The sequence below is a fragment of the Stenotrophomonas acidaminiphila genome (assembly GCF_001431595.1).
In the GTDB taxonomy this organism is placed as follows: domain Bacteria; phylum Pseudomonadota; class Gammaproteobacteria; order Xanthomonadales; family Xanthomonadaceae; genus Stenotrophomonas; species Stenotrophomonas acidaminiphila.
Genome location: NZ_LDJO01000010.1, coordinates 1 through 41944 on the forward strand (window position 1 = coordinate 1; position 41944 = coordinate 41944).

Sequence of the window (41944 nt, forward strand, 5' to 3'; positions counted from 1 at the left end):
AGCTGTTCCTCGGCAGCGCCCCCCGCTGACCCGGCGCCCTCGCCCCGCCCGCAGCCGCCATGTCCCATCCCCGCCGGATCGTGCCGCTGTTCGCGCTCGTCTATCTCGGCATGCTGTTCGGCGGCGCGCTGCTCAAGCCCGGCTATTCGCACATGGCCCAGTACATCAGCGAACTGGGCGCCAGCGGCAGCCCGCACGCACGGCTGATCAGCCTGGCCGGTTTCGTTCCGGTGGGTCTGCTCGCTGCCTGGCTGCTGCTGGCCTGCGCGCGCCTGGCGCCGGTCAGCGGCGCCAGTCGTGTCGGCTACTGGCTGCTGTTGTGCGAACCGCTGGCCTGGATCGGCTCGGCCCTGGCACCCTGCGACCTCGGCTGTCCGGCAAGCGGCAGTATCCGCCAGCAACTGCATACCCTGCTGGGCGTGCTCACCTACGGCGGAACCGCGCTGGGCCTGCTGCTGCTGGCCACCGCGCCACGACTGCCGGCCGGCATCCGCCTGCTGTGGGCCGGGCTGGCGGCCACCTGGCTGCTGCTGTTCGTGCTGATGGCCGCACCCGGGCTGCAGGCCTGGCGCGGGCTGCTGCAGCGGCTGGCCGAATGGCTGGTCTATGGCGCACTGTGCGTCGCTGCGTGGCGGCTCGGCGGACCGGCGCGGGCCACGACCTCCACACGCACGCCCGCGACAGGGGCGTAAGCTCGCCGCTCCCACCGCAGGAGCACGCGCATGGCCCATCGCAGCCGCCTGGCCGGCTTCATCATCGACTGCCAGGGCACCGACGCCGGCACCGCCGCCCGGTTCTGGAGCGCCGCGCTGGGGCTGGTGCCCCGCGCCGCGGAGACCGACACCGACGGCGCGCAGTACGCCGGACTGTCCGGCGCGCCCGGCGGCCTGCACGTGGAGGTGCAGCGCGTCAGCCATGCCCCGCGCGTGCACCTGGACATCGAAGCGGACGACATCGACGCCGAAGCCGACCGGCTCGAGGCGCTGGGCGCGCGCCGCATCGGCTTCGTCAAGCGCTGGTGGGTGATGGAGGCGCCGACCGGCCACCGCTTCTGCGTGGTGCGCATGAAGCACCCCGACAACGGGCAGCCGGCCACGACCTGGGCGTGAACCGCCGCCTTTGCGGCGACAATACCCACCGGTTCCCGCGGAAGATGCCACGATGACGGTTCACCAGCTGGGCGACGCCCGCGTCCTGATCGCCGGCGGCAGCCGTGGCATCGGCCTGGCCATCGCCACCGCGTTCGCCCGGCACGGCGCACGCCTGGGGCTGTGCGCACGCGGGATCGACGGCCTGCAACGCGCGCGCGACACGCTGCAGGCCGGGGGCGCGCAGGTGCACGTGCAGGCCTGCGACCTGGCCGATCCGGCGCAGATCCAGGCCTGGGTGGAAGCGGCCGCCACCGCACTGGGCGGCATCGACATCGTGGTCAACAACGCGTCCGGGTTCGGCCACGGCAACGACGACGCCAGCTGGCAGGCCGGCTTCGACATCGACCTGATGGCCGCGGTGCGCACCAATCGCCTGGCGTTGCCGTACCTGCGGCGCAGCGCGCTACCGGCCATCCTCAACGTCAGCTCGATCAACGCGCGCGTGCCGACACCGCGCGCCACCGCCTATTCCACCGCCAAGGCGGCGCTGGACTATTACACCGTCACGCTCGCCACCGAACTGGCCCGCGAGCGCATCCGCGTCAATGCCATCGCCCCCGGCTCCATCGTTTTTCCCGGCGGGCTGTGGGACCAGCGCCGCACCTCCGAGCCGGCGCTGTACGCAAGCGTCCGCGACCGGATTCCGTTCGGTGGCTTCGGCGACCCTGCCGACGTGGCGGCGGCCGCGGTGTTCCTGTGCTCGCCCGCCGCCCGCTGGATCACCGGGCAGGTACTGGCGGTGGATGGCGGCCAGTCGCTACCGGCCTGAGCGCCGCCGCTACCGGCGCGCGGCGGCTACGCCAGCTGCGCCGACCCGATCACCTGCACGCCCGGCCGCGGCGCCAGCGCCGCCTCGACCAGCGCGGCGGCAATCCGCCCGGCCGGATTGATGCGCCATGCGCGCGGCAGCACCGGTGCCAGCGCACCCAGCACCCATGCGGCCGCCTGCTCGCCGGGGCGTGGCTCGCTGCGCTCGCCACCGATCAGCCCCGGTCGCACCAGCGCCAGCGACGCGAACTCCAGCGCGCGCAGATCCTGTTCCAGTTCGCCTTTGACCCGGTTGTAGAAGAGCCGCGAACGCGGGTTGGCGCCCATCGCCGAATTCAGTGCGAAGACCGGGCAGCCGTGCGCCTTCACCGCGCGGGCGATGGCCAGCGGGTAGCCGTGGTCGATGCGCGCGAAGGCCTGCCGCGAGCCGGCCTGCTTCAGGGTCGAGCCCAGTGCGCAGATCGCCGCATCCACCTGCCACCAGGGTGCCTCCAGCGGCAGCGCATCGAAATCCAGCAGCGGCCCGAGCAGGCGCGGATGCTGCAACGGCAATGGCCGCCGCGCCGGCGCGACGACGGCCGTGCAGCGCGCATCGGCCAGCAACCGCATCAGCACCTGTGACCCCACCAGCCCGGTGGCGCCAGCCAGCAGTACACGCATCCCGTTCCTCCTTCGCCCGGCAGTTCAAGCCGGCATCCGCCTCGCCGATAATGGGGAACACCGATCCCCTGCCCGTACAGCCCGTCCGGAAACGCCTCGCGATGGCCGACAGCAACGATACCCCGCCCTCCAAGCCTGCCGGACTGGGACGCATCCTGTCACGCCGGCAGGTCATGGCCGAAGCCCCGGCACCGGGCGCGCCTGCGCACAAGGCCACCGCGCACGGCCACGGCACGACGCCGCTGCAGCGGATCTTCAGCCACGCCCATTCTCCCGATGCGCTGCTGCATGCCTTCGCCCAGGGCATGTCCAGCCTGCCCGGGGAGCTGGGCGACCTCGGCCGGCTGCTGCACAGTGCCTGCGACCGCCAGGAGTGGGAACGCTATGGCCGCCTGCTGCGCCAGCTGATCGACAAGTACATCCGCACCATCGAACTGGAGCCGGCACCCGGGGGCAACAGCGAGGCCGAGCGCCTGCGCGACATGCTGCGCAACACCCTGGGCGCGGTACTGTCCAGCCTGCTGCAGCAGGCACCGGAACTGGAAGCCCAGGCCCGGCGCATGGGCGACGAACTGCACGGCTGGCAATCCGGGCAATCGCTGGAGCCGGTGGAGCAGCACCTGCGCGAACTCTGCCACCAGGTCGGGGTGCGCAACGACGTGCTGCACGAACAACACGACCTGCTGCTCAACCTGTTCGACCTGCTGCTGCAGAACATCGCCGAACTGGTCGACGGCGGCAGCTGGCTCCACGGCCAGATCGGCAACGTGCGGCAGGTACTGGCCGGCCCGTTGGACCGCACCTCGCTGGAACGTACCCGCAATGACCTGCGCGCGGTGATCTACCGCCAGGGCGTGCTGCGGCAGGGCATCGAGGAATCCAAGGAGGCGATGAAGGAGCTGATGGTCGATTTCGTCGAGCAGGTCGAGGGCATGGCCTCGGAGACCGGCGACTACCACGACCGGATCGCCAGCTACGCGGTCGCGGTACGCCAGGCGCGCAGTCTGGCCGATCTGGGCCAGTTGCTGCAGAACGTGCTGCAGGACACCGCGCGCGTCCAGGCGCAGGCACTGCGCGCGCGCGACCGCCTGGCCAGCGCCCGCGCCGAGGCACTGGCGGCCGAACAGCGCGTGCAGCAGCTCGAACGCGAACTGGAAGAAGCCGGCAGCCAGCTGCGTACCGATCCGCTGACCGGGGCCATGAACCGGCGCGGCCTGCAGGAGCTGCTTGCCGATGCGATGGGCGGCGCGCAGCCGCTGCTCAGCGTCGCCATGCTGGACCTGGACCATTTCAGCCAGACCAACGCCGACTATGGCCACGCCGGCGGCGACCATGCACTGCGCCACCTGGTGGCCACCGCGCAGACGCGGCTGGGCAGCCAGGGCCAGGTCGCACGCCTGGGCGGTGACGAGTTCGTGCTGGTCCTGCCCGGCATGGCCCAGGAGCAGGCCGACGCGCAGCTGCGCCGGCTGCAGGAAGCGCTGGCCCATCGCCCGTTCCTGCACGACGGCCAGCGCGTGCACGTGCGCTTCAGCGCCGGCGTCGCGCAATGGCGCCCCGACGAATCGGCCGAGACCCTCCTGCAGCGGGCCGACCGCGCGCTCTACGCGGCCAAGCAGGCCGGCCGCGACCGGGTCGGCAACGCCGACTGAACCCGCCACCGGCATCGACCGCGGCCGTGCCGCCCCCTCCATGCGACCGGGGCGGCCAGCAGGGCCGCCCCGGCATCTACCTACTTGAAATCGCCGGCCACGAACACGCTCAGGCTTTCGGGCTTGAGGTGCGTGCGGATCGCGGCATTGACCCGGTCGACGGTCAGCGACCGGTAGGCCGCGTCGCGCTCGATCACGAACGCCATGGAGCGATCGTAGTCGAGCAGTTCCTGCAGCAGTCCGGCCACCGCCCCATCGCTGGCCCGTGACTGCTCGCGCTGGACCATGCGCGCGGCTACGGCATCGCGCAGTTCCTGCTCGGTGACGCCGTCGGCCACCAACCGCGCCAGCTCCTCGCGCAGGGCATTCTCGACCTTGCCCATGTTCTCCGGCGCGGCGATGGCCTGCACCGTGAGGCTGCCATTGTCGTCGCGGCCGCTGCGGCTGTCGTCCGCACGCAGCCCGGCGCTCACGCCGTAGCTCAGTCCCTCGCGCTGGCGGATGCGATCGGCCAGTCGCGACTTGAGCGGATCGCCCCCCAGGATGTCGACCGCGATGCTCAGCGCCGGTGCGTCGGCGTCGGTCACGTTGAGCGACAGGTTCTGCCGCGCCAGCAGTACCGCGTTGGGCTTGTCGGGAGTGCTGAAGCTCTCCCGGTGCGCGGCGCGCGGCTGGTAGCGGGTGGCGATGGGCGCATAGGGTGCCGGCGACTTCCAGCCCGCGAACAACGCCTGCAGCTGCGTCTTCACCGCCTCCGGATCGAAGTCGCCGACCACGCTGATGCGGCCGTTCGCGGTGCCGTAGAAATCACGGTGCCAGGCACGCAGGTCCTCGAGCTTGAGCGCATTGAGCTTGGCCAGCGACTCGTCCAGCGAATCCGCATGCAATGGATGCCCCGCCGGCCACGGATCGAAGTACGTCGCCATCGCCATCGATGCCAGCATGCCCGGCTCCTTGCGCTGCGCCTCGATACCCGTGATCGCCTGCAACCGCAGCTGTTCGAACTGCGCCTGCGGGAAGTCCGGCTGGCGCAGTACCTGCGCGGCCAGCGCCAGCGCCTCGGCCAGGGTTTCGCGCTTTCCGCTGAGGCGGATCTGCGCACCCTGCAGGCTGCCGCCGATGGAGGCCTCGGTCTTGAGCGCGTCGAACCGGGCAACCAGCTGCTCGTAGCTCTGCCCGGTGGCACCGCGCAGCAGCATCGACCCCACCCACTGCGCGGCGGTATCGCGACCGCTGATGGCCTGCTCGCTGCCGAACTCGAAATGGGCGTTGACGGTGACCGTCTGCCCGCGCGTGCGCCGCGGCAGCAGCGACACCTTCAAGCCGTCGCCCAGGGTGAACGTCTGCGTCCGCGCGGCGATATTCTGCGGCGTCGCCTCGAAGGCCTCGCCCGCCTCCACCGCCGCCCGGCCGGTGTAACCGTCGACCACGCTGGCGATCGCCGGGGCGGCGGGAATCTCCGCGCGATCCGGCGCGTCGGTGGGCACGAACCGGCCAAGCGTGCGGTTGCTCGGCTTCAGGTACGCCGCCGCCACCCGGTTGACGTCCGCGGCCGTCACCTTGGCAATGGCATCACGCTGCACGAACAACAGGCGCCAGTCGCCGGCCGCCTGGTACTCCGACAGCGCCATCGCCACTGCGTTGACGTTGTTGAACAGGTTCTCCTGGTCGTTGCCGATGCGCTGCTTGGCCGCGTCCACCTCGTCCGCGGTCACCGGGCGGGCGGCGATCGCTTCGGCCTGCCGCAGCAGTTCGGCCTCGGCCCTGGCCGCATCGCCCTCCCTGGGCAGCACCGCGATCACATTGAACAACCCCGGATCGCGCATGCTCATGCTGCCGGCACCGGTGCCGGCCGCGAGCTTGGTCTCCACCAGTGCCTTGTGCAGGCGCCCGCTGGGCGTGTGCCCCAGCACGTTGCCCAGCACGGCCAGCGCCGCGCTGTCGGCCTGCGCCAGTGCCGGCACGTGGTAGGTGGTGGCTACCAGCGACAGATCGCCGCTGCGGCGCACCGTCACCTCGCGCTCGCCGTCCTGGGTCGGTTCGGCGGTATGGAACGCCGGCAGCGTGCGGGCCGGCTTCTTCAGCGGCCCGAAATGCGCGGCGATGCGCGACAGCGTGGTGTCGGCGTCGATGCGGCCGGCCACGATCAGCAGCGCATTGTCCGGCTGGTACCAGGTGCGATAGAACGCCTGCAGGTTGCCGATCGGCACGTTCTCCACGTCCGAGCGCGCGCCGATGGGCAGGTTGGCATAGTTGTGCCAGTCGTAGGCGACCGAGCGCATGCGCTTCATCAGCACGCCGGCGGGACTGTTGTCGCCGGCTTCCATCTCGTTGCGGACGACGGTCATCTCGCTGTCCAGGTCGGCCTTTGCCACCCTGGAATTGAGCATGCGGTCGGCTTCCATCGCCAGCAGCCAGTCCAGCGTGTCGTCATTGGCCGGGAATGAGGCAAAGTAGTTGGTGCGGTCCAGCGACGTGGTGGCGTTCTTGTTCACGCCACGCTTCTGCATCTCGCCGGGGATGTCCGGATGCTTCGGCGTACCCTTGAACAACAGGTGCTCGAGCAGGTGCGCCATGCCGGTCTCGCCGTAGTTCTCCTGCATCGAACCGACGCCGTAGACCAGGTTGACGGTGACGGTGGGCTTGCTGGCATCGGGGAACAGCAGCACCCGCAGGCCGTTGGGCAGGCGGTATTCGCAGATGCCCTCGATGCACGGCCCGGCCGTCACCGACCGCGGCAGCGTCGCCGATTCACCCTTGGCGTATACCGCCGGCATCAACGCAAACGAAAGAGCCACGCCCAGGGCGCAGGAAGAAAGTTTCAGCATCATTTCCCCTTGTCCAATGATCGGTACGACATGCCGGCCTGCATCGCACCGACGCTCACTGCACGGCACCCATGTACCGCAAAACAACGATTTGATCCGCAACGCGCGCATGCATGCAACTGTCAGAGCTGACAGCGTCGCTTCGCCACGTCATCCACGCGGCCGTCTGAAACGGTCATGTCCAGCGCAATCCACCCACACCGATGACCATCCCGCATGTAGTCATGACACTTTCTCATTCCAGAAGGCGTGCATCGAACAAGCCTACATCGCATGCTCGACTTCCCCGGCCGGCGCATCGCATGCGGGCTGCGGGCGCAGTTCCTGCACGATCCGGCCCTGCTCCATCACCAGCACGCGATCGGCGCTGGCAATGGTTTCGGGGCGATGCGCGACGATCACGCGGGTAACCTGCAGGCGCCGGATCGCCGCATTGACCAGCTGTTCGTTGCCCACGTCCAGATGGCTGGTAGCCTCGTCCAGGAACAGCAGTTTCGGCTGCCGGTACAGCGCGCGCGCCAGGATGATGCGCTGCTTCTGCCCACCGGACAGCGAACTGCCCATGTCGCCGATCAGGCCGTGATAGCCCATCGGCATCGCGGCGATATCATCGTGCACCGCCGCCAGCCGCGCCGCCTGCTCGACACGCCCAAGATCGAACTCGGGGTCGAAGAAGCCGATGTTGTCGGCAATGCTGCCGGCGAACAGCTGATCGTCCTGCATCACCGCACCGACGATGGCGCGCACGTTGCGCGCACCCAGCTTGTGTAGGTCATGGCCGCCGACGTGGATGCTGCCTTCGCTGGGCTTGAGCAGGCCCAGCAGCAGCCCAGCGCCTGCGCCCGCAACTGTGCGTGCTGGGCCTGTTGTGTAGCGACCAGACCATTCTGCCGTTGCTGCAGGTGCTGTTCCAGGGCCGCCTGCGTGTCGCCGCTGCCTTGGGTGGTACGCGGCATGGAGACCGGCGCCAGCGTGCCGCCGGCGGTGACCTGCCCCCCTCGGCAACATCCATGCGCGTTACTACGCCACTGGCAGGAGCCACTACTGTCGCCAATCCCTTCGTTGGCACCAGCTGACCGGTGACAGTGGAACGGCGGGTATAGGTCCCCAGGGTAACGAACAGCACGATGGCGGACGCGGCCATTACCGCCAGCCCGGTCAATACCCACAGCCGCAGCGGTTGCGCCAGCGAAATGCCGCCCAGCCAGCTGGTGCGGCGAGCCTTGAGCACTTCATCGCGGAACAACGGTTGCGACATTGCATCCCCATGCATCGTCATCGGAGGGGAATCACCTTTTTCCATCCACCGCGCTACGACAAGCCCTGATGCGCGCCTTATTCAATGACACCGCCGACCCATCCGACCGGCACGAAAGCGATAACGCGAGCGCTGCCAGCATTAATGACCAATTGCGTCATTGTTGCTGACATGCGCTTTTGATATTCCATCATGCAATGGCGCAATCAGGCATCGATCGCGATGCGCGGGCCATTTCCCCGCCATGCCTATAATGGCGACGTTGCTGGAAGGGGGAGAAAACCGAATGGCGGGAAGCCTCGGCATACGAATCCGCATGGCACGACGGCGGAAGGAAATGACGCAGGGCCAACTGGCCTCGGTGTTGCACGTCAGCCGCAGCGCGGTCGGGAACTGGGAGGCCGTCAGCGGAATTTTGCCCAGCAGTGCGCGCCTGATCGCCATCGCGCTGGCAACGGACGTCTCGTACGAATGGCTGGCGACGGGCCGCGGAGAGCCCTCTCTGTGCGAGGACTGGACGCCCGCCGCCGATGCCGAACTGGTCGACGATCCAGTGGAAAGACGCGTGCTGCGCGCGTTCCGCCACGCGCGCCCGGTCATACGCAAGATGGTGCTGCAGATGCTGGAGGCAGGCGCGACGTCGCGCATCTGACTCCAGCTCAATCCGGCGTCCTGCCCGACCTTCAACCGGTGCGGGACAAGCGGCTCAGTGCGCCGGCTTGCCACCCCGCAGGCGCTGCACCAGCGTTACCGCCGCCAGCACCAGCGCGCCGACAAGGACGCCGACCACCACGCTGCCGAGTGCGTTGGCCGCGATTTCCCAGGACGGCGAGGGAATCCAGCCCACCAGCAGGTGGTGCAACGCCGGTATCGCGTGCACCAGGATGCCGCCACCCACCAGGAACATCGCCGCGGTGCCGGCGATCGACAGGCCGCGCATCAACCACGGCATGGCGCGCAGGATGCCGCGGCCCAGCGCAGCGGCGGCACGGCCGCGACGCAGCAGCCACAGGCCGATGTCGTCTAGCTTGACGATGCCTGCGACCAGTCCGTAGACGAACACGGTCATCGCCAGTGCGATGGCCACCAGCACCAGCACCCGCTGCAGGAACGGCACGTGCGCGACCACGCCCAGCGACAGCACGATGATCTCGGCCGAGAGGATGAAGTCGGTACGGATCGCGCCGCGCACCTTGTCCTTTTCCCAGGCGACCATGTCCACCTCGGCATCGGCCAGCGCCTGGATCCGCTCGGCGTGGCGCTGCTCGTCCTCCTTGCCATGGAGGAACTTGTGCGCCAGCTTCTCCACGCCCTCGTAACAGAGGAACGCGCCGCCGAGCATCATCAGCGGCGTGATCGCCCACGGCAGCCACGCGCTGATGGCCAGTGCCGCCGGCACCAGGATCGCCTTGTTGAGCAGCGAGCCCTTGGCCACCGCCCATACCACCGGCAGCTCGCGCACGGCACTGACCCCGGTGACCTGCTGCGCGTTGAGCGCCAGGTCGTCGCCGAGTACGCCGGCGGTCTTCTTGGCCGCGACCTTGGTCAGGATGGAAACGTCGTCGAGCAGGGTCGCGATATCGTCGAGCAGGGCGAACAGGCCGGCTCCAGCCATGGGGCACCGTGGAAAGTGGGAAGGGGGCGATTGTCACGCATCCCGGGCCCGAGCGACATGGCCGTTCGCGTTCACCCGCCGACCACCTGCGGCCAGTGACACTGCCCGACCATGCCGCACGGGAGAACGCCTTGACTGCAGCGAAACACGATCCGGCCACGCCCGCCACCGTCGGCAGCATGAGCCGGCGCCAGCAGATCCTGCGGCTGCTGCTGCGCTATCGCAATTCCGGAGTGTTCTCGGGGCTGCAGCTGGACGGTGAGCCGCCGCGTGGCACCCCGCTGCCCGAGGACGCCGACCCGGCGCAGTTCGTCGCCGACCTGGAGGCACTGGGGACGACCTTCGTCAAGCTCGGCCAGGTGCTGTCCACGCGACCGGACATGATCCCGCTGGAGTACGTGGCCGCGCTGGAGCGCATGCAGGAGCAGGTGGCGCCCATCCCGGTGGAACAGGTCCGCGCGGTGATCGAGGAAGAGCTGGAGGCGCCGGTCGGCAAGCTGTTCGCCGTGTTCGACCCGGAGCCGCTGGGCTGCGCGTCCATTGCCCAGGTCCACCGCGCCGTGCTCCATGACGGCCGCGAGGTGGCGATCAAGGTGCAGAAGCCCGACGTCGCTGCACAGCTGCGCTCGGATATCGCCGTACTGCGCAGCTTCGCCAGCGCCGCCGACCACCTGACCCGGGTCGGCCGCCGGGTGCGCTTCGCCGACTGGCTGGACGAGTTCGCCACCACCCTGCGCATGGAGCTGGACTACGAGGCGGAGGCGGCGAACCTGGCGCGCTTTGGCCAGCACCTGGCACCGTATCCGGAGCTGTGGGTGCCGCAGCCGCTGTGGGACCTGTGCCGGCGGCGGGTGCTGACCATGGAACTGGTGCATGGCGTGCGCGTGGACGCGATCCCGCCGGTGCGCCGCACCGAGCAGTCGATGCAGCCACTGGCAGCGGCGCTGGTACGCGGCTACCTGGACCAGATCTTCGTGCATGGTGAGATCCATGCCGACCCGCATCCGGGCAACCTGCGGGTGACCGACGACCAGCGCCTGGCGGTGTTCGACCTGGGCATGGTCGCGCACGTGCCGCCGCGCCTGCGCGAACGCCTGCTCAAGGTGCTGTTCGCGGCGGTGGACGGGCGTGGCGAGGAAGTGGCCGACGAGATCATCGGCATCAGCACGCGCCTGGAGGACTACGACGAAGAGCGCTACCTGCGCCTGACCGGGCAGATGATCGCCCGCTACGCCGCCAACGACACCCTGTCCGAGGGCCGCGTTGTGCTGGAGATCGTGCGCATCGCCACTGCCTGCGACCTGCGCACGCCGCCGGAACTGAGCCTGCTCGGCAAGGCCCTGCTCAACCTGGAAGGCGCGTGCCGGCTGCTGGCGCCGGAGCTGGATACGCGCGGCGTGGTCGAGCGCCAGCTGCAGCACGTGATGCGTGCGCGCCTGGTCAAGTCACTGTCGATGGCCAACGTCGCCAGCGAGGCGATGGAGCTGCAGCAGCTGCTGCGCACCGGACCGCGGCGGGTGTCCGACATCCTCAGCCTGGTGGCCGAGAACCGGCTGCAGATGAAGGTCACCGGGCTTGAGGAATCGCGACTGATGGAGAACATCCAGAAGGTGGCCAACCGCATCGCCGCCGGCCTGATCACGGCCGCGCTGCTGCTGTCGTCGGCGCTGCTGATGCGGGTGCCCAGCCACTTCTCGCTGTTCGGCTACCCGGCGTTCGCGATGCTGCTGTTCCTCGTGGGCGTGGTGATCGGCCTGGGCCTGATCGTCAGCGCGTTGCTGTTCGACCGCCGCACCCGTGCCCGCGCGCGCGAAGAGCGCGGACACCGCTGAGCAGTACGCGCGGCACGCGCGCCATCGTCCTGAAGCCGGCCGTATCCGGCAGGTAGCGGCGCATCGTCGCGGCATGACGGCATGACGCAGCGCACCAGAACGGGGCGCGCAGAGCCGCGCACACATGCGCTCCGCGGGAAATGCACCCGCGCGGGCATCCGCCGCACGCCAGCGTGCAGTGTGCCGCTTCCTGCAAACATTTCAGTCAGGTTCGTCTGTGCATGATTTCTGTCATCCACGCTTCATGAGCCTGACATGGGCCTGTGGATCGCGCCTTTGCTCCCCTGGCAGCGAGGCGCCTTCCGTTTCCACTACCCAAGCGACCGCATGCATTGGACCTTCTGGCTGTACCTGCCCGCCCTGTTCGTGTTGTTGCTGTCCACGCCCATGCTGGCGCGGCTCAAGGCGGGCCTGCTGTCGCTGGCACTGCTGGCATTCAGCGCCTGGTGGCTGATCGACCGGCTCAGCGGTGACGGCATCAACTCGGCCACGCTCTACCACCTGCGCAGCGACATGGAAGGTGCTGGCGTCGGCGACTTCACGGGGTACATCGCCGCGTTCGCCGTGCTGGTCGTACTTTCGCTGGTTCCGCTGCTGCTGGTGCGGGTGCGCCGCTTCCACCTGCCACGGCATGGCGGCGTGCTGAGCGCGGGATTCGCGGTGCTGCTGGCGGTCGCCGTGATCGGCAGCCCGCTGTATGGCGATGCGCGGCGCATGTACCAGCAGATGAAGCCGGTCGACTACAGCGCGGTGGCGCCGGAGTACGTGGTGCCCACCCGGACGCTGGCGCGCCCGCGGAACATCGTGTGGATCTACGGCGAAAGCCTGGAGCGCACCTACCTGGACGAGACCGTTTTCCCCGGATTGATGCCCAACCTGAAACGGCTGGCCGGGCAGGCGCTGGACCTGCGCGGCATCGCCTCGGCCGACGGCAGCGGCTGGACCATCGCCGGGCTGGTGTCATCCATGTGCGGGGTGCCGCTGACCACCGCGCAGGGCGACGAGAACAGCATGGGCCGCATGGGCAGCTTCCTGCCGGAAGCATTCTGCCTGGGCGACTATCTGAGAAAGCAGGGCTACAGCAACCACTACATGGGCGGCGCCAACGGTCAGTTCGCGGCGAAGGCCGATTTTCTCGCCAGCCACGGTTACGACGACATCCGCGACCTGGCGTGGTTCCACCAGCAGCGCATCGCCGCCCGGCACTTCTCCAACTGGGGCATCCACGACGACGTGCTGCTGGAACGCGCCTTCGACCGTTTCATCGAGCTGTCGCGTGCCGGCCAGCCGTTCATGCTCACCGCGCTGACCATGGATACCCACCATCCGGCCGGGCACCTGCCGGTCGCGTGCAAGGGCACGCGCTACCGCAGCGCCCACGGCGACATCGGCCTGCTCAATGCGCTCAAATGCACCGACCGGCTGATCGCGCGGCTGGTGGACCGGATCCGCGCCAGCGAGTTCGGCGACGACACCCTGGTGGTGGTCGCCTCCGACCACTTGGCCATGCCCAACGACCTGAGCCACGTGCTGGAAACCCTGCAGCGCGAGAACCTGCTGCTGTTCCTCGGCAAGGACATCGCCCCGCGCCAGCTGGCCGCCAGCGCCGGCACGACCCTGGACTCGGGCGCCACCCTGCTGCAGCTGCTGGACCCGGCCATCGACGCGATCGGCTTCGGCCGCTCGCTGCTGGCCACCCCGCGCGCGGCTAGTGCCAGCGTCGCCGCACTGAAGGCCGATCCGGCGGACTACGCACGCTACCGCGCGTTCGCGCGTTCGCTGTGGCTGGGCGAACAGACCCGCATGCTGCGCCTGGAGGACGACCAGGTACTTGTCGGCGTTCAGAAGGTGAAGCCGCCGGTGCTGCTGGAGTACGACGCGCAATGGGCGCTGGAATCGGTGTACCTGGAGAACACCTCGCGCCGCTTCGACGAGGCCGACCCCAGCCATCGCCTCGCCTATGTGGATCGCTGCACCGCTTTCGAGGACGCCTCTGCCGATGGCCACTGGTGCGCGTTGCTGGTGGACAGCGACCAGGGCATGCGCCTGTACCGCGACGCGCAGCTGCGCCGCGGCATCGCCGTGGACGCCCCGCTGGAGCCGTTCCATGGTCCACGCCCGAGCGTGCGCCAGTCGCGCATGATCAGCCGCACCGCGCAACCCACCCGCCCCGGCCAGTACGTGCTGGAGCTGTACGCCAGCCAGCGCCCCGCACGCGCGTTCTGGGTCGAGGCGGTGTCGGCGCAGCGCAAGGTGGTGGTGGCACAGCAATGGGTGCAGCCGGACAGCGACGGCCGCATCAGCCTGCCGCTGGGCCTGGAGGAACAGATCGACGACCTGGAGATCCGCGCCTGGCTGGGCCACGCCGAGACGCTGGCGGTGGAGCGCTACGCGCTGGTGCCGGCGATCGGCGGCCGCCCGCGTTCCTGAGCCGCGGCGCGGCCTCCGCGGCGAACACGGCGAACGCGTCCGACGCAGCCCCGCCGCGGGTGGCGCCGGGGCCGGCAGCGGTTTACTGCACGGGGTCGTCGGCCTGCGGATCGGCGTGCAGGACACGTACGTCGGTCGGAGTCACCAGCGCGATGCCCTGCTCGGCGGTGGCCTGCAGCAATGCGAACAGCAGGTCCGAGCGCACGCCATACACCGCACGCGGACTGGACACGTAGGCAAAGCAGTTCAGCGCCACCAGGCCGCCACTGATCGAATCGATGAACACCGACGGCGCCGGCTCGTCCAGCACCTTCTCGTGGCCCGCGAACAGCTCGAGCAGCAACTGCCGCACGCGTCCCACGTCGGCACCCAGCGGCACCGAGAACTGGATCTGCACGCGGCCCAGCGCGTTGGCCATCGTCATGTTGCGGATGGTCTTGGTGATCAGCTCGGAGTTGGGCACGATCAGGGTGGACTTGTCGCCCACCTGGATCTCGGTCGAACGCACCGAGATGCGGCGGATGTCGCCCTCCTGGTCGCCGATCTTCACCCAGTCGCCGATCTTCACCGGGCGCTCGGCGAGCAGGATCAGGCCGGAAACGAAGTTCTGGGTGATCGCCTGCAGGCCGAAGCCGATGCCCACCGACAGCGCGCTGGCCAGCAGCGCCAGCTTCTCGAACCCGATGCCCAGCGTGGCCAGCGACCACAGCACCGCCAGCGCGATGCCCAGGTAACGGGCGACGGTGCTGATCGAATTGCGCGCGCCGCTGTCCAGGCCGGTCCGCGGCAGCCAGGTGTCCACCAGCCACTGCTGCAGCACCTTCATCAGGCCCAGGCCGAGCAGCAGCACCAGCAGCGCCCACAGCAGCGCCGACGGGCGCAGCGTCTGCCCGCCGATCTTCAGCCCGGTGTTCAACGTGTCCGCCCAGGCCGACAGGGCCGCGGTATTGCCGAACCACACCACCACCGCGGCGATGCCCAGCAGCACCACGCCGATCCGCAGCACCGCCGACAGCAGCACGCCGGCCTGTTCCATGCGTGCCGGCGACACGCCGGTGGACAGCCGCAGGGTACGGCCGAAAGCGCTGTCCGGCGCGAACAGCCACAGCGACAGGTCGTCGGCGAAGCGGGTCAGCAGCGCCACCGCCATCACCACCACGGTGACCCATACCATCTGCTGGGCGAGGAACATCGCGAAGTTGAGATAGCCCAGCAGCGTGGCCACCAGCGCCGACAGCACGGTCAGGTGCCCGCCCAGCCGCGCCAGCACCAGCCAGCCGCTGCGGGTGGCGCGTGGCGGCCTGCCATCGGCGGCGGCGCCCGCCTCCTGCTCGGCCTGCTCGGCCTGCGCGGCCGCCGCGGCACGGCGCCGGTGCAGCCGCGCCAGCGTCACCAGTGCCGCCATGATCAACGCCACGTAGCTCAACGCGACCAGGCCATCGAGCGTGACCGTGCTCACCGTGGAGGTGCGCGCCGAGCGGTTGATCTCGCGCAGCAGCGCGGACAGCCAGGTCAGTCCGGCTGCGCCCCAGGCGAACCGGCGCAGGTGCAGTGCGGCGACGTCGTCGATGCCCAGCAGCCGCCATGACGGCCGGTGCGGCACCAGCAGGCTGGCCGCCAGCGCGGCGTAGAAGGCGGCCACGAAGCTGGCCAGGACGAAGATGTCGGCCACCGATTCCAGCCGCGGTGGAATCGCCGATATGCCGCGCAGGCTGGCGACCACGACCATCGCCGCGAAGCCCGGCAACAGGGTGCCGACCAGCAGCAGCCACACCGCCAGCCCGGAGCGCCGCAGGCGCCCGTCCGGGGCCCGCTCGGAGGCAGCGTAGCGGCGGCCCAGGCGGCGCAGCCACAAGCGCAGCGGGAACACCATCAGCAATGCCAGTCCCGCGCCCACCAGCGGCGCGGTCCAGCCGTGCGCCGCCACCGCCGCCTTCAGGCCGCCGGCGGCCTGCCGGTAAAGCCCCTGCAGCCGCGCCAGGTCGTCGGGCAGGCTGGCGGCGAACTGCCGCCACAGCGCCGGCGACAGCGGTGAGCCGACCTTGCGCCCGAGCTGCTCGCCGAACTGCTGGGCGCGCGTCTTCTCGATCGAATCGCTCAGCTGCCGCGCATCCTCGGCCAGCAGCTTGCCGCGCTTGATGTCCGCATCGAGCTGGCTGCGCTGCTGGTCCAGCGCGCCGCGCTGGCGGCTGATGCTGCGTTCCTCGGTGGCGCCGTCGTCCAGCGGCCCGAGCTGGGCGATGCGGGCGTCGATCTGTTCCAGCTGCGGCGCCAGCGCAGCCACCGCCGCATCGGCATCGCGCCTGGCCTGCAGCGCCTGCTCGGACAGCGTCCGCAGCGTTTCCGGCGCGTCGGCGTCGTCGAGCGAGCGGCGTACCGCCTGCAGCGCGCGCTCGGCCTGGGTGATGCGGGCCTGCGGCGATGGCGCCCCGGTGGTGGTATCGACCGCCGCGGCCACCCCGGCCGATACCCCGCTGCCGACCAGCAGGAACACCAGCAACAACGCGCGCGGCAACGAAAAACGGTAGCGGAAGGACAAGGCGGTGGACCGGCAGGCATGCGCGGACCACCGCGCGTGTGCGGACTATAAGACAGCCCGCGTCCACGCTCCGCCAACGGCGCGCCGGCCCGCGCCAGGGCGGCCCTCAGTACTTCAGGCCAAGCTCGGCGACGTGCGGGCGATGCGCCGCGTACAGGTCCTGGAATTCCTCTTCGGTGAACTCATCGGGGGCATACACCGCCACCGGGTCCCACTGCCGGTCGGTCGCCAGCGGCTGCCGCGGCCCGGCGCGCAGCGAGTAGCTCGCGCCCTCGTACTCGACCAGGTCCGGCACCTGCTCCCAGCTTTCGCGCGCGTAGCGCTCCGGGTCCTTGAGAAGGATCACCGCGTACATGGGCCTCTCCCGTTTTCGGAACGGCAAGCCTAGCGCAAGCGCGCGGCCGCGGGTGGCCCGCGGGCGGCGCCCACGCCGCATTCACCGGCGCTGCCCTATAGCTGCATCGCCCTTCCCGACCAGGAGCCGTCATGGACCAGCCGCCACTGCCCACCGTTCCCGCTCTCGACCTGCCGCGCTATCTCGGCACCTGGTACGAGATCGACCGCCTGCCGATGCGCCACGAGCCGGAGGACGCCACCGACGTCAGCGCGCACTACACGCTCGACGAGGACGGCAGCATCCGCGTGCGCAACCGCTGCCTGCGCGGCGGCGAGCTGGTGGAGGCGATCGGCCAGGCCAAGCCGATCGATGCCTCCAACAGCCGCCTGGAAGTGAGCTTCCTGCCCGAAGGGCTGCGCTGGATTCCCTTCACCAAGGGCGACTACTGGGTGATCCTGGTCGATGGCGGCTACACCGCGGCGCTGGTCGGCAGCCCCGATCGCAAGTACCTGTGGCTGCTGTCGCGCGAGCCGCGGATGGACGAGATCACCCGCCAGCACTACATCGCCTACGCGCGCCAGCAGGGCTTCGACGTGGACCGAATGATCCACACGCCACATACCGGACACCCCACTGCCTGACCGGCACCGCGGCGGAACCGGCACATGGACCTGAAGAGCGGCTATCCCTTCTGGGCGATCAGGAACGGCCTGATGCACGCCTATCCGCCGCTGGCGCAGGCGTTGCGCTGCGACGTGCTGGTGGTCGGCGGCGGCATCACCGGTGCACTGATCGCCGACGAACTGGCGCGGCACGGGCACGACGTGGCGGTAGTCGAGCAGCGCGACATAGGCTGGGGCTCCAGTGCCGCCAGCACCGCGCTGCTGCAGTACGAGATCGACACCCACATGGTCGACCTTGCCAAGCGCTACGGCGAGCACGCCGCGGTACTGGCCTATCGCGCCTGCGCCGACGCCATCGGCCAGCTGCAGGCCCTTTCCGCGGAACTGCGCGGCGTCGATTTCCGCCGCGGCGAGAGCCTTTATTACGCCAGCCGCCACCGCCACCGCAGCGCCCTGCGCGCCGAGTACGAACTGCGCAGGAAGCACGGCTTCGGCGTGCACTGGCTCGAGCCGGGCGAGATCGGCGATGGCTACGGGTTCCAGGCGCCGGCGGCGATCCTGAGCGACCTGGCCGCCAGCGTCGACCCGTACCGCATGGCGCACCGGCTGCTGGCACGGCTGCAGCGGCGCGGCGCGCAGGTGTTCGACCGCACCACCATCACCCGCCTGCAGCCGACGTCGCGGGGCGTGGTGGCGACCACCGCCGACGGCATGCAGGTGCGCTGCGGCCATGTGGTGCTGGCTGCCGGCTACGCCAATGCGCACTGGCTCGACCAGCGCGTGGCGCGCAACCGCAGCAGCTATGCGTTCGTCACCGACCCGCTGCCGGCCACGATGCTCGGCCCACTGCGCCGGACCATGCTGTGGGAGTCGGCGCGGCCGTACCTGTACCTGCGCAGCACCGCCGACCTGCGGCTGCTGGTCGGCGGCGAGGACGATGCCATCGACATACCGGCGCGCCGCGACGCGCGCGTCGAGCGCAAGGCGCGCCGGCTCGCGGCCAAGGTGCAGCGGCTGTTCCCGCAGCTGCCCGTGACTCCTGCCTTCGCCTGGGCCGGGACCTTCGCCGAAACCCGGGACGGCCTGGCGTTCTTCGGCGCGCACCCGCAGTGGGGCCCCCGCGTGCTGTTCGCCATGGCCTATGGCGGCAATGGCATCACCTATTCGATGATCGGCGCCGGCCTGCTGCGCGCGGCCATCGAGCGGCGCCGGCACCGGCTGGCCACGTTGTTCGGATTCACCCGCCCGGGGTGAACCGCCATTGCCATGACAGCCCCGGTTCACCGCCGCCACGGTAGCGTCGGCGTGTCCCACCTGCCACGATGACGGCCCCAGCCAGGAGCGCCAGCGCGATGAACCGGTTCCTCATGATCCTTGCCTGCCTGCTGGCATCGCCCCTGGCCGCGGCGCAGACCGCGGGCACCACGCCGGGTTCGCTGGACCTGAGCGTGCCGCAGGCGCCGCTGCGCTACCTCAACGACCCGTCCTACCAGGCCGACGCCCCGGGAACCTATTACGGCGACCACAGCGGCCCGCTGCCGCGCCGGGATGCGGGCACGGCGACCGTCACCGACGACAAGCTGCAGGTGCACGGCACGCTCAGCACCGGCATCGGCTATTCCAAGGCGTTCGGCAACAGCCACTGGAGTGCGGCCGACATCAACCTCGGCAAAAACTACACGACCGACGAGGGCAAGACCCGCCGGGTGGACGTGAACATCCACGTCAGCCAGGGCAAGGGCGTGGGTCCATTCGGCTACGGCCCGGGCCCCTGGTACGGCTGGTAAGCCCGGACCGGCCCCGGCGGCATCAACCGCCGCAGCGCATCCAGACGCAGTCGATGGCGTCCAGCGCCAGGTGCAGCAGCAGGCCGATGCCGAACAGCCGCGTGCGGCGCGGCAGCAGCAATCCCGCGTAGACGGCGGCCGCCGGGGCGGTATGCAGCGGATGGAAGCCGATGCTGCAGCGGTCCGGCGCGTAGATCGGATCGGCCAGCAGGTGGTCCAGGTCGATCACCCAGCCCAGCAACAGCAGCAACCAGGCGCGGCCGAACCGGGGCCGCCAGAACATCCACGCCAGCAGGGCGGGCACCGCCGCGTGCAGGCACAGGTGCAGGATCGCGCGCAGCCCCATGCGCTCAGGCGCCCGCCGGCCAGGCCCGGTCGACGCCGGCACCACACGCCCTGCCCGCGCACGGCGTATGGCTGGGGGTAGCCAGCGGCAGCGGGGCGGCGGCGGAAGGAGCGGCGGAAGCGGGAACAGGCATGACGGTGCGGCCAGGGGAATCGCCCCCCAGTGTACCGGCCGCCGCTGGCGCCAGCGTTACACTGTGCACCCTGCCGGGCAGTCGCGCCACGGCCGTTCCGGAGTGGTGATGATCAACAACGACGTACTGCGCAGCATCCGCTACATGCTCGACCTGGGCGACAAGCACGTGGTGGACCTGATCCACCTGGCCGACCCGGCGTTCGACGTGGACCCGGCGCAGGTGCACGATTTCCTGCGCCGCGACGACGAGCCGCTGTTCGAGGCCTGCCCGGATGCGGCGCTGTCGCGTTTCCTCGACGGGCTGATCTACCACTTCCGCGGCCGCGACGACTCGCAGCCGCAGCGTGCGCCGGAAGCGCGCATCACCAACAACCTGGTGCTGAAGAAGCTGCGCGTCGCCTTCCAGCTCAAGGACGTGGACATGCACGAGATCTTCGCCGCGGCCGGCTTTCCGCTGTCCAAGCCGGAACTGTCGGCGCTGTTCCGGCAGCCGGACCACAAGAACTACCGCGCCTGTGGCGACCAGTTGCTGCGCAATTTCCTCAAGGGCCTGACCGCACGCGTGCGCGCGGCCTGAAACCGCGGCACGCCCGTGCGCAGCGCGGGCACACGGCACAAAGCCCGGCAATGCCGGGCTTTGTGCTGTTCCGCGTCTGCCAGGTGGGTTACCAGCTGAAACGCGGGCCGACCGACCACTCCTTGTCGCCATGGCGGTCCATCTTCAGGTCGCCGTTGATGCCCCAGTTGCGGTTCAACTTCACCTGGCCGCCGAGGCGACCATAGAAGGCACCGTCCGGGTTGACGCCATGGGTGCGGGTGTAGTCCTGGTAGCCGGCGAAGGCATACACCTCGACGTGCTCGCCGAACGCGTTGCGCAGGCCCACTTCGGCGTTGTAACCGTCCAGGTCCAGGCGGCTGTGGTGCGGATCGAACTTCTGGTAGGCCACGCGTGCGACCAGGTCGGTGCCCGGTGCGATGGCGCGGTTGTAGCCGGCGCCGATGCGCCACTGGTCGAACTTGGCGTTGCTGTGGTCGATTTCCTGCTGGGTGAAATCACCGAACACGTGGAAATTCGGATGGAAGGCCCAGGAGCCCTTCAGCGCCCAGCCGTCGGCATCGGGACCGGAGATGTCGGTCTTGACGTAGTCGCCTTCGACATAGTTGTAGGAAAGGGTGTCGGCAGCGGAAGCGGCGAACGGGAGGGCGGCCGCCAGGGCCAGGGCAATCAGGGACGTCTTCATGGGGGGGTACACCTTCAGGAATTACTGTCTGGTGGCGCGGCGGCACGTTCTGCCACCTGCGTCCGGATGTAATTTTTCCGTTATCCAGCTCAACGATCGCTGAAGTCGCCGTCCCGCCAATCCGGCGTTTTTTGGCCTTTATTCAGGCGTTTTCTGGCACGCGCGCAACGCGCCGCACCTTGCCGGCGGGGCGTCCGTCCGCGGCGCGGGGTGCAAGGGCGCGCCGGTGGCGATATCGCTCAGGATCGGGCAGTCCGGGCGCTCGTCGCCGGCGCAGCAGTCGGCCAGGGTGCGGACGGTGGCGACCATCTCCTGCAGTTCGGCGATGCGCTGCTGCAGCACTTCCACGTGCTCCAGCGCCAGGCGCTTGACGTCGGCGCTGTGGCGCGAACGGTCGCGCCACAGCTGCAGCAGTCCGGCGATGCGCTCGACGCTGAAGCCCATGTCGCGCGAGCGCTTGATGAAGCCCAGCGTGTGGATGTCGCGGGGACCATAGACGCGGTAGCCCGAACCGGTGCGCGCCACCGGGCCGATCAGCCCGTTGTCCTCGTAGTAGCGGATCATCTTGGCCGAGATGCCGGTGGCCTTCGCCGCCTGGCCGATGTTCATGGCGCCATCCATCGTCGTCTCCGGTTGCGCGCGGGCGGGATCAGGGCGCGAAGCGCCGCAGCCGCAGCGCGTTGCCCAGTACGAACACCGAGGACAGCGCCATCGCGCCGGCGGCGAACACCGGCGACAGCAGCACGCCCCACAGCGGATACAGTACGCCGGCCGCCACCGGGATCAACGCGGTGTTGTAGGCGAATGCCCAGAACAGGTTCTGGCCGATGTTGCGCATCGCCGCCTGGCTCAGCGCGATGGCGTTGGGCACGCCCTGCAGGCTGCCGGACATCAGCACCACGTCGGCCGCTTCGATCGCCACGTCGGTGCCGGTGCCGATGGCCATGCCGACATCGGCCGCGGCCAGCGCCGGGGCGTCGTTGATGCCGTCGCCGACGTAGGCCAGGCGGCCATGCGCGGCCTTCAGCCGGTTCACCGCCTCGACCTTGCCCTCGGGCAGCACTTCGGCCACCACCTCATCGATGCCCAGCTGGCGTGCGATGGCCTCGGCGGTACGGCGGTTGTCGCCGGTGATCATCGCCACCTTCAGCCCCAGCGCGTGCAGGTGGGCGATGGCCGCGGCGGTGTCGGCCTTGATCGGATCGGAAACGGCGATGATCGCCGCCAGGGTGCCGTCGATGGCGGCGTACAACGGGGTCTTGCCCTCGCCGCCCAGCCGTGCGGCGACATCGGCGAACGCCGTCACCTCCAGCCCGAGCGCGCGCATGAAGCGGTCCGCGCCCACTTCCACCCGTACCCCGTCCACCTGTGCGCGCACGCCGTGGCCGGTGACCGATTCGAACGCCTGCACCGGCGGCAGCAGCAGGCCCTCCCCGTGCGCGGCGGCGACGATCGCGCGGGCGATCGGGTGCTCGGAGCGGTCCTCCACCGCCGCCACCCGCGCCAGCACCTGCGCGCGGGTAAATCCGGCGGCAACGTGCAGGTCGGTCAGCAGCGGCCGGCCCTCGGTCAGGGTGCCGGTCTTGTCCACCGCCACCACCCGCGCCTCCTTCAACAACTGCAGCGCCTGGCCCTTGCGGAACAGCACGCCCAGCTCGGCGCCACGGCCGGTAGCGACCATGATCGAGGTCGGCGTGGCCAGGCCCATCGCGCACGGGCAGGCGATGATCAGCACCGCCACCGCATTGACCAGGGCGAAGGTCAGCGCCGGCGACGGGCCGAACGCCCACCACGCGGCGAAGGTCAGCAACGCCAGTGCCATCACCACCGGCACGAACCACAGGGTGATGCGGTCCACCCGCGCCTGGATCGGCAACTTGGCGCCCTGCGCCTGCTCCACCAGGCGGATGATCTGCGCCAGCACGGTGGCGCCGCCGACGGCGGTGGCGCGCACGCCGAGCGCGCCGGTCTGGTTGACGGTACCGCCGACCACGCGGGCGCCGGGGGCCTTGGCCACCGGCACCGGCTCGCCGGTGATCATCGATTCGTCCACGTAGCTGTTGCCGTCGACCACCTCGCCATCGACGGCGATGCGCTCGCCGGGGCGCACGTCGACCACCTCGCCGGCCATCACCTGCGCCAGCGGCACGTCCACCGCACCGCCCTCGCGGCGCACGCGCGCGGTGCGGGGCTGCAGCTTGAGCAGGCGCCGGATCGCCTCGGAGGTGCGCCCCTTGGCGCGCGCCTCGAGCATGCGACCGAGCAGGATCAGGGTGACGATCACCGCCGCCGCCTCGTAGTACACGTTGACCGTACCGGCCGGCAGCAGCCGCGGCAGGAAGGTCGCCACCAGCGAGAAGCCATAGGCGGCCAGCGTGCCGACCGCGACCAGCGAATTCATGTCCGGCGCGGCGCGCAGCAGCGCGGGAATGCCGGCCAGGTAGAAGCGGCGGCCCGGGATCGCCAGCACCAGGGTGGTCAGCGCGAACTGCAGCAGCCAGCTGTTGCGCGTGCCCAGCGTGGCGGCGATGGCGTGGTGGAAGGCCGGCACCAGGTGCGCGCCCATCTCCAGCACGAATACCGGCAGGGTCAACGCCGCGGCCAGCAGCAGGTCGCGCCTGAGCACGCGCAGCTCCTCGTCGCGGCGCTGCGCATGGCGTTCCTCGTCCAGCGCCGAGGCCAGGACCCGCGCCTGGTAGCCGGCCCTGGCGACGGCGGCGGTCAGCGCGGCCGGATCCAGCCCGGCCTCGCCCTGCACCTGCGCGCGGCCGGTGGCCAGGTTGACGCTGGCCGAGCGCACCCCGGGCACCTTGGCCAGCACCCGCTCGACCCGGCCCACGCACGAGGCGCAGGTCATGCCCTCGATGTCCAGCTCCAGCGGCGCGGGCGCGGGCACCTCGTAGCCGGCCTTGTGCACCGCCCGCACCAGCGCCTGCCGGTCCACGCCGGTGCCGCGCACGGTGGCGCGGCCGGTGGCCAGGTTGACCGCGGCGCTGGCCACCCCGGGCACGGCGGCCAGCGCGCGCTCCACCCGGCCCACGCACGAAGCGCAGGTCATGCCCTCGACGGCAAGCTCGTGCACCTGCGCGCCCGCAGCGACGGGGTTCTGGCTGTTCGGGGTCATCACCGGCTCACCTGGGGTTGTCCATGATGGCGGCACCTTAAAGCTTCCCATCATGGGAAGGTCAACACCCCGGGCTGCCGTGCCGCGGCGCTTGACCTTGCCACCATGGCAAACTCCAGACTGCCCTCCCTCCAAGGAGAACCGCCATGAACCTGCATATCGAGAACATGACCTGCGGCGGCTGCGCACGCAGCGTCACCGCCGCCATCAAGGACGTGGACCCGGCCGCCACGGTCGCGATCGACCTGGCCGGCAAACGCGTGCACATCGAATCGGCACAGCCGGTCGAACGCTTCACCGCGGCGCTGGACGACGCCGGCTTTCCGCCGCAGGTGGAGCCCGCCTGAGGTTCCAGGACGCGCGTGGCCGCGCTATCGGCCCACGCGCGTCCACACCTCGCGCTCGACGCGGCGCCCGCCATCCCAGCGCTCCAGGGTCCAGGTGTCACCCTCCAGCGTGTAGCGGAATTCGTAGCTGCCGCCGTTCTCCAGCGGATAGGACGCCATCAGCGGCCGCTCCAGGTAACGCGTGGCGTCGCCCTGGTAGGTGCCCGAGCCCGCGGCCCAGAACGCGCCGTTGCGGGTGCTGGTGAAGGCGAAGCGGCCGTCGGCCAGCACCTTGGTGCCGGCCAGGCCTTGCCGGGCATAGTCCATGCGCACGCCGTCGCCGTCGACGGACTCGCCCGACTGCAGCTGCCAGGCACCCTGCAGCCGCGCCAGGCCGGTGGCGGCGCTGGCAGTGGCGGTGGCCGCCGCACACAGCAGCGTAATGGTCATCAGGCGCAGGATCGGGGGCATCGGCATCGCGCTCTCGGCACAGGGCAAAGCGGCATTGTGCACGGCACCGGCGTTGCCCGCCGGCATCGGTTCACCGGCAACTTCCGCGCTCGGCCATCGACACTGGCGGGGGGCGGTATCATGGCGCCCGAATCTTCCTCGGCGGCATGCACGTGCAGACCATCCTCACCCCGGTATCGATCGGCGAACTGATCGACAAGATCACCATCCTCGAAATCAAGGCCGAGCGCATTGCCGACGCGGGCAAGCTGGGCAACGTGCGTACCGAGCTGGACGGGCTGTGGCCGCTGTGGCTGCAGCAGCAGTCCGCGCGCCCGGAACTGGCCGCGCTCAAGCAGCAGCTCAAGGCGATCAACGAGCGCATGTGGGACATCCAGGACCAGCTGCGCGCCAGGGAAACCGCGCAGGACTTCGGCGAGGCATTCATCGCCCTGGCGCGTGGCGTCTACGGCACCAATGGCGAGCGCGTGGCGGTCAAGAACGAGATCAACCGCATCGCCGGCTCGGCGCTGGTCGAGGAAAAGCAGTACCAGGGCGAATAAGCCGCCCGGCCCGGCGCGATGGAAATGAAAAGGCCAGGTCGATGACCTGGCCCGCGGGATACAGCGCAGATGCGGTTCAGTGCAGGGCGGCCGGGGTGCCGCGCGCCTGTTCGGCCGGTACCGGTGCGGTCTTGATCGACAGGCACATGGGGCACACGCTTTCCAGCACCTTGATCGCCGGTTGATACACCGTATTGCACTTCATGCACTGGACCATTCCAGTCGTGATGGCTTCCATAAGCCCTCTCTTTGTCGTTGCTCGATCCGGCAATATCGGGGTGGCAGGCCGCCTTTTCAAGGGGGTGGGCATCGCCTGCCCGCTGCCGGCTCACTCCAGGGCCAGTACCGGCACGTCGTACCAGCGCGCCTGCGGGAAGCGCGCCTGCATCCAGCCACGCAGGTAGCGGCGGCTTTCGGCGGCGATGACCTCGTCGCTGCCATCGTCGCGGCTGTTCCAGGCGATGCCGTGCAGGGCGACGCCGCGCGCGGCGATGGCTTCCAGCGACAACAGGGTGTGGTTGATGCTGCCCAGGCGCCCCGACGTGACCAGGATCACCGGCCAGCCCTGCCGCGCCACGTAATCGAGGGTCAGCAGCTCCGGGGTCAGCGGCACCAGCAGCCCGCCGGCGCCTTCCACCAGCACCGTGGCGTAGCGGGCGCGCAGGCGCGCGGTGGCGGCGCCGATGGCGTCCAGGTCCAGCGCGCGCCCCTCCAGCCGCGCCGCCAGGTGCGGCGAGGCCGGGTAGGCGTACAGCGCGGGCATGGTGGTGCCGTCGCGATCCTCCTCGAACAGGCCGCAGCCCATCAGCCGGCGGTGCAGCAGGATGTCGTCCGACGCGCCGGCGCAGCCGGTCTGCACCAGTTTCTGGGTGATCACCTCGCCGCCCTGTTCGAGCCACTGCCGCGCCAGCCAGCCGGTCACCACGGTCTTGCCGATCTCGGTGTCGATGCCACCGACGAAGATCACCTCGCCGTTCATGCCCGCATGTCCTCGTCCTGCAGTCCTTCCACCAGCGCGAGCATGCCATCGCACAGCTGCCGCAACTGCGCGTCGTCGATCACGTAGGGCGGCATCACGTACACCAGCCGTCCGAACGGGCGGATCCAGATGCCCTGCTCGAGCATGCGCTGCTGGATGCGTTCGAGCCGCAGCGGCGCGGTCAGCTCGATCACGCCGATGGCGCCGAGCACACGCACGTCGGCCACCCGCGGCAGTGCGCGCGCCGGCGCCAGCCATTCGCGCAGGGCCTGTTCGATGCGCTGCACGTTGCCCTGCCAGTCCTGCGCCAGCAGCAGCCGGGTCGAGGCCAGCGCCACCGCGCAGGCCAGCGGATTGGCCATGAACGTCGGCCCGTGCATGAACACGCCGGCCTCGCCGGAGGCGATCGTGTCGGCGATGTCGCGGCGGGTGATGGTCGCGGCCAGCGTCATGTAGCCACCGGTCAGCGCCTTGCCGATGCACAGGATGTCCGGTGCGATGCCGGCGTGCTCGCAGGCGAACAGGCGGCCGCTGCGGCCGAAGCCGGTGGCGATCTCGTCGCAGATCAGCAGCACGTCGTGCGCGCGGCACAGCCGTGCCAGTTCGCGCAGGTACTGCGGGTGGTAGAAGCGCATGCCACCGGCGCCCTGCACCACCGGCTCGATGATGAAGGCGGCCAGTTCGTCGCCGTGGTCGGCGAACAGGCGTTCGAGCGGCGCGATCTCGGCCGGGTCCCATGCCCCGTCGAACGGCGTGGCAGGCGCCGGCACGAAGCGACGCGACGGCAGCGACGCGCCGAACAGCCCGTGCATGCCGGTGACCGGGTCGCACACCGACATCGCGTTCCAGGTATCGCCGTGGTAGCCCGAGCGCGTGGTGGCGATGTCGTGGCGGCGCGGACGACCGCGCGCGGCCTGGTACTGGATCGCCATCTTCAGCGCCACTTCCACCGACACCGAGCCGGAGTCGGCGTAGAACACCGCATCCAGCGGCTGCGGCACCATCGCCAGCAGCTGCTTGCCCAGGGCGATGGCCGGTTCGTGGGTGAGCCCGCCGAACATCACGTGCGCCATGCGCCCGAGCTGCTCGATCGCCGCCTGGTTCAGCTGCGGATGGTTGTAGCCGTGGATCGCGCACCACCACGAGGCCATGCCGTCGATCAGGCGGGTGCCGTCGGCCAGCTCCAGCAGCACGCCATCGGCGCGCGCCACCTTCAGCGCCGGCGGCGCGTGGCCGAGTGCGCTGTAGGGATGCCACAGGTGCTCCCTGTCGAATGGATCGGTCAGCATGTACGTATGGACTGCCACCGGCGCGGCGGCGTGCGGGCGCGTACCTTACCGCTTCGTCAGCGGGCCCGCATCCGGATCCGCCGTGGGCAGGGCGCCTTCACGCCGCCCGGGCTGGTGCTGGTGGATGAACACGGTATAGGTGTCGGCCGGGTGCGGCACCCGGGCCAGGTCCAGCGCGTGGCCGATGGCGCCGCGGTGGTAGGTGGCATGGTTGAGCACGTGGAACAGGATTTCACGCCGCGTCATGCAGCCGTCGCGACCGTCGGCGAAGCGGAACCGCAGCGCCTGGTCCCATTGCGCCGGCGCCAGCGCGGCCAGATGGGCGGCATACCACTGGTCGGACGCTTCCAGCCGCATGGCCAGCGCCTCCAGGGCCGGTACTTCGGCGGTATTGGTGGCCGCATGCGGCTGCGCCTCGCCCAGCAGCCGCGCGCGGAACAGTTCCTCCACGATCACGATGTGGTTCAACTGCTGCCGCGCGAAGGCGACGCTGGCGGGGAACGTCCGTGCGTCCACGGCGCGTATCGCCTCCAGCGTGCGTTGCATCGCCCAGCGCTTGTAGGCGAAGGCATCGTCGAACAGGCCGCCGTGCACGCCCGCCACCGACGACGTCATCGCGGCAGGTCGGGGACGCGGCGCGAAGCGGGCATCATGCCTCGTCTTCGTCCTCGTCTTCCTCGCCTTCCTCGTCCTCGTCGTCTTCCTCCTCGAACGCGTCCAGCTCCTGCACGCGCACGAAGTTGGGCAGTGCGTCGGCGAAGCCGATCTGCGCGCCATCGGCGATCATCGCCCGCACCTCGCGCTTCATCGCGCTTTCCACCAGCGCGAAGCACACCACGCCCTGCGCGCTTTCCTCGCCGTCTTCATCGAACACGGCCACCCAGCCGGCCGCGGGCATGATCTGGATGATGTTGTCTTGCATGGACGGTCACCAGGATTGACTGAGCCCCAGAGCTTGCGCGAAGCGCATGGCCAACGCAATCGCGGCGCGCCGGTTCATCCCGCTTTCCGCCCCCAGGCCGGCGCAGGCGGCCTGGCCCGCGCTGTCACGACAGGGCCCGCGCCAGCGCGCCCTGCCGCGCACAGCGGCCGCACGGATCGGGCAATGTCAGGCGGACAGCGGACGGCCTTGGCAAGGCCGCGCCGTGGCGGCGCTCAGTCCGCCGCCCAGGTGCCGCCGCCCTGCGCGCAGCTGGCCGGCAGGCCCGCCAGGTCGTCGGCCGAGCGTTCGTAGTAGTAACCGTCGAAATCCTGGCCGAACAGGCGCCGGCAGCTGCCCTGCGAGGGCGATGGGCAGGCGTCCATGTAGGTGATCTCGCCCGCCTTGCCCCCCATCTGCGCCGAGGTCTGCGCCAGCCCCTCGCACACGCGCTTGAGCTGGGCCTCGGTGGCGGCCCCCGCGGTCTGCACGCAGTCGCGGGAGCGGATGACCTGGCCGAAAAGCTGGAACTCGCCGGCAATCATGCAGGCGTGCGTGGCACCGCCCTCCGACCCCGCCCCGGCCGCGGTCTCCACCGGCGCATCCGTCGGTGTCGCCGGCGCAGGCGCGTCCGGCGCGCCACAGGCCGCCAGCACGATCATCGCGCCGGTCAACGCCAATGCCCTTCCCTGTCGCCATGCCGATGCCATGCAATGCTCCTTCATCCGGTGAAGGCCGATCATAGCGTGCGCGAGTGTCCTTCGATGGCGCGGGCACCGGGGTGCGGGCCGTCAGCGCCCGTCGGCTTCGCCCCGCAGCGCCAGTGGCCGCACCTGCTCCAGCAGGCTGACCAGGGTCCTGCCCGGTTCCTCCCACGGGATCATGTGCGCGGAATGCTCGAACCAGACGCCGCGCTTGTACGGCGCGCGCACCTGCGCCAGCCACGCCGCGGTCGGTTCCGAAGGCGTGGTGTAGTCGTGGCGCCCCATGAACATCAGCACCGGGATGGGGAACCGCTTCACCCCGCGGTAGTCCACCTGCAGGAACTCATCGAGCAGCCGCCCGAGGGTGAATTCGCTGCCGGCATTGATCGCGCAGCGCGCCGCATCGTCGTAGTCGGGCGACAACCGCGGCCCCTGGAAGAAGTAATCCGACTCGCTGCGGAACGCGCTCAGGCCGCCGTAGTACTGCGGCCATTTGCGGGCCACGACGATGCGCTCGCGGGTGATCGGCGCGTCGCCCGGATAGGGTGCGATGGCCTCCATCTCGCGTACCGCTTCGGCATTGCCGCGCTCGCGCGCGGTGCGCAGGCCGTAATCGAAACTGACCCGCTCGTTGGTGCGCACGTCGATCACCTGGCCGATGCCGACATAGGCATGGAACAGGTCCGGGCGCTGCAATGCCGCCTGCATCGCCACCACCGTGCCCCAGCTGTGGCCGACCAGCACGACCTTGCGCTTGTGATGGCGCCTGCGCAGGTAGTCGGCCAGCTCGATGGCATCGTCCACGTAGCGCTGGATGCGCAGCGTGCCGGCCACCTCCTCCCGTGGATTCAGCAGCAGCGTCCGGCCAGCCCCGCGCTGGTCGTAATTGACCACCGTGAAGTACTCCTCCAGCGGCCGCTGGAACTGCCACAGCGTCGGGATCAGCGGCGACGCCGGCCCGCCGTGCACGAACAGCAGCAGCGGGTTGTCGCGGTCCTGGCCGCGCACGTTCACCCATTGCGCGATGCCGCCGATCTGCGCCGCGTAATCCTCCTGCACGCCGCTGGGCGCGACGATGCGCCCCAGGTCGGCGATGATCCCGCGCGCTGGCGCGTAGCTGGAGCGGTCCGGGCAGGCATCCTGCGCGGCAGCCGCCAGGGGCGCCACGGCCAACATGAGCACGGCCAGCATGCGGCGGCTGTATTCGATCATCGTGGTCGGCCTCCACGCCGGCTTGGTGGCAGCGCCGGAAAGCGACGGTCCTGCAGCACCATCGCAGTGACGGCGGCGCCGGGTCATTCGCCCAGTTCCGGGTCCAGCAACAGGAGCGCGGCGGCGGCTGCGGCGAAGTACACACGCTGGTCATCGTCGAGCCGGCGGTCCAGGTGCACGCGGCCGCGGTTGAGCACGTCGACCACGGCGAGCGTGCTGCCGCCGTCTGCAATCGCGTAACCGGTGGGTGTCATGCCGCTGACCGGCGTGCCCTGGTAGTCATACACCGCACGCACCGTGTAGTCGCTGCCCCACGGCGACCGCAGGTGGCCACGCAGGCCATCGCCTTCGTGCATCACCTCCAGCACCTGCGGCGGGCGGCTGTCCATGCGCAGCCCACAGGCCAGCAGCGGCCCCGCCAGTGCCGTCACGTCGACCGTCACCCGGCCCGACGCGTCGCCCCGGCCCACGGTCCATGCCTGCGTGCGGCACTGCACCTCCACCGGCGGCTGGTCGCGCGCCACCATCGTGTAGTCGTAGGGCCTGGACGTGCGCCCCACGTCGAATGCCGGCAGCGGCACGCGCCAGGAGAACGTCGAGCCCTCGCGCATCTGCAGGGCGCTGTACGGGCCGAACCGCACCGGCTGGTTGAACCGCCGCGGCGAGTGGCCACTGACCTCGTAGGCCACCGCATCGGCAGCAAAGCCGTCGGGCATGCGCATCTGCGCGGGGGTGCAGGCCGGCAACAGCGGGAGCAGCAGCAGGCAGACCGCAACCGGAGCAGTGATGCGCATGACGGTATCCAGCAGGGGCGATGGCCGGATGCTAGGGCCCGCGCGACGGGCGCCACCCCTGCCATTGGTTTGCCGGCCTGTGGACATTCAGCCGGTGTTGCCGGATCGGCCGGTCGCCGGGGCGCGGCCCCCCTTCTTGCGCGGCGGGACCAGTGGCCAATGCGCCCACGCCGCGACGGATCAGTACCAGATGGCTGCTGGCAACCCCGTCGTATCCGGCTCCACTTGCGCAGGCAGCGATCGCGCACGGCCGCCAGCGATACGCTCGGCACTCCACAGCGCTGCCAATGCATCCAGTACGTCGTCGGTTGCGGCCTGCCGCGCTGGAACGGCACGCACCAGTTCCATCACCGCGTCCCGGCCGAAGATGCCCGCCAGCAGGCTGACACGCACCTCCGCACCGGCAAAGGTGCGCTTGCCATCCACCAACCCACGCCCCGCCCCGCCATTGAGCGCAGCAAACGATACTTCTGGGTGTATTTCGCGCACCCGTTGCCGTGCATCCACGTCCCCCTGGAGCAGTTGGTCCCACTGGCGGATCTTGGGCAGGATCGCGAACGACTGCGCACCGAAGCCCCGGCCGTCGATCTCCCGGTGGCGGCGGGATGCCTCGGGCTGCGAGCCCGCATCGAGAATGCCGCGCACGGGCGTGGAGAAAACACTACTGGCCCGCTTGCCGCCAACAAAGGAGCGCGCCTCGCGATCGGCCGGGCGGCCGCCCTGCTCGCAGAGTCCTATCGGAATATCCACCGCGATCACCCGGGCCGTCCGGTGCGTGTGGAAAAGTCGCTGGGCGTCGGGGTACAGCGCATGCACCAGCCCGCCCCCGCCCCACCATACGGAGATCCATCCGCTGCCGGCGCCATCGACGCCGACGCATCCCTTGAACTGCTCCATGCTTCCCCCCCGGGCACTGGTCACAGGACGACGCAGCCGCCTACGCACGCCTGCGTCCACACCAACTCGCAAGGCAGCCCCGTCGGCTGCTCCCCGCCGGCGGAAAAGACAAGGGCCGGGTGCTCGCGCACACCGGCCCCGATCTCATCCGGCGTTGCCGCCGCTCAACCGCACTTGCTGTAGCCGCAATTCAGGCAGGTGGCGCATCCATCCATCACCACCAGCGCCTTGGTGCTGCACTTGTGGCACATGGTGGCGCTGGGCGGGAAGCTGGTTCCTTCGCCGGTGACCTGGACGTCCTCATCGCGCCCGGCGGGGACGGCGACTACGGCGTCAGTGTTTTTTTTTGAACGGTCCTCGAACTGCTTGCGCTTCTCGGCGATCAGCGCGCGCTGGTGGGCGCTCATTTCCGGATCGTGCAGCAGCCCGATCGACTTCATGTGGTCCTCGACGATGGAGCCCAGTTCGGCGACCAGCGACGGCATGTACACGCCGCCGGCCTTGAAATAGCCGCCCTTGGGGTCGAACACGGCCTTCATCTCGTCGACGATGAAAGTGACGTCGCCGCCCTTGCGGAACACCGCGGACATGATGCGGGTCAGCGCCACGATCCACTGGAAGTGCTCCATCGACTTGGAGTTGATGAAGATCTCGAACGGACGGCGCAGTTCGTGCTCGGTGCCGGCGTTGAGCACGATGTCGTTGATGGTCACGTAGAAGGCGTGCTCCACCAGCGGCGACTTGATCTTGTAGGTGCTGCCGATCAGCACGTCGGGGCGCTCGATGCGCTCGTGCATGTGCACGATGTTGCTGTCCTGGGCATCGTCCTGCGCCTGTGCGACCGGAGCCTTGGCCGTCGCTTCCCGGGCCTTGTCGTCCGGGGTGATGACGGAATAACCCTTGATTTTCTTGTCGATCTTGACGGCCATGGTGCGGGTCCTGGTTATGCGTTGTGATGCGGGTTGCAGCGTCCCCGCCCGCTGCGGGCGGGGACGCGGGTGCGGCTTACTTGCGGGCGGCCTTCTTGACCGCCTTCTTCACGGTCGCGGTCTTCTTCACGGCTGTCTTGCGCGCCGAAGCGGCTTTCTTCGCCACCGTCTTCTTTGCGGAAGCGGTCTTCCTGGCCACCGTCCTGCTGGCCGAGGCCGCCTTGCCGGCCACCTTCTTCTCGACCTTCTTCACCGCCTTCCTGGCGGCGGCGGTGCGGCTGGCGACTTTCTTGGCGACCTTCTTGCCGGCCTTGTCGACGGCCTTCTTCACCGCGGCGGTCTTCTTGGCGACGGCCTTGGCCACCTTCTTTTCGGCGGCCTTCACCGTCTTCCTGGCCGAGGCGACCTTCTTGACCGCCTTCTTCTCGGCGGCGGCGACGGCCTTCTTGGCGGCGGCCTTCTTGCCGGCACCCTTCTTCTTCAGGGCCACGGCCTCGGCCTTGGCGCTGGCCTTGGCGGCTTCCAGCTTGCGGCGCACGCGGGAAACGGTCTTGCCGACCTCCTTCTTCGCGGCGGCGGCCTTCTTGGCGACGACCTTCTCGGCCTTCTTGACCGCCTTCTTCACCTTGGCGACCTGCCGGGTGGCGCCCGCCTCGACCTTGCGCGCGCGGGTCTTGACCGCGGCAACGGCATCGCCGGCGGTGGCGGCGATGGCGTCACCCAGGCTGGCTGCGCTCTCCTTCACGTTCTCGGCGACCTGGGACACGGTCGCCGTCACACCATTGCCATTGCTCATAAAGCCCTCCTGGGGGCATTGAATCGGTAACGTTGGCGATGCTGGGTTGAAGCCGGTGCAACACGAAGCAGCGCGACAGCCCGGTGGCGGCGGCCACCGTCGCCGCCCCGCGCTGCGACGGGACGGCGTGCGAAGGCGACTTCAGAACTTGCCGTAGTAGCCTTCCTTGAGGGCGTCGAACAGGTTGGCGGCGGTGTGCATTTCGCCGTCGTACTCGATCTGCTCGTTGCCCTTGACCTCCACCACCTGGCCGTCTTCCAGTTCGAAGCGGTAGGTGGTGTTCTCCAGGTCCGCCTCCTTGACCAGCACGCCCTGGAAGGCGGCCGGGTTGAAGCGGAACGTGGTGCAGCCCTTCAGGCCCTGCTGGTGGGCGTAGCGGTAGATGTCCTTGAACTGCTCGTACGGATAGTCGGTGGGGACGTTGGCGGTCTTGGAGATCGAGCTGTCCACCCACTTCTGCGCGGCGGCCTGCACGTCGACGTGCTCCTTCGGCGAGATGTCATCGGCGGCGATGAAGTAGTCCGGCAGGCGCGATTCGGCGTCCTCGGCGAACGGCATGGCCTTGGCGTTGACCAGTTCGCGGTAGGCCAGCAGTTCGAAGGAGAATACGTCCACCTTCTCCTTGCTCTTCTTGCCTTCGCGGATCACGTTGCGGCTGTAGTGGTGCGCGAACGAGGGCTCGATGCCGTTGGAGGCGTTGTTGGCCAGCGACAGGCTGATGGTGCCGGTCGGCGCGATGGAGCTGTGGTGGGTGAAGCGCGCGCCGGTCTCGGCCAGTTCGTCCACCAGTTCAGGGGCGACCGAGGCGATGCGCTGCATGTAACGGCTGTAGCGCGCGTGCAGCACCTTGCCCTGGATCTTCTGGCCGACCTTCCAGCCGTCCTTGCGCATCTCCGGACGCTGCCGCAGCATCGCCGCGGTGACCTCGAAGGCCTCCTCCATGATCGGCGCCGGGCCCTTCTCGCGAGCCAGTTCCAGGCCGGTTTCCCAGCCGGCCACGGCCATGTCGCGGGCGATGGCCTCGGTGAACTCGCACGACTCCGGCGAACCGTACTTCATGCGCAGCATGGTCAGGGTGCTGCCCAGGCCGAGGAAGCCCATGCCGTGGCGGCGCTTGCGCATGATCTCGTTGCGCTGCTGTTCCAGCGGCAGGCCGTTGACCTCGACCACGTTGTCGAGCATGCGGGTGAACACGCGAACGACTTCCTTGTACTCGTCCCAGTCGAACGAGGCCTTGTCGGTGAACGGGTCGCGCACGAACTTGGTCAGGTTGACCGAGCCCAGCAGGCAGGCGCCGTAGGGCGGCAGCGGCTGCTCGCCGCAGGGGTTGGTGGCGCGGATGCTCTCGCACCACCAGTTGTTGTTCATCTCGTTGACGCGGTCGATCAGGATGAAGCCCGGCTCGGCGTAGTCGTACGTCGAGACCATGATCATGTCCCACAGGTGGCGGGCACGGATGTGGCCGTACACCTTGCAGGCCACCAGGCCGTCGTCGCGGACGATGTAGTTCTCGTGGGTCGGCCATTCGCGCCAGACCACTTCCTCGCCGCTGGCCGGATCCAGCTCGGCCTGCTCCTTGGTGTTGATCGGGAACACCAGCGGCCAGTCGGCGTCCTTGTCCACCGCCTCCATGAAGCCGTCGGTGATCAGCAGCGACAGGTTGAACTGGCGCAGGCGGCCGTCCTCGCGCTTGGCGCGGATGAAGTCCTTCACGTCCGGGTGCGACACGTCGAAGGTGCCCATCTGCGCGCCGCGGCGGCCACCGGCCGAGGACACGGTGAAGCACATCTTGTCGTAGATATCCATGAAGGACATCGGCCCGGAGGTGTAGGCGCCGGCGCCGGCCACGAACGCACCGCGCGGGCGCAGGGTGCTGAACTCGTAGCCGATGCCGCAGCCGGCCTTCAGGGTCAGGCCGGCTTCGTGGACCTTCTCCAGGATGCCATCCATCGAGTCGGTGATGGTGCCCGACACGGTGCAGTTGATGGTGCTGGTGGCCGGCTTGTGTTCCTGCGCGCCGGCGTTGGAGGTGATGCGGCCGGCCGGGATCGCGCCACGGCGCAGCGCCCAGACGAAGCGCTCGTACCAGTAGGCACGCTTCTCGTCGCTGCCCTCGGCGTCGGCCAGGGCACGGGCCACGCGCTGGTAGGTGCCGTCGATATCGGCATCCAGCGCCTGCCCGGCCTTGGTCTTGAGGCGGTACTTCTTGTCCCAGATGTCCTGCGAGGCGGGCTGCAGGGGGATAAGGTCCGATCGGGTTGGGTTGCTGACCACTTCCAGACGCACCGTGCTCATGATGGTGGGAACTCTCCTTGTGCACCTTGCGGTGCGTTTACCGTTTCCCCGGTCGGGCGGGGCTGCAACGACGACGATGCCGGCGCGTGGTCACGCGCCTGCGGGCGGGCGGGGATTGGTCCGGCGAGGGCCGGGGGTCTGCATCGCTTCCGTCGTCATTGCACGCCTTCCTATGGGGTGCCTGCACCCCGGGCCTCAACCCTACTTCTTGGGGACGCATTTCACATCAACCCAACATCTAGTGGCTGATGGCGATGCCAAGCTTACCCACCGCATGGGTGATGTCAAACGAAAAATCTGCCCCCGGGATCTTGCAATCCGCGCAGGGCTTGGCGTCCCTGCGATTGCGGCGCTGCGGAATGTTTCATTGTCGATTTAGGTCGCTGCCGCCACACTCCATTCAGCCACTCCCGCCCCACCCGGACGCCCCGCGCGGCGTCCCCGCATGGAACCCCGGCCCTTATGCGACCGCTCCCGACCCTGCTCACCCTCGCCCTGGCCGCCGCCTTCGGTGGTTTCACCGCCAGCGCCATCAACGCCCACCTGGACAACCGCGCCCAGGCGTCCACCGGTGCCCTGCTGCCCGCCACCGCGGCGTTGCCGGCCTCCGTCGCCGGGCAGCCGGTGCCGTCGCTGGCGCCGATGCTGGAACGGGTGATGCCGGCGGTGGTCAGCGTCAACACCAAGCAGGTGGTACGGGTGCGCAACCCGTTCTTCGACGACCCGTTCTTCCGCCGCCTGTTCCCGCAGGTACCGCAGGAGCGCATCAACGAGTCGCTGGGCTCGGGCGTGATCATCGACGCGGCCAGGGGCTACGTGCTGACCAACCACCACGTGATCGAGAACGCCGACGACGTGCAGGTGACGCTGGCCGACGGGCGCACGGTCAAGGCCGAATTCCTGGGTTCGGACCGCGACACCGACATCGCGCTGATCCGCATCCCCGCGGAGAAGCTCACCGCGCTGCCGCTGGGCGACAGCGACCAGCTGCGCACCGGCGACTTCGTGGTGGCCATCGGCAACCCGTTCGGCTTCAGCCAGACGGTGACCTCGGGCATCGTCTCGGCGGTGGGCCGCAGCGGCATCCGCGGGCTGGGCTACCAGAACTTCATCCAGACCGACGCCTCGATCAACCCGGGCAATTCCGGCGGCGCGCTGGTCAACCTGGCCGGCCAGCTGGTCGGCATCAACACCGCCAGCTTCAACCCGCAGGGCAGCATGGCCGGCAACATCGGCCTGGGCCTGGCCATTCCCTCCAACCTCGCCCGCGACGTGGTCGAGCAGCTGATCACCAAGGGCGTGGTGGTGCGCGGCACGCTGGGCGTGGAAACCCAGAACCTGAGCCCGCAGATCGCGCAGGGGCTGGGCCTGGCCGAGGCGCGCGGCGCGCTGGTCACGCGGGTGCTGGCCGGCTCGGCCGCGGCGGCCGCCGGGCTGCGCGCCGGCGACGTGGTCACCGCGATCAACGGCCAGCGCGTGGACAACGCCCACGCACTGCACAACTTCGAGGGCCTGCAGCCGGTGGGCCGGGTCGTCGAGCTCGACGTGCGCCGCGACGGCAAGCCGCTGCAGCTCAAGGCCACGCTCAAGGAACAGCCGCGCGCGGTGACCGGTGATACGCTGGACCCGCGCCTGTCCGGCGCCACGTTCGTCGACCTGCCCGAATCGGCGCGCCAGTCCGGCCTCAACGGCGTACTGGTCAGCGAGGTGGCGCGCGGCAGCCGCGCCGCGCAGTCCGGGCTGGCCGGTGGCGATATCGTGCTTGCCGCGAGCAGCGGCGAGTTCGTCGACCTGGCCAGCTGGCGCGCGAGTTTCAGCCCGCGCCCGCCGCAGCTGGTGCTGAGCATCGTGCGCGGCAACACGCAGGGACAGCTGGTGATGCGATGATCGGCCGGCGCCCGTAACGTTCCTTACACCCGGCCGCTGGTATTGCTTTCCCTGCGCCCCACGCTGGCGTCCCCCCGAACCGAAGGAGACGAAACAATGAGCCCCACCAACACCGACACCATGAAGGACCATCTGGGCGACGCCGGATCGCACCTGAAATCGGCCGCGCGCGCCGCCGGCTCGGCGGTCAAGGACGCGGCCGGCCTGGCCGGCGACGAACTGCGCCTGGGCAAGGCCAACGTCAAGGCCGAGCTGTCCGACAGCGCCCTGTCCGGGCTGGCAGCCGCCGAGCTGTCCGGCGCCGCCGCCAAGGAGCAGATGGACGCGCTGATGGACAAGGGCAAGGACCTGATCGACAGCGCCGCCGACCTGATCCGCGAGCGCCCGCTGGCCTCGTTCGGCGTGGCCTTCGCCGCCGGCTGGATCATCGCCAAGCTCGCCCGCAGCAACGACTGACGCGGGCGTGGGCGACAACGCGCCACCACCCGGCGCCACCGGAAACGGCAACGACGAGGCCGGCAACACGGCGCCGGGGCTGGAGGAGAGCATCCGCCAGGTCGGCAGCGCCGGCCGGCAGACGCTGGACTCGGCGACCCACACGCTGCGCTCGCTGCGGCGACTGGCCTCGGCCGATTTCGCCTTGGCCCGCAGCGCTTTCGGCCGCGGTCTGGCCTGGAGCGGTGTGGCCATCGTGTTCGGCGCCTCGGCGTGGCTGCTGCTGGCGGCCACGCTGATCGCCCTGCTGCATTCCCTGGGGTTGTCCTGGTTCGTGTCGCTGCTGGTCACCTCGCTGACCAGCCTGGCGGTCACCGGCTACGCGATCTGGCGGGTCACCTATTTCTTCCACCACACCGGCATGCACGCCACCCGCCGGCAGCTGTCGCGGCTGGGCCTGTTCGACGAACCGGCCGAGGACGACCCGGACGCCGACGTCGAGGTACCCGGGGAGCGGACACCATGAACTTCGAGGCCCTGCAGCGCCGCGTGCGCCGCACCGAAGCCGTCGTGCAGGTGCGCATGGACGAAACCGTGCAGCAATGGGACATGCTGCAGGCGACCTGGCGCCGCAGCTGGACGCCCGGCCGCATCGTCATCGCCGGGCTGGCCGGCGGTTTCGTCGCCGGCAAGCTGGAACCCGGCGGCGCCTTCAGCGGTGCTCGCTGGCTGCAGATGATCGGCTCGGTCTCCGGGCTGGTGGCGTCGGCGCAGGCGTCGATCGTCGCCCTGCAGGAAGCCGGGCTGGCCGCGGCTGCCGCGGCGACCGCGGAAGCGGCCAGCGATGACGCCACGCACCCGGACGAGCCGGCACCCGCGCAGCCTGCGCAGCCGCAACCGGCGCCCGGCACGCCGCCGCAGGCGGCCGCGGCCGCCACCGAACTGTCCGAACCCTGATCCGCGCGGCCAGCGGCCGCGCCCCTACCGCCCCGGAGTGCCGCCCGATGTCCGCCCTGTCGCCCGACACGTCCACGGCACCCGACCCGGCCCCACCCGCGCCGCGCCCGCGCGCGTCCACCGCCCTGCTGGTGCTGGCCACGCTGGCGGTGGGTGCGACGCTGTGGGCGGCGCAGGACGTGATCCTGCCGGTGCTGCTGGCGATGTTCTTCGCCCTGGTCGGCAACCCGATCATCCGCCTGCTGCAGAAACTGCGCCTGCCGCGCTTCCTGGCCGCGCTGCTGGTACTGGCACTGGGCCTGGCCAGCGCCGGCGCGCTGGCAGTGCAGCTGGCCGGGCCGGCCGCCGACTGGTTCGCCGAGACGCCGCAGCAGCTGCGCGAGGTCTCGCGCAAGGTCCGCGACCTGGTACGCCCGGTGCAGCAGGCCAACCAGGCCGCCGAGAGCTTCGCCCGCGCCGCCGGCGGCGAGGACAACCGCAAGGTGGAAGTGATCCGCACCCGCCTCGACGACCCCTACAAGGTGCTGGTGCGCACGCCGCGGCTGGCCGCCTCGGCACTGGCGGTGGTGCTGCTGACCCTGTTCTTCATGATCTACGGCGAAACCCTGCAGCGGCACGTGATCGCGCTGCTGCCCAACCGCCAGCAGAAACGCTTCACCACCGACATCCTGCGCGCGATGGAACGCGAGATCTCGCGCTACGTGCTGACCATCACCATCATCAATGCGCTGGTCGGGCTGGCCCTGGCCGGGGTGCTGGTGCTGCTGGGCATCGCCGCGCCCGAGGCGCTGCTGTGGGGCACGGTGGCAATGCTGCTGAATTTCGCGCCCTACGTGGGCCCGCTGATCGGCATCGCGCTGATGCTGCTGGTAGGCCTGACCCAGTTCCGCGAGCCGCTGGCGGTGGCGGCGCCGGCGCTGGCCTACCTGGCCCTGCACACGCTGGAGGGGCAGCTGGTCACGCCGATCGTGCTGGGCCGGCGCATGGCGATCTCGCCGTTGATGCTGGTGCTGGCGCTGATGCTGTTCGGCTGGCTGTGGGGCATCGTCGGCCTGTTGCTGGCGGTACCGCTGCTGGTCTGCGCCAAGCTGGTGCTGGCGCGGTTGGACGGCATGCAGGGCTGGGCCCGGCTGCTGGAATAGGCAAGGCGCCGCCCGCCGCGCTGCCGTAAAATGGGCCGGTGAACTTTCCTGTCCTAGCCATCACCCTCGACCTGGACGACACGCTGTGGCCGTTCGCTCCCATCGGCGCCCGCATCGACCAGGTGCTGCACGACTGGATGCGCGTCCACAGCCCGGCCACGGCGGCGATGTACCCGGTGGAAGCCATGCGCGAGCTGCGCGTGCGCACCTTCGACGACAACCCGCACCTGCACCATGACCTGAGCGCGCTGCGCCGGCTGACCCTGGCCGAGGCGCTGGAAAACAGCGGCGCCGGCCTGGATCTGCTGGAGCCGGCCTACGAGGCGTTCTACGCCGCGCGCAACCAGGTGGAGTTCTACCCCGACGCCCTGGACGCCCTGCACCGCATCGCCGCGCGGGTGCCGGTCGCGGCGGTCAGCAACGGCAACGCCGACCTGCAGCGCATCGGCATCGGCGGCTTGTTCGCCTTCCAGCTGGGCTCGCGCGAATTCGGCGCGGCCAAGCCGGACCCCGGCATCTTCCACGCCGCCTGCGCGCGGCTGGGCGTGGACCATGCCCATGTCCTGCACGTCGGCGACCACGCCGAGATGGACGTGGCCGGGGCCATGCGCGCCGGCCTGCGCGGCTGCTGGATCAACCGCGACTCCCACCCCTGGACCCACGCCGGCCTGCAACCTGACCTGCAGTTCGACACCCTCACCGGACTGGCCGACTGGCTGGACGGCAACGCGCCGTTGCCGCCGCTCGCCGCCGGCCCCGGCGCCTGATACGAGACCCCCCATGACCCCCATCAACGCCTTCACTTCCGATTCCGCCGGTGCCCTGCCGCTGCACGTGCTCGACAAGGCGACCTTCGCTGCATGGCTGGACGCCCAGCCGGCCGCCACGCAGGCGTGGCTGAGCAGCCAGCAGTTCACCGCCGCGCCCGGCAGCGTGGCGCTGCTGCCCGGGAGCGACGGACTGGCCGGCGCGGTGCTGGGCGTCGGCGACCGCGCCGATGCCCATGCCTACGCGCACGCCCCGTTCGCGCTGCCGGCCGGCAGC

General features: G+C 69.9%; 41 protein-coding genes and 3 pseudogenes. 20 read left to right on the forward strand and 24 right to left on the reverse strand.

Features of this window, described 5'->3' with window-relative positions:
• Positions 1–59 precede the first annotated feature (59 nt).
• Genes ABB33_RS02385 through ABB33_RS02395 form a run of 3 tightly spaced genes read left to right on the forward strand, consistent with a single transcriptional unit; the run spans position 60 to position 1920 of the window.
• A complete protein-coding gene (locus ABB33_RS02385) occupies positions 60–692 on the forward strand; it encodes a DUF998 domain-containing protein (RefSeq protein WP_082594951.1) in 633 nt (210 codons plus the stop codon).
• 30 nt (positions 693–722) lie between these two features.
• Entirely contained in the window at positions 723–1109 is a 387-nt protein-coding gene (locus ABB33_RS02390) for a VOC family protein (protein ID WP_054667891.1), read from the forward strand.
• A gap of 52 nt (positions 1110–1161) precedes the next feature.
• Positions 1162–1920 carry an SDR family NAD(P)-dependent oxidoreductase gene (locus ABB33_RS02395; RefSeq protein WP_054667892.1) on the forward strand — a complete coding sequence of 253 codons (759 nt, stop codon included), beginning with the start codon at positions 1162–1164 and terminating at the stop codon, positions 1918–1920.
• 26 nt (positions 1921–1946) lie between these two features.
• Here ABB33_RS02395 and ABB33_RS02400 read toward each other — a convergent pair whose 3' ends face one another.
• The gene (locus ABB33_RS02400) at positions 1947–2579 is read right to left on the reverse strand and encodes a Rossmann-fold NAD(P)-binding domain-containing protein (RefSeq protein ID WP_054667894.1); all 633 of its coding nucleotides are present in this window, start codon (positions 2577–2579) and stop codon (positions 1947–1949) included.
• Between the two features lie 101 nt (positions 2580–2680).
• Between ABB33_RS02400 and ABB33_RS02405 the strand changes: the two genes are divergently transcribed.
• Positions 2681–4231, forward strand: coding sequence for a GGDEF domain-containing protein (locus ABB33_RS02405; protein ID WP_054667896.1), 1551 nt, complete (start codon positions 2681–2683; stop codon positions 4229–4231).
• Positions 4232–4311: 80 nt separating this feature from the next.
• On the opposite strand, the gene ABB33_RS02410 is transcribed toward ABB33_RS02405, so the two are convergent.
• From ABB33_RS02410 to ABB33_RS19020, 3 genes and pseudogenes are all read right to left on the reverse strand, one after another.
• Positions 4312–7059 (reverse strand): M16 family metallopeptidase, encoded by a 2748-nt coding sequence (locus tag ABB33_RS02410; RefSeq protein WP_248842441.1) that lies wholly within the window; start codon positions 7057–7059, stop codon positions 4312–4314.
• Positions 7060–7323: 264 nt separating this feature from the next.
• Positions 7324–7932 (reverse strand): annotated as a pseudogene (locus tag ABB33_RS02415) (ATP-binding cassette domain-containing protein); the annotation flags it as partial.
• Positions 7887–8317 (reverse strand): annotated as a pseudogene (locus ABB33_RS19020) (hemolysin D); the annotation flags it as partial. The pseudogenes ABB33_RS19020 and ABB33_RS02415, both read right to left, overlap by 46 nt.
• Before the next feature lie 253 nt (positions 8318–8570).
• Here ABB33_RS19020 and ABB33_RS02420 point away from each other — a divergent pair.
• Positions 8571–8969 (forward strand): helix-turn-helix transcriptional regulator, encoded by a 399-nt coding sequence (locus tag ABB33_RS02420; protein ID WP_225546644.1) that lies wholly within the window; start codon positions 8571–8573, stop codon positions 8967–8969.
• A gap of 54 nt (positions 8970–9023) precedes the next feature.
• Here ABB33_RS02420 and ABB33_RS02425 read toward each other — a convergent pair whose 3' ends face one another.
• A complete protein-coding gene (locus ABB33_RS02425; RefSeq protein ID WP_056931018.1) occupies positions 9024–9932 on the reverse strand; it encodes a DUF808 domain-containing protein in 909 nt (302 codons plus the stop codon).
• 179 nt (positions 9933–10111) lie between these two features.
• Between ABB33_RS02425 and ABB33_RS02430 the strand changes: the two genes are divergently transcribed.
• Both ABB33_RS02430 and ABB33_RS02435 read left to right on the forward strand, forming a co-directional pair.
• Positions 10112–11764, forward strand: a complete 1653-nt coding sequence (locus ABB33_RS02430) for an ABC1 kinase family protein (RefSeq protein ID WP_082594954.1) — start codon at positions 10112–10114, stop codon at positions 11762–11764.
• A gap of 327 nt (positions 11765–12091) precedes the next feature.
• On the forward strand, positions 12092–14194 hold the full coding sequence (locus tag ABB33_RS02435; RefSeq protein ID WP_056931039.1) for a phosphoglycerol transferase I: 2103 nt from the start codon (positions 12092–12094) through the stop codon (positions 14192–14194).
• Positions 14195–14276: 82 nt separating this feature from the next.
• Here the strand turns inward: ABB33_RS02435 and ABB33_RS02440 are convergent, their stop codons facing one another.
• Positions 14277–16733 (reverse strand): DUF3772 domain-containing protein, encoded by a 2457-nt coding sequence (locus tag ABB33_RS02440; protein WP_056931019.1) that lies wholly within the window; start codon positions 16731–16733, stop codon positions 14277–14279.
• Positions 16734–16839: 106 nt separating this feature from the next.
• Positions 16840–17088 carry a hypothetical protein gene (locus ABB33_RS02445; protein ID WP_056931020.1) on the reverse strand — a complete coding sequence of 83 codons (249 nt, stop codon included), beginning with the start codon at positions 17086–17088 and terminating at the stop codon, positions 16840–16842.
• 131 nt (positions 17089–17219) lie between these two features.
• Here ABB33_RS02445 and ABB33_RS02450 point away from each other — a divergent pair, with 131 nt between their 5' ends.
• The 3 genes from ABB33_RS02450 (at position 17220) to ABB33_RS02460 (ending at position 19480) form a co-directional block, all read left to right on the forward strand.
• Positions 17220–17711 (forward strand): lipocalin family protein, encoded by a 492-nt coding sequence (locus tag ABB33_RS02450; RefSeq protein WP_054667906.1) that lies wholly within the window; start codon positions 17220–17222, stop codon positions 17709–17711.
• Between the two features lie 24 nt (positions 17712–17735).
• Positions 17736–18947 (forward strand): NAD(P)/FAD-dependent oxidoreductase, encoded by a 1212-nt coding sequence (locus ABB33_RS02455; RefSeq protein WP_056931021.1) that lies wholly within the window; start codon positions 17736–17738, stop codon positions 18945–18947.
• Positions 18948–19045: 98 nt separating this feature from the next.
• Positions 19046–19480 carry a hypothetical protein gene (locus ABB33_RS02460; protein WP_056931022.1) on the forward strand — a complete coding sequence of 145 codons (435 nt, stop codon included), beginning with the start codon at positions 19046–19048 and terminating at the stop codon, positions 19478–19480.
• Between the two features lie 22 nt (positions 19481–19502).
• Here the strand turns inward: ABB33_RS02460 and ABB33_RS02465 are convergent, their stop codons facing one another.
• The gene (locus ABB33_RS02465; protein WP_054667911.1) at positions 19503–19826 is read right to left on the reverse strand and encodes a DUF6122 family protein; all 324 of its coding nucleotides are present in this window, start codon (positions 19824–19826) and stop codon (positions 19503–19505) included.
• Positions 19827–20067: 241 nt separating this feature from the next.
• Between ABB33_RS02465 and ABB33_RS02470 the strand changes: the two genes are divergently transcribed.
• Positions 20068–20538, forward strand: a complete 471-nt coding sequence (locus ABB33_RS02470) for a YehS family protein (RefSeq protein ID WP_054667913.1) — start codon at positions 20068–20070, stop codon at positions 20536–20538.
• 88 nt (positions 20539–20626) lie between these two features.
• On the opposite strand, the gene ABB33_RS02475 is transcribed toward ABB33_RS02470, so the two are convergent.
• The 3 genes from ABB33_RS02475 to ABB33_RS02485 all read right to left on the reverse strand — a co-directional run bounded on the left by ABB33_RS02475 (position 20627) and on the right by ABB33_RS02485 (position 24326).
• Positions 20627–21202, reverse strand: coding sequence for an OmpO family porin (locus ABB33_RS02475; RefSeq protein ID WP_056931023.1), 576 nt, complete (start codon positions 21200–21202; stop codon positions 20627–20629).
• Positions 21203–21340: 138 nt separating this feature from the next.
• On the reverse strand, positions 21341–21811 hold the full coding sequence (gene cueR / locus ABB33_RS02480) for a Cu(I)-responsive transcriptional regulator (protein WP_056931040.1): 471 nt from the start codon (positions 21809–21811) through the stop codon (positions 21341–21343).
• 40 nt (positions 21812–21851) lie between these two features.
• Complete coding sequence (locus ABB33_RS02485; protein ID WP_056931024.1) at positions 21852–24326, reverse strand: heavy metal translocating P-type ATPase; 2475 nt, start codon at positions 24324–24326, stop codon at positions 21852–21854.
• Positions 24327–24472: 146 nt separating this feature from the next.
• On the opposite strand from ABB33_RS02485, the gene ABB33_RS02490 reads away from it, so the two are divergent.
• A complete protein-coding gene (locus ABB33_RS02490; protein WP_056931025.1) occupies positions 24473–24673 on the forward strand; it encodes a heavy-metal-associated domain-containing protein in 201 nt (66 codons plus the stop codon).
• Positions 24674–24697: 24 nt separating this feature from the next.
• Here ABB33_RS02490 and ABB33_RS02495 read toward each other — a convergent pair whose 3' ends face one another.
• Positions 24698–25102 (reverse strand): hypothetical protein, encoded by a 405-nt coding sequence (locus tag ABB33_RS02495; protein WP_211260857.1) that lies wholly within the window; start codon positions 25100–25102, stop codon positions 24698–24700.
• A 173-nt stretch (positions 25103–25275) separates the two neighbouring features.
• On the opposite strand from ABB33_RS02495, the gene ABB33_RS02500 reads away from it, so the two are divergent.
• A complete protein-coding gene (locus ABB33_RS02500) occupies positions 25276–25665 on the forward strand; it encodes a DUF6165 family protein (protein WP_152984934.1) in 390 nt (129 codons plus the stop codon).
• Between the two features lie 76 nt (positions 25666–25741).
• Here the strand turns inward: ABB33_RS02500 and ABB33_RS19155 are convergent, their stop codons facing one another.
• From ABB33_RS19155 to ABB33_RS02555, 12 genes are all read right to left on the reverse strand, one after another.
• Positions 25742–25870, reverse strand: a complete 129-nt coding sequence (locus ABB33_RS19155) for a hypothetical protein (protein ID WP_256363880.1) — start codon at positions 25868–25870, stop codon at positions 25742–25744.
• A 123-nt stretch (positions 25871–25993) separates the two neighbouring features.
• Entirely contained in the window at positions 25994–26644 is a 651-nt protein-coding gene (gene bioD, locus ABB33_RS02505) for a dethiobiotin synthase (protein ID WP_056931028.1), read from the reverse strand.
• Positions 26641–27933: an adenosylmethionine--8-amino-7-oxononanoate transaminase gene (bioA, locus tag ABB33_RS02510; RefSeq protein ID WP_082594955.1), complete on the reverse strand. Its 1293-nt coding sequence runs from the start codon at positions 27931–27933 to the stop codon at positions 26641–26643. The genes bioD and bioA overlap by 4 nt, the downstream gene beginning before the upstream one ends.
• A 45-nt stretch (positions 27934–27978) precedes the next feature.
• Positions 27979–28548, reverse strand: coding sequence for a DinB family protein (locus tag ABB33_RS02515; protein WP_056931029.1), 570 nt, complete (start codon positions 28546–28548; stop codon positions 27979–27981).
• 34 nt (positions 28549–28582) lie between these two features.
• The gene (locus ABB33_RS02520; protein WP_054667926.1) at positions 28583–28855 is read right to left on the reverse strand and encodes a hypothetical protein; all 273 of its coding nucleotides are present in this window, start codon (positions 28853–28855) and stop codon (positions 28583–28585) included.
• Positions 28856–29088: 233 nt separating this feature from the next.
• Entirely contained in the window at positions 29089–29562 is a 474-nt protein-coding gene (locus ABB33_RS02525) for a hypothetical protein (RefSeq protein WP_152984932.1), read from the reverse strand.
• 81 nt (positions 29563–29643) lie between these two features.
• The gene (locus ABB33_RS02530) at positions 29644–30768 is read right to left on the reverse strand and encodes an alpha/beta fold hydrolase (protein ID WP_082594956.1); all 1125 of its coding nucleotides are present in this window, start codon (positions 30766–30768) and stop codon (positions 29644–29646) included.
• A gap of 83 nt (positions 30769–30851) precedes the next feature.
• Positions 30852–31562 carry a hypothetical protein gene (locus ABB33_RS02535; protein WP_056931031.1) on the reverse strand — a complete coding sequence of 237 codons (711 nt, stop codon included), beginning with the start codon at positions 31560–31562 and terminating at the stop codon, positions 30852–30854.
• 180 nt (positions 31563–31742) lie between these two features.
• Positions 31743–32459: a DUF429 domain-containing protein gene (locus ABB33_RS02540; RefSeq protein ID WP_056931032.1), complete on the reverse strand. Its 717-nt coding sequence runs from the start codon at positions 32457–32459 to the stop codon at positions 31743–31745.
• Positions 32460–32623: 164 nt separating this feature from the next.
• On the reverse strand, positions 32624–33388 hold the full coding sequence (locus tag ABB33_RS02545; RefSeq protein ID WP_056931033.1) for a TSCPD domain-containing protein: 765 nt from the start codon (positions 33386–33388) through the stop codon (positions 32624–32626).
• Between the two features lie 76 nt (positions 33389–33464).
• Complete coding sequence (locus ABB33_RS02550) at positions 33465–34184, reverse strand: hypothetical protein (protein ID WP_056931034.1); 720 nt, start codon at positions 34182–34184, stop codon at positions 33465–33467.
• Positions 34185–34325: 141 nt separating this feature from the next.
• Positions 34326–36479: an adenosylcobalamin-dependent ribonucleoside-diphosphate reductase gene (locus ABB33_RS02555; RefSeq protein WP_054667936.1), complete on the reverse strand. Its 2154-nt coding sequence runs from the start codon at positions 36477–36479 to the stop codon at positions 34326–34328.
• 462 nt (positions 36480–36941) lie between these two features.
• Here ABB33_RS02555 and ABB33_RS02560 point away from each other — a divergent pair, with 462 nt between their 5' ends.
• The 7 genes and pseudogenes from ABB33_RS02560 to ABB33_RS02590 all read left to right on the forward strand — a co-directional run.
• On the forward strand, positions 36942–38366 hold the full coding sequence (locus ABB33_RS02560) for a Do family serine endopeptidase (RefSeq protein ID WP_056931035.1): 1425 nt from the start codon (positions 36942–36944) through the stop codon (positions 38364–38366).
• A 96-nt stretch (positions 38367–38462) separates the two neighbouring features.
• Positions 38463–38822, forward strand: a complete 360-nt coding sequence (locus tag ABB33_RS02565) for a hypothetical protein (protein ID WP_054667940.1) — start codon at positions 38463–38465, stop codon at positions 38820–38822.
• 7 nt (positions 38823–38829) lie between these two features.
• Positions 38830–39327: a hypothetical protein gene (locus ABB33_RS02570; protein WP_054667943.1), complete on the forward strand. Its 498-nt coding sequence runs from the start codon at positions 38830–38832 to the stop codon at positions 39325–39327.
• Complete coding sequence (locus ABB33_RS02575) at positions 39324–39758, forward strand: hypothetical protein (protein WP_056931036.1); 435 nt, start codon at positions 39324–39326, stop codon at positions 39756–39758. The genes ABB33_RS02570 and ABB33_RS02575 overlap by 4 nt, the downstream gene beginning before the upstream one ends.
• Positions 39759–39805: 47 nt before the next feature.
• Positions 39806–40900 carry an AI-2E family transporter gene (locus tag ABB33_RS02580; protein ID WP_056931037.1) on the forward strand — a complete coding sequence of 365 codons (1095 nt, stop codon included), beginning with the start codon at positions 39806–39808 and terminating at the stop codon, positions 40898–40900.
• Between the two features lie 38 nt (positions 40901–40938).
• The gene (locus tag ABB33_RS02585; protein WP_054667948.1) at positions 40939–41667 is read left to right on the forward strand and encodes an HAD family hydrolase; all 729 of its coding nucleotides are present in this window, start codon (positions 40939–40941) and stop codon (positions 41665–41667) included.
• Positions 41668–41680: 13 nt separating this feature from the next.
• Positions 41681–41944, forward strand: a pseudogene (locus ABB33_RS02590) (leucyl aminopeptidase family protein); the annotation flags it as partial.

What these genes read in the sequence shown, in the direction of transcription:
- ABB33_RS02560 (WP_056931035.1), top strand. Translation starts at nt 36,942, where the DNA reads ATGCGACCGCTCCCGACCCTGCTCACCCTCGCCCTGGCCGCCGCCTTC.
- ABB33_RS02385 (WP_082594951.1), top strand. Translation starts at nt 60, where the DNA reads ATGTCCCATCCCCGCCGGATCGTGCCGCTGTTCGCGCTCGTCTATCTC.
- ABB33_RS19155 (WP_256363880.1), bottom strand. Translation starts at nt 25,870, where the DNA reads ATGAAGTGCAATACGGTGTATCAACCGGCGATCAAGGTGCTGGAAAGC.
- ABB33_RS02395 (WP_054667892.1), top strand. Translation starts at nt 1,162, where the DNA reads ATGACGGTTCACCAGCTGGGCGACGCCCGCGTCCTGATCGCCGGCGGC.
- cueR (WP_056931040.1), bottom strand. Translation starts at nt 21,811, where the DNA reads ATGAACATCGGCCAGGCGGCGAAGGCCACCGGCATCTCGGCCAAGATG.
- ABB33_RS02550 (WP_056931034.1), bottom strand. Translation starts at nt 34,184, where the DNA reads ATGAGCAATGGCAATGGTGTGACGGCGACCGTGTCCCAGGTCGCCGAG.
- ABB33_RS02400 (WP_054667894.1), bottom strand. Translation starts at nt 2,579, where the DNA reads ATGCGTGTACTGCTGGCTGGCGCCACCGGGCTGGTGGGGTCACAGGTG.
- ABB33_RS02530 (WP_082594956.1), bottom strand. Translation starts at nt 30,768, where the DNA reads ATGATCGAATACAGCCGCCGCATGCTGGCCGTGCTCATGTTGGCCGTG.
- ABB33_RS02420 (WP_225546644.1), top strand. Translation starts at nt 8,571, where the DNA reads ATGGCGACGTTGCTGGAAGGGGGAGAAAACCGAATGGCGGGAAGCCTC.
- ABB33_RS02410 (WP_248842441.1), bottom strand. Translation starts at nt 7,059, where the DNA reads ATGCTGAAACTTTCTTCCTGCGCCCTGGGCGTGGCTCTTTCGTTTGCG.
- ABB33_RS02555 (WP_054667936.1), bottom strand. Translation starts at nt 36,479, where the DNA reads ATGAGCACGGTGCGTCTGGAAGTGGTCAGCAACCCAACCCGATCGGAC.
- bioA (WP_082594955.1), bottom strand. Translation starts at nt 27,933, where the DNA reads ATGCTGACCGATCCATTCGACAGGGAGCACCTGTGGCATCCCTACAGC.
- ABB33_RS02450 (WP_054667906.1), top strand. Translation starts at nt 17,220, where the DNA reads ATGGACCAGCCGCCACTGCCCACCGTTCCCGCTCTCGACCTGCCGCGC.
- ABB33_RS02425 (WP_056931018.1), bottom strand. Translation starts at nt 9,932, where the DNA reads ATGGCTGGAGCCGGCCTGTTCGCCCTGCTCGACGATATCGCGACCCTG.
- ABB33_RS02515 (WP_056931029.1), bottom strand. Translation starts at nt 28,548, where the DNA reads ATGACGTCGTCGGTGGCGGGCGTGCACGGCGGCCTGTTCGACGATGCC.
- ABB33_RS02485 (WP_056931024.1), bottom strand. Translation starts at nt 24,326, where the DNA reads ATGACCCCGAACAGCCAGAACCCCGTCGCTGCGGGCGCGCAGGTGCAC.
- ABB33_RS02390 (WP_054667891.1), top strand. Translation starts at nt 723, where the DNA reads ATGGCCCATCGCAGCCGCCTGGCCGGCTTCATCATCGACTGCCAGGGC.
- ABB33_RS02575 (WP_056931036.1), top strand. Translation starts at nt 39,324, where the DNA reads ATGAACTTCGAGGCCCTGCAGCGCCGCGTGCGCCGCACCGAAGCCGTC.
- ABB33_RS02455 (WP_056931021.1), top strand. Translation starts at nt 17,736, where the DNA reads ATGGACCTGAAGAGCGGCTATCCCTTCTGGGCGATCAGGAACGGCCTG.
- ABB33_RS02445 (WP_056931020.1), bottom strand. Translation starts at nt 17,088, where the DNA reads ATGTACGCGGTGATCCTTCTCAAGGACCCGGAGCGCTACGCGCGCGAA.
- ABB33_RS02465 (WP_054667911.1), bottom strand. Translation starts at nt 19,826, where the DNA reads ATGGGGCTGCGCGCGATCCTGCACCTGTGCCTGCACGCGGCGGTGCCC.
- ABB33_RS02475 (WP_056931023.1), bottom strand. Translation starts at nt 21,202, where the DNA reads ATGAAGACGTCCCTGATTGCCCTGGCCCTGGCGGCCGCCCTCCCGTTC.
- ABB33_RS02405 (WP_054667896.1), top strand. Translation starts at nt 2,681, where the DNA reads ATGGCCGACAGCAACGATACCCCGCCCTCCAAGCCTGCCGGACTGGGA.
- ABB33_RS02535 (WP_056931031.1), bottom strand. Translation starts at nt 31,562, where the DNA reads ATGCGCATCACTGCTCCGGTTGCGGTCTGCCTGCTGCTGCTCCCGCTG.
- ABB33_RS02430 (WP_082594954.1), top strand. Translation starts at nt 10,112, where the DNA reads ATGAGCCGGCGCCAGCAGATCCTGCGGCTGCTGCTGCGCTATCGCAAT.
- ABB33_RS02470 (WP_054667913.1), top strand. Translation starts at nt 20,068, where the DNA reads ATGATCAACAACGACGTACTGCGCAGCATCCGCTACATGCTCGACCTG.
- ABB33_RS02525 (WP_152984932.1), bottom strand. Translation starts at nt 29,562, where the DNA reads ATGGCATCGGCATGGCGACAGGGAAGGGCATTGGCGTTGACCGGCGCG.
- ABB33_RS02520 (WP_054667926.1), bottom strand. Translation starts at nt 28,855, where the DNA reads ATGCAAGACAACATCATCCAGATCATGCCCGCGGCCGGCTGGGTGGCC.
- bioD (WP_056931028.1), bottom strand. Translation starts at nt 26,644, where the DNA reads ATGAACGGCGAGGTGATCTTCGTCGGTGGCATCGACACCGAGATCGGC.
- ABB33_RS02435 (WP_056931039.1), top strand. Translation starts at nt 12,092, where the DNA reads ATGCATTGGACCTTCTGGCTGTACCTGCCCGCCCTGTTCGTGTTGTTG.
- ABB33_RS02580 (WP_056931037.1), top strand. Translation starts at nt 39,806, where the DNA reads ATGTCCGCCCTGTCGCCCGACACGTCCACGGCACCCGACCCGGCCCCA.
- ABB33_RS02545 (WP_056931033.1), bottom strand. Translation starts at nt 33,388, where the DNA reads ATGGCCGTCAAGATCGACAAGAAAATCAAGGGTTATTCCGTCATCACC.
- ABB33_RS02460 (WP_056931022.1), top strand. Translation starts at nt 19,046, where the DNA reads ATGAACCGGTTCCTCATGATCCTTGCCTGCCTGCTGGCATCGCCCCTG.
- ABB33_RS02540 (WP_056931032.1), bottom strand. Translation starts at nt 32,459, where the DNA reads ATGGAGCAGTTCAAGGGATGCGTCGGCGTCGATGGCGCCGGCAGCGGA.
- ABB33_RS02565 (WP_054667940.1), top strand. Translation starts at nt 38,463, where the DNA reads ATGAGCCCCACCAACACCGACACCATGAAGGACCATCTGGGCGACGCC.
- ABB33_RS02495 (WP_211260857.1), bottom strand. Translation starts at nt 25,102, where the DNA reads ATGACCATTACGCTGCTGTGTGCGGCGGCCACCGCCACTGCCAGCGCC.
- ABB33_RS02490 (WP_056931025.1), top strand. Translation starts at nt 24,473, where the DNA reads ATGAACCTGCATATCGAGAACATGACCTGCGGCGGCTGCGCACGCAGC.